General features: G+C 70.9%; 48 protein-coding genes (1 of these 48 cut by a window edge). 20 read left to right on the top strand and 28 right to left on the bottom strand.

Going from position 1 to position 57,391, the window contains the following annotated elements:
* Positions 1–258 carry the 3' end of a methyltransferase gene (locus tag ACFWBT_RS03075; protein ID WP_385695112.1) on the top strand. 885 nt of this gene lie to the left of the window's left edge, so 258 of the gene's 1,143 nt are visible here — the last part of the coding sequence; its start codon lies beyond the left edge, outside the window; its stop codon occupies positions 256–258.
* Here the strand turns inward: ACFWBT_RS03075 and ACFWBT_RS03070 are convergent.
* Positions 248–637, bottom strand: a complete 390-nt coding sequence (locus ACFWBT_RS03070; protein WP_385695111.1) for a helix-turn-helix transcriptional regulator — start codon at positions 635–637, stop codon at positions 248–250. The genes ACFWBT_RS03075 and ACFWBT_RS03070 overlap by 11 nt on opposite strands.
* A 70-nt stretch (positions 638–707) precedes the next feature.
* Here ACFWBT_RS03070 and ACFWBT_RS03065 point away from each other — a divergent pair, with 70 nt between their 5' ends.
* The 3 genes from ACFWBT_RS03065 (at position 708) to ACFWBT_RS03055 (ending at position 3,440) form a co-directional block, all read left to right on the top strand.
* Positions 708–1,520, top strand: coding sequence for a phytanoyl-CoA dioxygenase family protein (locus ACFWBT_RS03065; protein WP_385695108.1), 813 nt, complete (start codon positions 708–710; stop codon positions 1,518–1,520).
* Positions 1,517–1,825: a hypothetical protein gene (locus ACFWBT_RS03060; RefSeq protein WP_385695106.1), complete on the top strand. Its 309-nt coding sequence runs from the start codon at positions 1,517–1,519 to the stop codon at positions 1,823–1,825. The genes ACFWBT_RS03065 and ACFWBT_RS03060 overlap by 4 nt, the downstream gene beginning before the upstream one ends.
* Before the next feature lie 217 nt (positions 1,826–2,042).
* Positions 2,043–3,440, top strand: a complete 1,398-nt coding sequence (locus ACFWBT_RS03055; protein WP_385695103.1) for an FAD-dependent oxidoreductase — start codon at positions 2,043–2,045, stop codon at positions 3,438–3,440.
* 145 nt (positions 3,441–3,585) lie between these two features.
* On the opposite strand, the gene ACFWBT_RS03050 is transcribed toward ACFWBT_RS03055, so the two are convergent.
* The 3 genes from ACFWBT_RS03050 to ACFWBT_RS03040 form a co-directional block, all read right to left on the bottom strand.
* The gene (locus ACFWBT_RS03050) at positions 3,586–4,818 is read right to left on the bottom strand and encodes an MAB_1171c family putative transporter (RefSeq protein ID WP_385695102.1); all 1,233 of its coding nucleotides are present in this window, start codon (positions 4,816–4,818) and stop codon (positions 3,586–3,588) included.
* Positions 4,819–5,469: 651 nt separating this feature from the next.
* Positions 5,470–6,321, bottom strand: coding sequence for a ketose-bisphosphate aldolase (locus ACFWBT_RS03045; RefSeq protein WP_385695100.1), 852 nt, complete (start codon positions 6,319–6,321; stop codon positions 5,470–5,472).
* Positions 6,322–6,354: 33 nt separating this feature from the next.
* Complete coding sequence (locus tag ACFWBT_RS03040; RefSeq protein ID WP_385695098.1) at positions 6,355–7,236, bottom strand: SIS domain-containing protein; 882 nt, start codon at positions 7,234–7,236, stop codon at positions 6,355–6,357.
* Positions 7,237–7,358: 122 nt separating this feature from the next.
* Here ACFWBT_RS03040 and ACFWBT_RS03035 point away from each other — a divergent pair, with 122 nt between their 5' ends.
* Positions 7,359–8,138, top strand: coding sequence for a DeoR/GlpR family DNA-binding transcription regulator (locus tag ACFWBT_RS03035; protein WP_385695096.1), 780 nt, complete (start codon positions 7,359–7,361; stop codon positions 8,136–8,138).
* A 470-nt stretch (positions 8,139–8,608) separates the two neighbouring features.
* On the opposite strand, the gene ACFWBT_RS03030 is transcribed toward ACFWBT_RS03035, so the two are convergent.
* Positions 8,609–9,724 (bottom strand): GNAT family N-acetyltransferase, encoded by a 1,116-nt coding sequence (locus ACFWBT_RS03030; protein WP_385695094.1) that lies wholly within the window; start codon positions 9,722–9,724, stop codon positions 8,609–8,611.
* 470 nt (positions 9,725–10,194) lie between these two features.
* Here ACFWBT_RS03030 and ACFWBT_RS03025 point away from each other — a divergent pair, with 470 nt between their 5' ends.
* The 3 genes from ACFWBT_RS03025 (at position 10,195) to ACFWBT_RS03015 (ending at position 13,987) form a co-directional block, all read left to right on the top strand.
* Positions 10,195–11,640 (top strand): glyceraldehyde-3-phosphate dehydrogenase, encoded by a 1,446-nt coding sequence (locus ACFWBT_RS03025; protein ID WP_385695091.1) that lies wholly within the window; start codon positions 10,195–10,197, stop codon positions 11,638–11,640.
* Between the two features lie 261 nt (positions 11,641–11,901).
* Positions 11,902–13,104 (top strand): MFS transporter, encoded by a 1,203-nt coding sequence (locus tag ACFWBT_RS03020; protein ID WP_385695088.1) that lies wholly within the window; start codon positions 11,902–11,904, stop codon positions 13,102–13,104.
* A gap of 124 nt (positions 13,105–13,228) precedes the next feature.
* Positions 13,229–13,987 (top strand): maleylpyruvate isomerase family mycothiol-dependent enzyme, encoded by a 759-nt coding sequence (locus ACFWBT_RS03015; protein WP_385695085.1) that lies wholly within the window; start codon positions 13,229–13,231, stop codon positions 13,985–13,987.
* A gap of 255 nt (positions 13,988–14,242) precedes the next feature.
* Here the strand turns inward: ACFWBT_RS03015 and ACFWBT_RS03010 are convergent, their stop codons facing one another.
* Positions 14,243–14,656, bottom strand: a complete 414-nt coding sequence (locus ACFWBT_RS03010; RefSeq protein ID WP_385695082.1) for a MarR family winged helix-turn-helix transcriptional regulator — start codon at positions 14,654–14,656, stop codon at positions 14,243–14,245.
* An 85-nt stretch (positions 14,657–14,741) separates the two neighbouring features.
* Here ACFWBT_RS03010 and ACFWBT_RS03005 point away from each other — a divergent pair, with 85 nt between their 5' ends.
* Both ACFWBT_RS03005 and ACFWBT_RS03000 read left to right on the top strand, forming a co-directional pair.
* Complete coding sequence (locus tag ACFWBT_RS03005; protein ID WP_385695081.1) at positions 14,742–16,229, top strand: MFS transporter; 1,488 nt, start codon at positions 14,742–14,744, stop codon at positions 16,227–16,229.
* A gap of 68 nt (positions 16,230–16,297) precedes the next feature.
* On the top strand, positions 16,298–16,630 hold the full coding sequence (locus ACFWBT_RS03000) for a DUF6332 family protein (RefSeq protein ID WP_385695079.1): 333 nt from the start codon (positions 16,298–16,300) through the stop codon (positions 16,628–16,630).
* Here ACFWBT_RS03000 and ACFWBT_RS02995 read toward each other — a convergent pair.
* The 3 genes from ACFWBT_RS02995 to ACFWBT_RS02985 all read right to left on the bottom strand — a co-directional run bounded on the left by ACFWBT_RS02995 (position 16,591) and on the right by ACFWBT_RS02985 (position 19,362).
* A complete protein-coding gene (locus tag ACFWBT_RS02995) occupies positions 16,591–17,256 on the bottom strand; it encodes a response regulator (RefSeq protein WP_385695076.1) in 666 nt (221 codons plus the stop codon). The two genes, ACFWBT_RS03000 and ACFWBT_RS02995, sit on opposite strands and share 40 nt — an antisense overlap.
* On the bottom strand, positions 17,253–18,488 hold the full coding sequence (locus ACFWBT_RS02990; RefSeq protein ID WP_385695073.1) for a sensor histidine kinase: 1,236 nt from the start codon (positions 18,486–18,488) through the stop codon (positions 17,253–17,255). The genes ACFWBT_RS02995 and ACFWBT_RS02990 overlap by 4 nt, the downstream gene beginning before the upstream one ends.
* A 145-nt stretch (positions 18,489–18,633) precedes the next feature.
* The gene (locus tag ACFWBT_RS02985; RefSeq protein ID WP_385695071.1) at positions 18,634–19,362 is read right to left on the bottom strand and encodes a TetR/AcrR family transcriptional regulator; all 729 of its coding nucleotides are present in this window, start codon (positions 19,360–19,362) and stop codon (positions 18,634–18,636) included.
* Between the two features lie 227 nt (positions 19,363–19,589).
* On the opposite strand from ACFWBT_RS02985, the gene ACFWBT_RS02980 reads away from it, so the two are divergent.
* Positions 19,590–20,039 (top strand): nitroreductase family deazaflavin-dependent oxidoreductase, encoded by a 450-nt coding sequence (locus tag ACFWBT_RS02980; RefSeq protein WP_385695068.1) that lies wholly within the window; start codon positions 19,590–19,592, stop codon positions 20,037–20,039.
* Between the two features lie 186 nt (positions 20,040–20,225).
* Here the strand turns inward: ACFWBT_RS02980 and ACFWBT_RS02975 are convergent, their stop codons facing one another.
* Entirely contained in the window at positions 20,226–21,491 is a 1,266-nt protein-coding gene (locus ACFWBT_RS02975; protein WP_385695065.1) for a geranylgeranyl reductase family protein, read from the bottom strand.
* A 176-nt stretch (positions 21,492–21,667) separates the two neighbouring features.
* On the opposite strand from ACFWBT_RS02975, the gene ACFWBT_RS02970 reads away from it, so the two are divergent.
* The gene (locus tag ACFWBT_RS02970) at positions 21,668–23,023 is read left to right on the top strand and encodes a dipeptidase (RefSeq protein WP_385695062.1); all 1,356 of its coding nucleotides are present in this window, start codon (positions 21,668–21,670) and stop codon (positions 23,021–23,023) included.
* Positions 23,024–23,539: 516 nt separating this feature from the next.
* Here ACFWBT_RS02970 and ACFWBT_RS02965 read toward each other — a convergent pair.
* The 3 genes from ACFWBT_RS02965 to ACFWBT_RS02955 all read right to left on the bottom strand — a co-directional run bounded on the left by ACFWBT_RS02965 (position 23,540) and on the right by ACFWBT_RS02955 (position 26,125).
* Positions 23,540–24,580, bottom strand: a complete 1,041-nt coding sequence (locus ACFWBT_RS02965; protein ID WP_385695189.1) for an NUDIX domain-containing protein — start codon at positions 24,578–24,580, stop codon at positions 23,540–23,542.
* Positions 24,581–24,708: 128 nt separating this feature from the next.
* A complete protein-coding gene (locus ACFWBT_RS02960) occupies positions 24,709–24,906 on the bottom strand; it encodes a hypothetical protein (RefSeq protein ID WP_356750253.1) in 198 nt (65 codons plus the stop codon).
* A 265-nt stretch (positions 24,907–25,171) separates the two neighbouring features.
* Positions 25,172–26,125 (bottom strand): ROK family protein, encoded by a 954-nt coding sequence (locus ACFWBT_RS02955; protein ID WP_385695187.1) that lies wholly within the window; start codon positions 26,123–26,125, stop codon positions 25,172–25,174.
* Positions 26,126–26,363: 238 nt separating this feature from the next.
* Here ACFWBT_RS02955 and ACFWBT_RS02950 point away from each other — a divergent pair, with 238 nt between their 5' ends.
* Positions 26,364–27,446, top strand: a complete 1,083-nt coding sequence (locus ACFWBT_RS02950) for a LacI family DNA-binding transcriptional regulator (RefSeq protein WP_385695059.1) — start codon at positions 26,364–26,366, stop codon at positions 27,444–27,446.
* A gap of 154 nt (positions 27,447–27,600) precedes the next feature.
* Here ACFWBT_RS02950 and ACFWBT_RS02945 read toward each other — a convergent pair whose 3' ends face one another.
* Positions 27,601–28,905 carry a DUF6986 family protein gene (locus ACFWBT_RS02945; RefSeq protein ID WP_385695056.1) on the bottom strand — a complete coding sequence of 435 codons (1,305 nt, stop codon included), beginning with the start codon at positions 28,903–28,905 and terminating at the stop codon, positions 27,601–27,603.
* Positions 28,906–29,123: 218 nt separating this feature from the next.
* Between ACFWBT_RS02945 and ACFWBT_RS02940 the strand changes: the two genes are divergently transcribed.
* Positions 29,124–30,032, top strand: a complete 909-nt coding sequence (locus ACFWBT_RS02940; protein WP_385695054.1) for an endonuclease/exonuclease/phosphatase family protein — start codon at positions 29,124–29,126, stop codon at positions 30,030–30,032.
* A gap of 74 nt (positions 30,033–30,106) precedes the next feature.
* Here the strand turns inward: ACFWBT_RS02940 and ACFWBT_RS02935 are convergent, their stop codons facing one another.
* The 4 genes from ACFWBT_RS02935 to ACFWBT_RS02920 form a co-directional block, all read right to left on the bottom strand.
* Entirely contained in the window at positions 30,107–31,069 is a 963-nt protein-coding gene (locus tag ACFWBT_RS02935) for an electron transfer flavoprotein subunit alpha/FixB family protein (RefSeq protein ID WP_385695052.1), read from the bottom strand.
* 99 nt (positions 31,070–31,168) lie between these two features.
* Positions 31,169–31,954 carry an electron transfer flavoprotein subunit beta/FixA family protein gene (locus tag ACFWBT_RS02930; RefSeq protein WP_266755796.1) on the bottom strand — a complete coding sequence of 262 codons (786 nt, stop codon included), beginning with the start codon at positions 31,952–31,954 and terminating at the stop codon, positions 31,169–31,171.
* A 217-nt stretch (positions 31,955–32,171) separates the two neighbouring features.
* Positions 32,172–32,681 carry a flavin reductase family protein gene (locus tag ACFWBT_RS02925; RefSeq protein ID WP_385695048.1) on the bottom strand — a complete coding sequence of 170 codons (510 nt, stop codon included), beginning with the start codon at positions 32,679–32,681 and terminating at the stop codon, positions 32,172–32,174.
* A gap of 241 nt (positions 32,682–32,922) precedes the next feature.
* A complete protein-coding gene (locus ACFWBT_RS02920; protein ID WP_385695185.1) occupies positions 32,923–33,336 on the bottom strand; it encodes a TlpA family protein disulfide reductase in 414 nt (137 codons plus the stop codon).
* Positions 33,337–33,411: 75 nt separating this feature from the next.
* Between ACFWBT_RS02920 and ACFWBT_RS02915 the strand changes: the two genes are divergently transcribed.
* Both ACFWBT_RS02915 and ACFWBT_RS02910 read left to right on the top strand, forming a co-directional pair.
* Positions 33,412–33,828, top strand: a complete 417-nt coding sequence (locus ACFWBT_RS02915) for a DUF4395 domain-containing protein (protein WP_385695046.1) — start codon at positions 33,412–33,414, stop codon at positions 33,826–33,828.
* 186 nt (positions 33,829–34,014) lie between these two features.
* Positions 34,015–34,743 carry a lysophospholipid acyltransferase family protein gene (locus tag ACFWBT_RS02910; RefSeq protein ID WP_351542210.1) on the top strand — a complete coding sequence of 243 codons (729 nt, stop codon included), beginning with the start codon at positions 34,015–34,017 and terminating at the stop codon, positions 34,741–34,743.
* Between the two features lie 33 nt (positions 34,744–34,776).
* On the opposite strand, the gene ACFWBT_RS02905 is transcribed toward ACFWBT_RS02910, so the two are convergent.
* From ACFWBT_RS02905 to ACFWBT_RS02880, 6 genes are all read right to left on the bottom strand, one after another.
* Complete coding sequence (locus ACFWBT_RS02905) at positions 34,777–35,469, bottom strand: B3/4 domain-containing protein (protein ID WP_385695044.1); 693 nt, start codon at positions 35,467–35,469, stop codon at positions 34,777–34,779.
* Between the two features lie 13 nt (positions 35,470–35,482).
* On the bottom strand, positions 35,483–36,055 hold the full coding sequence (locus ACFWBT_RS02900) for a transglutaminase domain-containing protein (RefSeq protein WP_385695043.1): 573 nt from the start codon (positions 36,053–36,055) through the stop codon (positions 35,483–35,485).
* A gap of 104 nt (positions 36,056–36,159) precedes the next feature.
* Complete coding sequence (locus ACFWBT_RS02895; protein ID WP_385695182.1) at positions 36,160–37,233, bottom strand: threonine aldolase family protein; 1,074 nt, start codon at positions 37,231–37,233, stop codon at positions 36,160–36,162.
* The gene (locus ACFWBT_RS02890; protein WP_266765571.1) at positions 37,230–37,985 is read right to left on the bottom strand and encodes an SDR family NAD(P)-dependent oxidoreductase; all 756 of its coding nucleotides are present in this window, start codon (positions 37,983–37,985) and stop codon (positions 37,230–37,232) included. Before ACFWBT_RS02890 ends, ACFWBT_RS02895 begins: the two co-directional genes overlap by 4 nt.
* A 41-nt stretch (positions 37,986–38,026) precedes the next feature.
* Positions 38,027–39,424, bottom strand: coding sequence for a DUF6421 family protein (locus tag ACFWBT_RS02885; RefSeq protein WP_385695041.1), 1,398 nt, complete (start codon positions 39,422–39,424; stop codon positions 38,027–38,029).
* 81 nt (positions 39,425–39,505) lie between these two features.
* Positions 39,506–40,513, bottom strand: a complete 1,008-nt coding sequence (locus ACFWBT_RS02880; RefSeq protein WP_385695038.1) for an alpha/beta hydrolase fold domain-containing protein — start codon at positions 40,511–40,513, stop codon at positions 39,506–39,508.
* Positions 40,514–40,797: 284 nt separating this feature from the next.
* Between ACFWBT_RS02880 and ACFWBT_RS02875 the strand changes: the two genes are divergently transcribed.
* Positions 40,798–41,481, top strand: coding sequence for a glycerophosphodiester phosphodiesterase (locus ACFWBT_RS02875; RefSeq protein ID WP_385695035.1), 684 nt, complete (start codon positions 40,798–40,800; stop codon positions 41,479–41,481).
* Between the two features lie 193 nt (positions 41,482–41,674).
* Here the strand turns inward: ACFWBT_RS02875 and ACFWBT_RS02870 are convergent, their stop codons facing one another.
* Positions 41,675–42,223: a GNAT family N-acetyltransferase gene (locus ACFWBT_RS02870; protein WP_385695033.1), complete on the bottom strand. Its 549-nt coding sequence runs from the start codon at positions 42,221–42,223 to the stop codon at positions 41,675–41,677.
* A 70-nt stretch (positions 42,224–42,293) separates the two neighbouring features.
* Between ACFWBT_RS02870 and ACFWBT_RS02865 the strand changes: the two genes are divergently transcribed.
* The 3 genes from ACFWBT_RS02865 (at position 42,294) to ACFWBT_RS02855 (ending at position 46,564) form a co-directional block, all read left to right on the top strand.
* The gene (locus ACFWBT_RS02865; protein ID WP_385695030.1) at positions 42,294–42,680 is read left to right on the top strand and encodes a VOC family protein; all 387 of its coding nucleotides are present in this window, start codon (positions 42,294–42,296) and stop codon (positions 42,678–42,680) included.
* A gap of 272 nt (positions 42,681–42,952) precedes the next feature.
* Positions 42,953–46,027 carry a BTAD domain-containing putative transcriptional regulator gene (locus ACFWBT_RS02860; protein WP_385695026.1) on the top strand — a complete coding sequence of 1,025 codons (3,075 nt, stop codon included), beginning with the start codon at positions 42,953–42,955 and terminating at the stop codon, positions 46,025–46,027.
* A 375-nt stretch (positions 46,028–46,402) separates the two neighbouring features.
* Positions 46,403–46,564 (top strand): hypothetical protein, encoded by a 162-nt coding sequence (locus ACFWBT_RS02855; protein ID WP_385695023.1) that lies wholly within the window; start codon positions 46,403–46,405, stop codon positions 46,562–46,564.
* Positions 46,565–46,663: 99 nt separating this feature from the next.
* Here ACFWBT_RS02855 and ACFWBT_RS02850 read toward each other — a convergent pair whose 3' ends face one another.
* The 3 genes from ACFWBT_RS02850 to ACFWBT_RS02840 form a co-directional block, all read right to left on the bottom strand.
* Positions 46,664–48,520, bottom strand: coding sequence for a BTAD domain-containing putative transcriptional regulator (locus tag ACFWBT_RS02850; protein WP_385695020.1), 1,857 nt, complete (start codon positions 48,518–48,520; stop codon positions 46,664–46,666).
* Positions 48,521–48,628: 108 nt separating this feature from the next.
* The gene (locus tag ACFWBT_RS02845) at positions 48,629–51,571 is read right to left on the bottom strand and encodes an amino acid adenylation domain-containing protein (protein ID WP_385695018.1); all 2,943 of its coding nucleotides are present in this window, start codon (positions 51,569–51,571) and stop codon (positions 48,629–48,631) included.
* 26 nt (positions 51,572–51,597) lie between these two features.
* Positions 51,598–57,390: an amino acid adenylation domain-containing protein gene (locus ACFWBT_RS02840; RefSeq protein ID WP_385695015.1), complete on the bottom strand. Its 5,793-nt coding sequence runs from the start codon at positions 57,388–57,390 to the stop codon at positions 51,598–51,600.
* Position 57,391: the final 1 nt, after the last annotated feature.

The following is a 57,391-nucleotide window of genomic DNA, read 5'->3' as shown; positions in this document are numbered from 1 at the left end:
GTCCCCGCCGGGAGCGTCGACCTCGTCCTGAACAATCCGCCGTTCCACTCCCACCAGGCGACGACGGACACGACCGCCTGGCGGATGTTCTCGGACGCGCGGCGCGCGCTGCGGCCGGGCGGCGAGCTGTGGGTGATCGGCAATCGCCACCTGGGCTACCACCTGAAGCTGCGCCGGCTCTTCGGCAACAGCGAACTGGTCGCGGGTGACGCCAAGTTCGTGATTCTGCGGGCCGTGAAGAAGGACGTCAGCCCGTAGCCCCGCGCAGCACGCGGGGCGGGGCGCCCAGTTCTCGCCTGCAGGCCTTGTTGAAGGCCTGCAGGTCGGGGATGCCGACCGAGGCCGCCACGGCCGGGATGGACAGGGTCGAGGCGCGGAGCAGGTGGTGGGCGCGCTCCAGTCTGCGGCGGCGGATGTAGGCCACGACCGTGGTGCCGGGCGGTACGAGGCTGACGCGTCCGGGACGGATCAGGTGCGCCGTGCCGTCGACGGTCAGCTCGGCGTCGTACTGGTAGAGGTGCAGCTGCCACAGTTCCGGCAGCCGGAAGACGTCCGTCTCGCTCGCGACCCCGTGCACGCCGACTCCGGCGCCGGCCACCTCCGGCGGCTCGCCGAGGTGCAGGCGCGTCTCACGCATGGTGAGAAATTACCAGTGATGGTGAATGGGGCCAACGCGCCGCGGCGGGCGCCGCTCCTACGGTGGGGCCATGACCGACGCCAGGCTTCTGAGTTCGGTGCGCATGGCGTACTTCGTGGCTCACGGCTCGTTGCGGCTGGACGCCGTGGTGCCGCCCGACATGAACGCCGAGGGCATGGAGGTGCTCCGCGAGGGCCTGCCCGCCGTGCCGTACGGCACGCCTGTCCCGGAGGCCTACCCCGCGGGCTCGTTCGTCCGCCGCCTCATCGAACTCCCGCTGGTGGCTGGTGCGTTGCGGAGACTGGTCGGCCCCGGGCCCGCCGTCGACCACCACGCGGTCCACATCCGCGAGCCGCACCAGGGGCAGGCCCAGCCGCTGCACGGTGACGCGATCATCGATGTGCGCACCGACGCCTTCGACGTCCAGCTGATGTACTACCCGCACGACGTCACCCTCGACATGGGCGGCACCCTCAGCGTTCCCGGCAGCCATCTGCGCCGCACCAACGAGTCGGACACCGGCCGCTACCAGAACCTGCGCGGGCAGAGCCGGCTCGTCTGCCCCGCAGGGACCGTGGTGTTTCTGCACCATGGCCTGTGGCACGGTGGGCGGCGCAACGACAGCGACACCGCGCGCTACATGTTCAAGATCCGCTTCAACCCGGCGGTGCGACAGCGACGACTGTGGGACACCTCGGACCTCGCCGATCCGGGCGTCGCCGAGGAACTCGCCACCCCGTTCCCCTGGTACGAGCCCGCCACCGGCCGCCTGGAGGTCTACAACCGCGCCCTGCTGTGGCGCGCGCTCACCGGGGACGACTCCTTCGACCTGGACCACTGGGTGACCCGGGTCTCCAACCGCCCCGAGGGGAAGCTGACATGACGGACCGTCAACAGATTCTCGTTCTCTATCTGGCCACCTCGGCGCTGGACGCGGACGTGGTGGGCTGGTCGCTCTACGACGGCACCGGCCGCACCTCCCCCACGACCGGCGACAGCGACGAGCCTCCGTACGCCTCGGGCGTGCACGCCCTGCGGGACGGCTGGCGGCTGTTCCAGGCGACCCAGCTGATCCCGCCGTATCCGGGGCACGAGTACGACGTGTCGTTCCTCAAGCACGAGTTCTTCTTCGAGAGGCTGGTCGACGCCGGGAGCGAGCCCGGGAGTGAGACGACCCCCGTTCCGTGACGTCCGGCGGCACGAGCTCCGGCGGCGTGCCTTCCGGCGGCGGGCAAACCCCTTTTGCCGCCTGCTCGCCGGACCGACTCACGGGGGAGGTCCGGTGGCTCGTGGACACCCCTGGTAGTCGCCGGCAGACAGCATCGGCACACTTTCTGATCTCCCGTATGCGCCCACGTGTACGAACGTAGAGTGTGGGCGCCTGTCCATGACAACTGGGGGAACCATGTCGCGCCGTGCTGTCGTCATCGGTGGGAGCGTGGCCGGCTTGCTCGCCGCCGCGGCTCTTTCCCGGTCCATGGACGAGGTGACCGTCCTGGAGCGCGACGAGCTCCGCGACGGGCCGCAGCCGCGCAGGCGGATTCCGCAGGCACGGCACGCTCACGTCCTCCTGCCCAGCGGCCGCGACGCCATCCAGGAGCTGCTGCCCGGAGTCGACGTACGCGAGCGCCTGGTCGCCTCGGGAGCTCACGAACAGTCCCTCACCGACATCCTGGGCTTCGGCCCGCAGGGCTGGTTCCGGCGCTGGCCGCCCGTCGTCGACGAGTTGCTGCTCACCCTGTGCAGCCGCGACCTGCTCGACTGGACCGTCCGTGAGGCCGTCCTCGGCACCACCTCGGTCACGGTCCGCCGGGGCGAGGCGGTGTCCCTCCTGGGAACGGCCCAGCGCGTCACCGGCGTACGCGTCCTCGCCGACGGCACCGAGGAGGATCTGCGGGCCGATCTCGTCGTCGACGCGAGCGGACGGGGATCACGTGTCGAGCACTGGCTCGAGTCGCTCGGCGTGACGGACATACCCACCGACGAGGTCGACTCGGGTCTCGTCTACGCCAGCCGCGTCTTCCGCGTTCCGCCGGGCGCGGAGCACTTCCCGCTGACCCAGGTCGAGGCGGAACCCGTCCGCTCCCGGCCGGGGCGTTCCGGGAATCTGGTGCCCATCGAGGGCGGCCGCTGGCTGGTCAGCCTGGCGGGTACCCGCGGCGGTGAACCCAGCGCCGATCCCGAGGAGTTCACCCGCTTCGCGCTCGGCCTGCGCCACGCCCTCATCGGGCAGCTCATCTCCGGTGCCGAGCCGCTCGGCGAAGTGTCCCTCAGCCGCAGCACCCGCAACAGGCGCCGCGACTTCGAGAAGGCGGCCATGCCCGAGGGCCTGGTGGTGCTGGGTGACGCCGTCGCCACCTACAACCCCGTCTACGGGCAGGGCATGTCCGTCGCGGCCCTGGGCGCCCTGGCTCTGAGCCGGCGGTTGCAGCAGGACGATGTCACCGCTCCGGGGTTCGCCCGCGGGGTCCAGCGGGCGGCCGCCAAGTCCGTCTCGGCCGCGTACACCCTGAGCACCTCCCAGGACCAGTGGTTCCCGGAGGTCATCGGCAAGGCTCCGACGCTCACCGACCGGCTCCTCAGCCGCTACATGGGCCGGATGGCACGCGTGGCGACCACCTCCTACCCCGTGTCCGCGGCGATGTGCTCGGTCATCACGCTCCAGGCCGACGCGAGCCGTCTCGTACACCCCAAGCTGCTGCTCGCCACTCTGAGAGGGCCCGTCATGGAGCCCCTGTCCGGGCCGCCGCTGACCCCTGAGGAGAGCGGCTTCCTCGACGCCCTGGGCCCCGCCCCCGTGTGACGGTCGACGCCCGCGCCCCGTACCCGGATGACGGCGTCCGCGCAACGGGCGCGGGTCAAGGGTCCTCGCTCCGGTCACGGGTCCCGAACAGGGCGGTCGGTCGGGCCGGCCGATGAGCCGATACGTAGGTCAACGCGGGCTCGGGTCAGGAGAGCTGGCGCACCGTGGTTCTCCTCGATTGGATCGCGGCGTCCACGATGGGGGTCCGCACCGCCCGGGACAGACTCAGCAATGACGGCTGACCCGTGTCCAACGACCGCGAACCGGCGGCGGGACGTCGCACGCACGCGCTGACGGAGACCACCACGTCGACGTCCCCGACCGAGATGCCGATGGTGCCGGTATCCGCGACGGGGGACGGAGCCTCGGCGAGAGCGGCCACGGCGACCATCGCGGCCAGCCCGATCACCTCGGCGTCCGCCGCACAGGACCCGGCGGCGAGCGCCTCCCGGTAGGCGCGGCGCCGCACCTGGTCGTCGAGTTGTCCGGCCAGTCGCTTGAGGCCGTCCCGGATGGCCGTTTCCCGCGTGGTGAGCTGCAGTTCGACGTCGCCGATCGTCCGCCACGACAGAGCCGTGACGCAGCGCCGACGGCTGCTGGGCCCCGCCAGCAGACAGAACAGCGGACGCAGGCGCACGAACGTGACGGCGGAATCGATGCGCGGACCGATGAGGGGAAGGATGTAGCCGGCCGAGGCGAGGCAGGAGCCGACGGCCACGAGCGGTGCGACGCTGGTGCTCAGACCGTCCCAGCTGTGCCCGAGCCAGTGGGCGGTCAGCGCGACGGCCTTGACGACGCTGTAGGCGCTGGTGAACAGCCAGCCCACCACGAGCAGGGCCAGCGACCCACGCGTCCAGCGCTTGACCTTCCGTGTCCAGCGCCAGCACAGCAGGGTCGTCGTCACCGCTGCCACCATGTGCGCCACCAGGTACAGCACGATCATCTCTCGGATGAACGGAGTCGAGGCGTAGTAGGTGTCGAAGTCGGCCCGGCGCTCGACCGGCGCGTCGCCCAGCGTGAACAGGACGCCCTCGGCTGCGATCACTCCCAGGTAGCTGAACAGCCATGCCCGGGAGGTGCGTCGGACCCGGACGGGGTCGCTGCCCCGCCAGTGCACGATGAGGATGAGGGACGCCGCGCCGAAGGCGGTCACCGCGCCGTACGTCAGGGGCGCTGCCACATTCGGTATGCCCGTGACGCTGTTGACCAGGGCGACGGTGGGCGGCGCGCCGAGTACGAAGCAGAGCCCCGACAGGAGGATGACGGCGCAGAAGGACCGCTTCAGCGGGTCTCTCCAGTGGCGACGCAGGTCGGGCAGTTGGGCGGCGAGTCCCATCCAGAGGATGGCCGCGGCCAGGTAGTAGATCAGTCCGTTCACATCGGGCCCAGGGGCGACCGGCGGCACACGTCTCGATGCGCGCCGGTTCGCGGACCGGTCGCGGACAGCCCGATGTTCGCCAGGGCGCACGGGTTCGAGCCGCGCACCGATGTGCTGGTTCCGGCCAGAAGTTGACCGCTCAAGGCCTCCTCCGTTCCGCGCCCGGTCCAGCGCCGGCTCTGCCCCGAAAACACCGCCAACCCCTGCTCTCCGCGTCAAAGAGGCATACGGACGCCTGCCCGAGTGGCTTGGGGGCCGATGTCTCGCCCGCGAGCCTGCCGTGCCCTTTCGGCCTTCTCATACTTGTTCACCCTAGCCACCTTGTCACCCACTCGAACTGCCGTGGGTGCAAAAGCACATGCGTCAGGAGCGGCTCCGGATGGAGCCGGCTCCGGCAGTGTGGCCGCTTTGGCCCGTGTATCAGGCTGTAGAGGCAGGTATGCGAAGGGCGGATCGGTGCGGCAGGAGGAGCAACGCCGTCGAACGGCCCGCGACGAAGCGGAGGTTCACGGGTTTCGCGGACGGGAGCGGTCCCCGTCATCCGCGGCGGAGGTCCGGCCGGCTGTTCGCCGGGCGGGAGCCGGACCAGGGGCGACCGGTCGGCTCCACGGCTACCGGGTCGGCTCCGCGACTACGAAGCGGAGTCGACGCTCACCCCTGGAGCACGCCGATGAGTCCCGCCACCGTTCGTGCCATCGCCTCCCGTCCCACGCTGAGGTATTTCCGTGAGTCCACGGCTTCGGGGCGGGCCGCGAGGAACTCCCGGATGGCGCCCGTCATCGCGATGTTCAGCGCGGTGCCGACGTTGACCTTGGCGATACCGCCTTCGACGGCCGCCCGGAGCTCGTCGTCCGGGACCCCGGAGGAACCGTGCAGGACGAGAGGGACACCGACGGACGCGGCCAGGCGTTTGAGCAGGCCGTGGTCGAGGGCGGCGGTCCGGGTGGTCATCGCGTGCGAGCTGCCGATCGCCACGGCCAGCGCGTCCACGCCGGAGTCGGCCACGAAGGCGCGGGCCTCGCTGGGGTCGGTGCGAGCGCCGGGCGCGTGCGCGTCCCGCGGCGGTTCACCGTCCTTGCCGCCGACCTCGCCCAACTCGGCCTCGATCCAGAGACCTTGGGCATGAGACCAGTCGGCTGCGGCGCGGGTCGAGGCGAGGTTCTCCTGGTACGGCAGGCGCGACGCGTCGTACATGACGGAGCTGAACCCGGCACCCGGCGCCTGCCGGAGCAGGTCGTCGCTCTGGACATGGTCGAGGTGCAACGCGACGGGCACCGAGGCCCGTTCGGCGGCGGCGGTCGCGGCACGGGCCAGCGGGAGCAGCCGGCCGTAGCGGAACTTGACCACGTTCTCGCTGACTTGGAGCACGACGGGCGCGCCGGCGGACTCCGCCCCCGCGATGACGGCCTCGACGTGCTCCAGGGTGATGACATTGAACGCGGCGACGGCGGTCCGCGCCAGGGCGGCCCGGGCGACCAGCTCACCGGTTGCTGCGAGGGGCACAACTCCTCCTTCTCCGTGGGTGGTCGGGCCGGTTCAGTCGCCGAGGATCACGGAGCGGGTGAGGTGGCGCGGCTGATCGGGGTCCAGGCCGCGTGCCGCGGCGACGGCGACGGCGAGGCGCTGGGCGCGGACGAGTTCGGCGAGCGGGTCGAGGCCGCCGTCCACCCACAGTCCGCCGGTCCGCCGGACCTGTTCGGCCAGCCCCTCGGGTGCCTCGCCGAGCATCCAGGTGGCCGTGCCGTGGGTGGTGATGCTGATGGGGCCGTGCCGGTACTCCATCGCCGGGTAGGCCTCGGTCCAGGCGAGGGACGCCTCCCGCATCTTGAGCCCGGCCTCGTTGGCGAGGCCGACGCTCCACCCGCGGCCGAGGAAGGTGAACTGCGCGCAGCCGACGAGCTCTTCGGGCAGCGGGGTGTCGAGCGCGGTGCGCGCGTCGGCGACGACGGCGTCACTGTGCAGTCCGAGGTGGGCCCGGAGCAGGGTGAGCGCGGTGGTCGCGAAGCGGGTCTGCACGACGGACCGCTCGTCGGCGAAGTCGAGCACGACGACGTCGTCGGCGGACTCCATCACGGGCGTGTGCGGATCGGCGGTGACGGCGGTCGTACGGGTGTGTCCGCGCAGTCGCCCGAGGAGTTCGAGCACTTCGGTGGTCGTGCCGGAGCGGGTCAGGGCGACCACGCGATCGTAGGAGCGGCCGGCGGGGAACTCCGAGGCGGCGAAGGCGTCCGTCTCACCCTGCCCGGACTGTTCGCGCAGTACGGCCGCGGCCTGCGCCATGAAGAACGAGGTGCCGCACCCCACGATCGCGACACGTTCCCCCGCCGCGGGCAGCGCGGCTCCGTGCACCGCCGCCTCCTGCGCGGCGCGGACCCAGCACTCGGGCTGGCTGCTCAGCTCGTCCTCGACATGCGTCATGCCGTACCCCTCCCACGAATGCTCGTTCTTGCAAGATATAGCGAAGTTTCGAGCACAATCAAGCATCTGAGCGGAGGTGGGGTGCGCTAGGGTCGCGGAAGATCGAGGACTGGAGGGTGCGGATGTCGCGCGACGCCCGTTGGAAGGCGCTGCTGGAACTGCTCGTGGAGCGGGGCCGCCTGGATGTCGAGGAAGCGGCGACGCGGCTGGAGGTCTCGGCGGCGACGATCAGGCGCGACTTCGACCAGCTCGCCGAGCAGCAGATGCTCGTGCGCACCCGGGGCGGCGCGGTCGTGCACGGCGTCTCCTACGAACTGCCGCTGCGCTACAAGACCGCCCGCCACGCCTCGGAGAAGCAGCGCATCGCGAAGGCGGTGGCCGACCTCATCGCGCCCGGCGAGGCGGTGGGCCTGACGGGCGGCACCACGACGACCGAGGTGGCCCGCGCCCTGGCCGTACGCCCGGATCTGGCCTCGGGCTCCCCCGCCCTGACCGTCGTCACGAACGCGCTGAACATCGCGAACGAACTCGCCGTGCGTCCCCAGTTCAAGATCGTGGTGACCGGCGGGGTCGCACGGCCGCAGTCCTACGAGCTCATCGGGCCGCTCGCGGACGGCGTGCTCGGGCAGATCACCCTGGATGTCGCGGTGCTCGGCGTGGTCGCGTTCGACGCCACGCACGGCGCCGCCGCCCACGACGAGGCGGAGGCCGCGATCAACCGCCTCCTGTGCGAGCGGGCCGAGCGCGTGATCGTCGCCGCCGACTCCAGCAAGCTGGGACAGCGCGCGTTCGCCCGTATCTGCGCGGCCGAGTCGGTGGGCACGCTCGTCACGGACGTGGCGGCGGGGCCGGAGACGATCGGGCGGTTCGAGGAGGCGGGGATCGAGGTCATCACCGTATGACAGCGAGACCGTCGCCCGACTTCGAGGCCATCGCCGTATGACACCGAGACCATCGCCCGACTTCGATGCCATCGCCGTATGACACCGAGACCATCGCCCGACTTCGATGCCATCGCCGTATGACACCGAGACCATCGCCCGGCTTCGATGCCATCGGCTGACTTCGGGGCCATCGCCCGCGCTCGTCATGGGCGTGCGGTTCCGCCCGCGCTCTTCCCCGGGGCCGACCTGACACCGGGGCACGACCTCGACCTGGTGCGGACGCCCGCCGGCCCCTCTCCGCCCGCAAGCTGCCCGCGCCCGAGGGCCGGAGGTCAGCGAGCGGCACCGAACCGGGCCGCACAGCCGCGCCCGCTCATCGGGCGCGGCCGCCCTGCAGGCGCGACCGGTCCGGAGGCGCGCCCGAGGGCCGCCTCGCTGTGCCGTCCGGCCTCGAAGACTCCCGCCCCCGGGGTTGCCGCGCCGCCCGGTCAGCGTGCCCCGGGTCCCACTCCCCCGGCTTGCGCGCGGTGCGACGCGCGCAGCGTGCCGACGGTCTTGAGGAGGCGGTCGGCCGGGTCACGCAGCGTCGGATGGGCGAGGACCGTGTTCCGCAGCCCGCGCACGGGCCTGCGCCAGAGCCGGTGGGCCGCCGCCACCGGATGGGGGCGGGCCACGAACCCTTCGCCCACGCGCAGTTCGCGGGTCTTGAGCCAGTCCTTGTACTCCTTGTCCCCGCGCCCCAGATCCAGCAGGCTCACACCGTGCCGACCGGCCGCCTCGGCGGTCCGCAGGTGCATCATCAGCCCGGGCGAGTAGCGCTGGAACTCGGGGTCGTACGCGGTGAACCAGGCCGCGAGCACCGTGCGCGAGCGGGGTCCGAAGTGGGCGGCGACCGGCCGGTCCCCGGCGTAGAGCACGGACAGCACGCCGGTGAAGTGCTCCTCGCGGACATCGAACAGGTGGTTCACCAGATCGACGATCCAGGGCCGCGCGAAGCGGTCCATGCGTCCCGTCCTGCGGTACTGGGCGGACTTCCACCGCATGAGCGTGCGCAGCATCCGCGGATCGCGCTCGTCGAAGACGAACCGCACCTCGCCCACATCACGCGCGAGCCGCCGTTCCTTCTTCAGGGTCGTCTTCGCCTGCCCCGGGTAGGCGCCGCGCAGCCACTCCGGGTAGCCGCTGTCCCCGGGCTTCAGGTCGATGACCGGGGAGGCGAACGTTCCCGTCACATAGCGTCCGAACGGCTTCTGCTCCTCGACGAGATGGTCGAACTCGAAGATGGACATCCCGCAGGCTCGCAGCACTTCCGGCGGGTCCCAGGTGACCCCGGGTCTGTGCACCAGTGCCTGGCAGTCCGAGAGTCCGAGGCCGATGGCTCTGCCGACGCCGAAGACATTGCGCTCGTACGGCAGGAAACCGACGGGCTCCCCGTCCTCGCGCAGGACCGCGACCTGCGCACCGCTCCGGTATCTGCCGACCCCCGTCGCGAACTCCGGCGCCAGGAACGGATTGGCGTACTCGGGCGACTCGTCCATCGCCCGGTGCCAGGCCTCGCGCAGCGGGACGCTCAAGCCGTCGAGTCTGTGGATCGTGATCTCCACCTCAGATCAACCACCCTTCCGTGGGCGCTGCGAGGAACGTACCGGTCACAGCACAGGCCAGTAGGGCGTGTGGATCCTTGCTGTTGGATCGCATGGGCGACAGCTCCCCCCATGACGCGCTGTCCGCGTCCTGCCACTTTTCTGATTTCCGCCGTCCCGCGCCGCGCATGGACTCGTCTCCCGGTCGAGCACCGAGATCCGAGCCATTCGGCGGGGGCTCAAACGTCGCGAAACAGCACGCACGCTGTCAAGGGTGCGTACTGCAACGAATGAGTCCAGGTCGGAAGACAGAGGCTTTGTCGTACTGGTGGACGCACCGTGAGCCCGACAGCGAGCCCCATGGAGGGTCGGAATCCGGGGCCGCGAACGGCCCCCGCCGACGCCGCCTTCCGTGCGAGTGGACACCACGTGAACGATCGGAACGACGGCCGGTTAGCATATGAGCGCCACCTAGCTCGAAAGATGATTCTGTGACTGTCAACGACGACGCGTTCACCAACTGGAAGACCCGCGAAGAGATCGCGGAGTCGATGATCCCGATCATCGGGAGGCTGCACCGGGAGCAGGACGTCACGATCCTCCTGCACAGCCGCTCCCTGGTGAACAAGTCGGTGGTGAGCATTCTCAAGACCCACCGCTTCGCCCGGCAGATCGCCGGCGAGGAGCTCTCGGTCACCGACACACTGCCGTTCCTGCGGGCGCTCACCACGCTCGACCTCGGCCCGTCCCAGATCGACCTCGGCATGCTCGCCGCGACGTACCGGGCCGACGACCGCGGGCTGTCGGTCGAGGAGTTCACCGCCCTGTCCGTCGCCGGTGCCACGGGCGAGAACAAGATCGAGCGCCGCGAGGGACGCGACGTCGTCCTGTACGGCTTCGGTCGCATCGGCCGCCTCATCGCCCGCCTGCTCATCGAGAAGACGGGTTCCGGCAACGGCCTGCGGCTGCGCGCCATCGTCGTACGCCAGGGCGGCGACCAGGACATCGTCAAGCGCGCCTCGCTGCTGCGCCGCGACTCCATCCACGGGCAGTTCCAGGGCACGATCACCGTCGACGAGGCGAACAGCACGATCATCGCCAACGGCAACGAGATCAAGGTCATCTACGCCGGCGACCCGTCCGAGGTCGACTACACGACGTACGGGATCAAGGACGCCATCCTTGTCGACAACACCGGCAAGTGGCGCGACCGCGAGGGCCTCTCGAACCACCTGCGCCCCGGCATCGACAAGGTCGTCCTGACCGCGCCGGGCAAGGGCGACGTCCCGAACATCGTGCACGGCGTCAACCACGACACGATCAAGCCGGACGAGCAGATCCTGTCCTGCGCCTCCTGCACCACCAACGCGATCGTGCCGCCGCTGAAGGCGATGGCGGAGGAGTACGGCGTTCTGCGCGGGCACGTGGAGACCGTCCACTCGTTCACCAACGACCAGAACCTGCTGGACAACTACCACAGCTCCGACCGCCGAGGCCGCTCCGCGCCGCTCAACATGGTCATCACCGAGACGGGTGCCGCCTCCGCGGTCGCCAAGGCGCTGCCCGACCTGAAGGCGCCCATCACCGGCAGCTCGATCCGCGTCCCGGTGCCGGACGTCTCGATCGCGATCCTCAGCCTGCGCCTGGGCCGCGAGACCACCCGCGAGGAGGTCCTCGACTACCTCCGCAACGTCTCGCTGACCTCGCCGCTCAAGCGCCAGATCGACTTCATCAGCGCCCCCGACGCGGTGTCGAGCGACTTCATCGGCTCGCGTCACGCCTCGATCGTCGACGCCGGCGCCACCAAGGTCGACGGCGACAACGCGATCCTCTACCTCTGGTACGACAACGAGTTCGGCTACTCCTGCCAGGTCATCCGGGTCGTCCAGCACGTCTCCGGCGTGGAGTACCCGACGTACCCGGCTCCGGCGGTCTGAGCCGGAAGCTGCGCGTGGTTCGCCGTCCGGGCAGGTGGGACGGCGAACACCGGGCCGTTGTCGTCGGCATCGCCGAGGACGAGTAGCCATGCTCGCTCCGCCCGGGGCGACACAGGGAATTCCTCCCATCGGGGGTCCCGGTCGCCCCGTTCCTTCGTGGCGCCCCGTCCGGCGCGCTCCGACCCACCACCCCCTCGCTCCAGCGCGGCACCGCCCGACGCATCCCTTGCCCCGAGCCGGGCACCCGTCTAACGTGAGTTTGTGCCGCTAATAAACAAAACCAGCCCGCACAGCGTTGTGCCGGACCGCTCCCTCACCCGACTCCGCGTCGTCCTCACCGCGTTCTTCGCCCTCGACGGCTTCGTCTTCGCCGGCTGGGTCGTCCGCATCCCCGTCATCAAGCACCAGACCGGTGCCTCCGCCGGCGCTCTCGGCCTCGCCCTCCTCGGCGTCTCCGCCGGTGCCGTGATCACCATGATGCTCACGGGACGGCTCTGCCGACGGTTCGGCAGCCACCCGGTGACCGTGGCCTGCGGCGTGTTGCTGTCCCTGAGCGTCGTCCTGCCCCCGCTCACCCACTCGGTACCGGCCCTGGGCCTCGTCCTGCTGGTCTTCGGCGCCGCGTACGGCGGTATGAACGTCGCCGCGAACAGTGCGGCCGTCGACCTCGTGGCCGCGCTGCGGCGCCCGGTGATGCCCAGTTTCCACGCGGCGTACAGTCTGGGCGGCATGCTCGGGGCGGGGCTCGGGGGGCTGGTCGCCGCGCATCTGTCACCGACGCGCCATCTGTTCGGGATCGCCGTCCTCGGCCTGCTCGTGACCGCCGTCGCGGGACGCGCGCTGCTGCGGCAGGACGTCCCCGCGGCGCCGGACCGTCCACGGAGCGACGGGGGGCCGGCACCGGCGCGTCTCGACGGCCGTACCCGTGGACTGGTCGTCGTCTTCGGCCTGATCGCCCTGTGCACGGCGTACGGCGAAGGCGCGCTCGCGGACTGGGGCGCGCTCCACCTGGAGCAGGACCTTGACGCGCACCCGGGGATCGCCGCCGCCGGCTACTCGTGCTTCGCCCTCGCCATGACGATCGGCCGCCTCAGCGGGACGGCACTGCTCGAACGCCTCGGCCGGACCCGCACGTTGGTCGCGGGCGGCACGACGGCCGCGCTCGGCATGCTGCTCGGCTCGCTGGCGCCCTCCACCTGGGCCGCGCTGCTCGGCTTCGCCGTCACCGGGCTCGGCCTCGCCAACATCTTCCCCGTCGCGGTCGAGCGGGCCGGAGCGCTCGCCGGAGCGAGCGGGGTCGCCATCGCCTCCACCCTCGGGTACGGGGGCATGCTGCTCGGGCCGCCCGCGATCGGGTTCATGGCCGACTGGCACTCCCTGCCGACGGCGCTCACGAGCGTCGCGGCACTGGCGGCCGTGGCCGCCCTCATCGGATTCGCGACGCGCCGGGCCGCGGTGGGGTGAGAGGGCGTGGAGCCCCGGGCACTGCCACCGGTGGCTCCACAGAGATGCGCGGACGCTCTCCCCGCTCCACCACCCACTGCTCCCCCTGCTCCCCCGAGGGCCCCGCATCCGGCACACTCGCGGCATGGAGATTCCGGAGTTCGTGGAAACCCTGGACAGGGAAGGCCGGTTGCTGGTCGCGGCCGCCGAGTCGGCGGGTGTCGACGCCAAGGTCGCGACCTGTCCCGACTGGCAGGTCAGGGATCTGGTGCGGCACACGGGCATGGTCCACCGCTGGGCCACCGCGTTCGTCGCCGAGGGACACACCTCGTACCACCCCGACGGCGGACTGCCGGATCTCGACGGCGACGAGCTGCTGACCTGGTTCGGGGAGGGGCACCGGACGCTCGTGGACACCCTGGCGGGCGCCTCGCCGGACGTCCGGTGCTGGAGCTTCCTGCCGGCGCCCTCGCCGCTGGCCTTCTGGGCGCGCAGGCAGGCGCACGAGACCACCGTGCACCGGGTCGACGCCGAATCGGCGCTCGGCGGGGAGGCGGCCGCGATCCCACCGGGCTTCGCGGTCGACGGGATCGACGAGTTGCTGTGCGGGTTCCACGGGCGCTCGAAGAGCAGGGTGCGCACCGAGGAGCCTCGTGTGCTGCGGGTGCGTGCCACCGACCGCCCGGCCGCCGTGTGGACCGTACGGCTCTCGTCCCAGCCGCCGCTCAGCGAACGCGGGGAGCGCGCCCAGGTGGACGTCCACGCGGATGTGGACGGTGAGCTGGCGGGTCCGGCCGCGCAGCTCTACCTGGCGCTGTGGAACCGCGTGCCGTTCCCGAGCGTGACGGGGGACGCCTCGCTCGCCGACCTGTGGCGGGAGAAGTCCGGCATCACCTGGAGCTGATGCGCGAAGCCGGGCTCCGGGGCGCCCGGAGACGGCCGGCGCGCGGCTGGGGCGCCCGGAACGGACGGCCGTGGCCCCTCACGCAACTGGAACGAATCGCCGTGGCCCCTCGCGCGGCCGGAACGAACTGCCGTGGCCCCTCACGCATCCGGAACGCACGGCCGCGGCCCCTCGCGCGGCCCGAACGGACTGCCGAGGCCCCTGGCGCGGCCCGAACCGGGCACGCCGGGCGACCAGGCCGACGGGACCGCCCGGTCACTCGCAGGAGGCCGCCGGGCCGCCCGCCAGCATCCGTGTGAGGACCGCGCGCTGCAACGGCTTCACCTCGCCGTGCAGTTCACGCCCCTTCGACGTGATGCACACGCGCACACCCCGCCGGTCCTCCGCGCACATCCCGCGCGTCACGAGGCCGTCCTTCTCCAGGCGGCCGATCAGCCGGGACAGGGCGCTCTGGCTGAGGTGGACCCGCTCGGCGATCTCCTGGACACGGTAGGAGGGGCCGCCGTCCGTCGCGGTGCCCTCCGCCAGCACGTCGAGGACCTCGAAGTCGCTGGCGCCCAGCCCGTGTCGATGCAGCTCGCGATCGAGCTCACAGAGGGTGCGGGCGTGCACCGCGAGGATGTCGCGCCACTGGTCCACGAGCCCTTGCTCGGCATTCTTCGCCGCCATGCGCGCACCGTAGCAAAGAATCGACTTTGTTGCATCGGAATTAAATGCGCTTGCATTGAATGCATGTGCATGTACTGTCTGACGCATGACCTCTCCGCTCACCCACCCCGCGCCGCAGGGACGCTGGACCCCTCGCCTGTGGGGCACCCTGCTCGTGCTCTGCGCCGCGATGTTCCTGGACGCGCTGGACGTGTCGATGGTCGGCGTCGCGCTGCCGTCCATCGGCTCCGAACTCGACCTCTCCACCTCGACGCTCCAATGGATCGTCAGCGGCTACATCCTGGGTTACGGCGGGCTCCTCCTCCTCGGCGGACGCACCGCCGACCTGCTGGGCCGCCGCCAGGTCTTCCTGGTGGCCCTCGGAGTGTTCGCGCTCGCCTCGCTGCTCGGCGGGCTCGTCGACTCGGGCCCGCTGCTGATCGCCAGCCGTTTCATCAAGGGACTGAGCGCCGCGTTCACCGCGCCCGCGGGCCTGTCGATCATCACCACGACCTTCGCCGAGGGCCCGCTGCGCAACCGCGCGCTCTCGATCTACACCACGTGCGCGGCCACCGGCTTCTCCATGGGTCTGGTCCTGTCCGGTCTGCTGACCGAGGCGAGCTGGCGGCTGACCATGCTGCTTCCCGCGCCCATCGCCGTGGTCGCCCTGTTCGCGGGCCTGAAGCTCATCCCGCGCAGCGAGCGCGAGAAGGACCACCGCGGCTACGACATCCCGGGCGCCATCCTCGGCACCGCCTCGATGCTGTTGCTCGTCTTCACGGTCGTCCAAGCACCCGAGGCCGGCTGGGGATCGGCCCGCACGCTGCTGTCCTTCCTCGCCGTGGCCGTACTGCTCACCGTCTTCGTCGGCATCGAGCGACGCAGCCCGAGCCCGCTGATCCGGCTCGGCGTCCTGCGTTCCGGCAGCCAGATCCGGGCCCAGCTCGGCGCGATGGCGTTCTTCGGCTCGTACGTCGGATTCCAGTTCCTGGTGACGCTGTACATGCAGTCGCTGCTGGGCTGGTCGGCGCTGCACACCGCGCTCGCCTTCCTGCCGGCCGGCGCGCTGGTGGCGCTGTCGTCCACGAAGGTGGGGGCCGTCGTCGACCGGTTCGGTACGCCCCGGCTCATCGCGACGGGCTTCGCCCTGATGGTCGTCGGGTACGCGCTCTTCCTCCGCGTCGACCTGGACCCGGTCTACGCGGCGGTCATCCTGCCGACCATGCTGCTGATCGGCGCCGCGTGCGCCCTGGTCTTCCCGTCCCTCAACATCCAGGCGACCAACGGCGTCGACGACCACGAGCAGGGCATGGTCTCGGGCCTGCTCAACACCTCCGTGCAGGTCGGCGGCGCGATCTTCCTCGCGGTCGTGACGGCGGTCGTCACCGCGAACTCCTCCGAGGGCTCCTCGCCCCAGGACGTTCTCGACAGCTACCGGCCCGGCCTGATGGTGGTGACCGGCATCGCCTTCGTGGGCCTGCTCATCACTCTGCCCGGCCTGCGGACACGGCGCCCGAAGGAGTCCGTCGTCGTCGCCCGTTCCGACCTGAAGGTGACGGAGACGGAGTCGGAGCGTGTCGCCGTCCGCGACTAGGGGACGCCTCCGACACTTGCGCCCGGCGGGCCCTTGCCCCGCCGGGCGCAAGCCTGTTGGCTCGACGTATGAGCAACAACGGGGAGAGCAGCGACAGTTACCGGGCTCGCGCGCAGGGGACGCGCGCCCGGCGCACCCAGGCACAGCGGGACGCGGTCACGGTCGAGATCGGATACGCCTTGGCCAGCGCGGCGTTGGTCGCGGCGGTCGCCTTCGGGGTCGTCAGCGGGCCCGCGCTCTTCCTGGACCTGTCGCACGGCGCGGTACGGACGCTCGTCACCGCGGGGGCCGGCCTGGCCGCCGTCCTCTTCGCTCTAAGGGTGGCCACCGTACTGTTCCGCTTCCACGACAAGGCGGAGCCTCAGCCCAGCCAGCCCGGTCGCACCAAACCCGACTCATAGGCGAGCACGACCAGTTGGGCCCGGTCGCGGGCCCCGAGCTTCACCATCGTCCGGCTGACATGGGTCTTGGCCGTGAGCGGGCTGACGACCAGGCGGCGGGCGATCTCGTCGTTCGAGAGGCCGATGCCGACCAGGGCCATCACCTCCCTTTCCCGCTCGGTGAGTTCGGCGAGGGACGCGGCGGACTCGGGTTCCTTGGAACGGGCCGCGAACTCGGAGATCAGCCGGCGCGTCACCCCTGGCGAGAGCAGGGCGTCGCCCTCGACCACCGCCCGTACCGCCCGCAGCAGTTCCTCGGGCTCGGTGTCCTTGACCAGGAAGCCGGAAGCACCGGAACGGATGGCCTCGAAGACGTACTCGTCGAGCTCGAAGGTGGTGAGCATGACCACCTTGACGTCCTTCAAGTCCCCATCGCCGGTGATGCGGCGCGTGGCGGCCAGGCCGTCCACCAGCGGCATCCGGATGTCCATCAGGACGACGTCGGGGCGCAGTTCACGAACGGCGCGCACCGCTTCCTCGCCGTCGGCGGCCTCCCCGGCCACCTCGATGTCCGGCTGCGCGTCGAGCAGCGCCTTGAAGCCGGCCCTGACCAGTGACTGGTCGTCGGCGAGCAGTACGCGGATCACCGGTCCTCCTTGACCTTCCACGGCAGTACGGCCAGCACCCGGAACCCTCCGTCGTCGCGCGGACCCGCCTCGATCGTGCCACCCAGTGCCGCCGCCCGCTCCCGCATACCCGCGAGCCCGTTGCCGCTGCCGCCCGCGTCCGCGCCGGTGGCCGGCCCGTCGTCGTCGATCCGCAGTCGCAGCGCGCCCTCCGCGTGATCCAGCCGCACGCGCGCGCTGCGCGAACCCGAATGCCGTACGACGTTGGTGAGCGCCTCCTGGATGATGCGGAATGCGGCGAGATCCGTGCCGGGCGGCGGCGCCGGGACCTCGCCCTCGATCTCGACCGTCAGGCCGGCGCCCGCCGCCTGCTCGACCAGTTCGGGGAGCCGGTCGAGCCCCGGCGCGGGCGCGCGCGGCGCCTCACCCGGCGCGCGCAGCGTGTCGAGCACCTGGCGGACCTCGCCCAGCGCCTCCTTGCTGGCCGCCTTGATGGTGGTGAGCGCCGTACGCGCCTGCTCGGGGTCGGAGTCCAGCAGTGCCAGGCCGACGCCCGCCTGGACGTTGATCACCGAGATGCTGTGCGCCAGCACGTCGTGCAGTTCTCGGGCGATCCGCAGCCGCTCCTCGTCCGCGCGCCTCCGGGCGGCCTGCGCGCGCTCCGCGCGGTCGCGGGCCCACTGCTCACGGCGCACACGGACCAGTTCCGACAGCGCCAGCACCGCCACGACCCAGGTGGCGATGCCGATCTCCTGCATCCAGGAAGGGGGGCCGTCGCCCGTCGGGGGCAGTCCGCGGTACAGCAAGTGGGCCACCACGAGGTGCCCCGCCCACAGCAGGCCGACCGCCGTCCAGGCGGCCCGGCGGTGACCGGCGACCACGGCGCTGAAGCAGCCCACGGCGACAGGAAGGAAGACCGGACCGTACGGGTATCCCGCGGCCACATAGACCAGGGCGACGGCAGCGGTGCCGAACACGACGAACACGGGGTGTCGCTGTCGCCAGAGCAGCAGACCGGAGCCCACCACGAGGAGTGCCCTGGCGAAGAAGTCCAGGGCGAGCCGGTCGTCGTGCTGGGCGTGGGCCGCGAAGTTGGAGCCGAGGAGCACGAAGGCGGTCAGCAGCAGCGTGGAACGCCACGGCCAGCGCGCGCGGCGCTCCTCGTCGTTCCAGCGGTTCCACCCGGGCGGCCCGTGCCACCGCCGCGGTGGACCGCCCCACGTCGGACCCGCGGGCGTGTGCTGCTCTTCCATGACCGTCACGCTAGACGGACGGACACGGCGGCGGCGTCCGCCGGGCGAGGTGATCACCCGTACTCCCCGCGGAGTACGGCGTCGGCGCCCCGGCTCTACGCCGGAGGTGAACCCGGGCCCACGCCGGAGGTGAGTCTGGACCTACCTACGACGAAGGCGTTCCACCGGCGGTCGCGCCCGGCTCCGGATGGACGAGCCCCACGTCGTGCGCGAGCCGGCCCACGGCATGCCGGAAGAAGGGTTCACGGTCCTCCACGACCCGGTTGAACTGGCCGAACAGCTCGAATCCGATCAACCCGTAGAGCTGTGCCCACGCGGCCACCAACGCCACGATCACCTCGGGCGGCAGATCGGGCGCGAGATCGGCGGAGATCCGCCGCGCCTCGGTCTTCAGTTCGGCGGGCAGTGGTGTGCGGGCCACGCCCTTGCCCCGGTACGCGTCCCGGACGATGCCGATCAGGAGCAGGCCGACCCGGGAGGCGGCCGGAACCGTCTCCTGCGGCGCCGTGTACCCGGGGACCGGGGAACCGTAGATGAGCGCGTACTCGTGCGGATGCCCCAGCGCCCAGCGCCGCGCCGCCACGCACACGGTGATCCAGCGCTCCCGGGAGCCGGCGGCGGCCACCTCGGCGTGCGCCGACTCGGCCGCCTCGCCCAGGGAGTCGTAGGCGTCGATGATGAGCGCGGTCAACAGGTCGTCCCTGCTGGGGAAGTACCTGTACAGCGCGGACGAGACCATCCCGAGCTCACGGGCCACGGCCCGCAGGGAGAGCTTGGCGGCGCCCTCCTCGGCGAGCTGTCTGCGCGCCTCTTCCTTGATGGCGGCGGTGACCTCGATCCTGGCTCGGGCACGTGCCCCTCGCGCGGTACTCATGGGCAGCAGTGTCCCACGATTCCAGAGCGGTGCACACAAAGGTGAGCGGTGATCCGAATATGGATCAGTGCTCCACTATGCGATCAGCGCCCACTGAAGAGAGCGATGCTCAAAAACGAGAGCAGCGCTCTTGCATTGGATCACCGATCTGATGCAGACTCTTCTCAAGCGAGAGCGGTGCTCACAAAAGAGATCGGCGCTCTCATCACAGATCTCGAGGGGTCACCGTGTCGACACACGTCCAGAAGCCGGGCTGGTTCACCGTCAACGTCTTCAACCGTGCCGTGGCCTGGATCACCAGGCGCGGCATCAGCGTCTGGGGGTCGCGCATCCTGGCCGTCCGGGGCCGCAAGAGCGGCGAGTGGCGTACGACGCCGGTCAATCTGCTCGTCGTGGACGGCGAGCAGTACCTCGTGGCCCCTCGCGGACATGTCCAGTGGACGCACAACATGCGGGTGGCCGGCACCGGCGAGCTGCGCCTCGGCAAGAAGGTCGACACCTTCACCGCCGTCGAGGTCGCCGACGACGACAAGGTCTCGCTGCTGCGCGCCTACCTCAAGCGCTGGAAGGCCGAGGTCGGGGTGTTCTTCGGCGGCGTCGGCCCCGACTCGTCCGACGAGGAGCTGCGGCGCATCGCTCCCGACCACCCGGTCTTCCGGATCACGGTCACGAGCTGACGACCGCCACCGCCGCCGCTCCTCATCCCGCGGCGGCCCCACGGTCGAGGGCGGTCGACGATCGAGGACGGTTGAGGATCGAGGACGATCGACGGTCGAAGGCGGTCGAGGATCGAGGGTGGCCCACGATCGAAAGTGGCCGACGGTCGAGCGCGGTCGACCGCGGCCACCTCCCGTGCTGCTCGCCTACTGCTGTTCGCCCTGCTCGCCCTCCGCCGCCTGCGGACCGCGGTCGATCGCGGTCAGGGCGCGTCCGACCATCGGGTGGGAGCGGATGATCTCGCCCAACGTGGTGGAGCCGCGGGTGATCCCCGTGAAGGCCTTCCACACCGGACGCAAGCCGGTGAGTCCCGCGTGGAACATGCCGGGACGACGCTCGAAGGCCGCGAGCAGGCGCTTGCCGACGCTCATCTCGACACCGAGCCCCGCCTTGATCGCGAAGGCGTAGTTCAGAGCCTGTCGGCGGGCGTCCACCCCGTCGTGCGCCTCGGCGATCCGGACGGCCCACTCGCCCGCCAGCCGCCCGGAGCGCAACGCGAACGAGATGCCCTCCCGGGTCCAGGGTTCGAGCAGTCCCGCCGCGTCGCCGCAGACGAGCACCCGGCCGCGTGACAGCGGCGAGTCGTCGGCGCGGCAGCGCGTCAAGTGGCCGGAGGAGATGGCCGGTTCGAAGCCCGCGAGGCCGAGCCGGGCGATGAAGTCCTCCAAGTACCGCTTGGTGGCGGCGCCTTCACCGCGCGCGGAGATCACCCCGACGGTGAGCGTGTCCCCCTTCGGGAAGACCCACCCGTAACTGCCGGGCATCGGGCCCCAGTCGATCAGGACCCGCCCCTGCCAGTCCTCGGCGACCGTCTCCGGCACCGGGATCTCGGCCTCCAGACCGAGATCGACCTGGTCGAGCTTCACCCCGACGTGCGCTCCTATCCGGCTCGCACTGCCGTCCGCGCCGACCACCGCCCGCGCCAGCACGGTCTCGCCGCCCTGCAGGACCACGGCGACGGTGCGCCGGTCCGGCACCGCCGACCCGTGCTGCTCGACGCGCGAGACTGTGGCGCCCGTACGCAGCTCGGCGCCCGCCTTCTGCGCGAACTCGACGATCTGCTGGTCGAACTCCGGGCGGTTGATCAGCCCGAACAGCATGTGCCGGGACCGCCGGGTGCGGGCGAACTTGCCGTCCATCGAGAAGGTGACCGCGTGCACCCGGTCTCTGAACGGCAGTTCGAAGCCGGGTGGCAGGGCGTCGCGCGAGGGGCCGATGATGCCACCGCCGCATGTTTTGTAGCGGGGCAGTTCGGCTTTCTCCAGCAGCAGGACGCTGCGTCCCGCGACCGCTGCCGCGTAGGCGGCCGAAGCGCCCGCCGGCCCCGCGCCGACGACCACGACGTCCCACACCTGCTGCCCGTCGTCCGCCGTACGTCGCCCGTCGTCCGCCGAAGAGTTCTCGCTGCTCACGTTGGTCTACTGCTCCCAGTCCAGCCGTCTGCCGCACCTGTCTCCCGCATCCTACGGCGGGCATCGCCGCAGGCCGCTGTGGGAGGATCGGCAGCGTATGCGTCCTGCACACCAGTACGCATCGCCCGATCATCTGTACACAGAAGTACAACGTCGCACCTACGAGGAGCGTGCCCATGTCGTCGAATCCGGTCGCCGAGACCGTCGCCTCGCTCATGCCCCGGGCGAAGGCGGAGCTGACCGAGCTGGTGGCCTTCAAGTCGGTGGCGGACTTCGACCAATATCCCAGGAGCGAGAGCGAGGGCGCCGCGAACTGGATCGCCGACGCGCTGCGCTCCGAGGGCTTCCAGGACGTCGCTCTGCTCGACACCCCGGACGGCACGCAGTCGGTGTACGGCTTCCTGCCCGGACCCGAGGGCGCGAAGACGGTCCTGCTGTACGCGCACTACGACGTGCAGCCGCCGCTGGACGAAGCGTCCTGGGCGACACCGCCGTTCGAGCTGGTGGAGCGCGACGGCCGCTGGTACGGGCGGGGCAGCGCCGACTGCAAGGGCGGCTTCGTCATGCATCTGCTGGCCCTGCGCGCCCTGAAGGCGAACGGCGGCGTTCCGGTGCACGTCAAGGTGATCGTCGAGGGTTCGGAGGAGCAGGGCACCGGGGGTCTGGAGCGGTACGCCGAGGAGCACCCGGAGCTGCTGACCGCCGACACCATCGTCATCGGCGACGCGGGCAACTTCCGTGCGGGCCTGCCGACGGTCACCGCGACCCTGCGCGGCATGACCCTCGTACGGGTGCAGGTGGACACCCTCGAAGGGAACCTGCACTCGGGACAGTTCGGCGGGGCGGCGCCCGACGCGCTGGCGGCGCTGATCCGTGTACTGGACTCGCTGCGGGACGAGGACGGTTCGACGACCGTCGACGGCCTCGCCGGGGACTCCGCGTGGGACGGCCTGCAGTACGAGGAGCAGGCGTTCCGTGAGGACGCCAAGGTGCTCGACGGGGTGGGGCTCATCGGCTCCGGCACCGTCGCCGACCGCGTGTGGGCGCGTCCGGCCGTCACGGTGCTCGGCATCGACTGCCCACCGGTCGTCGGCGCGACGCCGTCGGTGCAGGCCGGTGCCCGTGCGCTGGTCAGCCTGCGGGTGCCGCCGGGCGTCGACGCGACCCAGGCTACGAAGCTGCTCCAGGCGCACATCGAGGCGCACACGCCGTGGGGCGCGCGGGTGAGCACCGAGCAGATCGGTCAGGGCCAGGCGTTCCGCGCCGACACGTCCAGCCCCGCGTACGCGTCGATGGCCGAGGCCATGGCGGTCGCCTACCCGGGTCAGGAGATGCAGTCGGCGGGCATGGGCGGTTCGATCCCGCTCTGCAACACGCTGGCCTCGCTGTACCCGCAGACGGAGATCCTGCTCATCGGCCTGAGCGAGCCGGAGGCGCAGATCCACGCGGTGAACGAGAGCGTTTCCCCGGACGAGCTGGAGCGGCTGTCGGTCGCGGAGGCGCTGTTCCTGCGGAACTACGCGGCGAGCTGACCCACAGGCGTACGGCAGGGGCCCACGTCGTCGGACGTGGGCCCCTGCCGTGTTCGGTGTCTGGAGGCGGCGGAGGTCTCTCCTGAGATGTCCGCCGGGCCCCTCGGGACATGGGGGCACCAGGGCTGCTTCGCGCGCCTCGCGCCGCCTGGCGCGGTGACGGTGCGCGCCGCACCACCACGCCTGCAGCTGGCCGCGCCAACCAGTGTTCCGCACACCGGTAGGCGAGCAGACTGACCGGACACGCGGGCCAACCGGCAGGTCGGCGCACACACCGGTGCACGAGCCGATCGGCCGGACACGCGGGCCAACCGGCGGGTTGGCACGCACACCGGTGCACGAGCAGACTCGCCGGACCCACGGGCAGGTCGGCACACACCGGTGCGCGAGCCGACCCGTGGTCCCGCGGCCAACCGGTAGGGCGCGACGCCCCCTTGCGCGGACCGGCCCGTGGTCCGTACGCACCCGTCGTGCGCGGCACGGCGGTGAAGGATGCCGTCGACGACGGTCGCGGGGTCAGCCGAGCGGAACTCCGGCCTCCAGGTACAGCGCCGCGCCGCGCTCGCGGGCCCGCAGGGCCCAGCGGAGCCGTTCGTAGCGCACGGGCGGCAGGAGGTCGGCCGCCTCCTGCTCGGTGACGAAGCGCCAGCCGCGCAGCTCCGGTCCGGGCAGCAGGAGTACGCGGACGGCCTGCTCGTCGAGGCGTCCGCCGTCGAACAGGAGCCGCAGACCGCCGTAGCCGGGGGGTGCGGGCGCCTCCCAGTCGACGACGAGGAGCGTGGGCACCTCGTCGAGGGTGATGCCGGTCTCCTCCGTGACCTCGCGCATCCCGGCGCGGGCGGGCGCCTCGCCCGCCTCGACGACCCCGCCGGGGAACTCCCAGCCGGCCTTGTACGTCGGGTCGACGAGCAGGACCCGGTCGTTCTCGTCGAAGAGGAGCACCCCGGCGGCGACCGTCTCGGCGGTGGGTTCGGGGGTCTGCACGATGGCGCACACGGGTGCCTCGCCGGTGCGGACGGCCTCGGCGACGCGCAGGGCGGTGTCGTACGGGGTGAGCGCGCTGGTGTCCACGGGGTGGGCGTCGGCCGTGAGCCAGCCGAGGGCGGCACGGTAGGGCTCGATGTGGTCGTAGGACCACTGGCGCACCCGCATCTCGCCGTCGGGCAGCTCCGGAGGTACCTCGCGCCCGGCTATTCGCTCACGCAGGATCGTTTCCGCCGGGGCGAGGAGCACATGGCGGACGGGGATCCGGCGCGCGGCGAGCCCGCCGAAGATCTCGTCGCGGTATTCCTGGCGCAGCAGGGTCATCGGGACGACGAGTACGCCGCCGAGCTCGGCGAGCATGGCGGCCGCGGTGTCGACCACGAGCCGGCGCCAGATCGGCAGGTCCTGGAAGTCGCCGACCTCCGCGAGGTGCTTGGGCGGGAGCAGGTGCGTGAGTGTGCCCCCGATGACCTCGGGGTCGAAGAGCGTGCTGTTCGGGATCAGCTCGATCAGTTCCCGTGCGGTGGTGGTCTTCCCCGCACCGAACGCACCGTTGATCCAGACGATCACGATTCCCCCTCTTCTGTTGGCCCCCTGAGGCTTGCCCGCTCCACCCTGCCATGGAAACCAGCCGCTGATGAGGGCGCCGACAGCGCGGCGCCGGTGCCCCAGGACGGGACACCGGCGCCACGTGCGGTGCTTCAGCTCTCCTGACCGCCGAGGGCGCCGTCGTCGACCGCCAGGCTGTCGCTGCTGAGCGTGTGGTCGACGGTGCTGAGCGTGTCGTTGACGTTCAGATCGCTCAGGGCGTCCGCACCCAGGGCATGGGAGGGGGTGATCGCCGCGACGACGAATCCGGTGGCGAGGGAGGCGATGGCGAGCATGCTGCGCTTCTTCATGCCCGGTTCAACTGCGAAGGCCGGACGGAGTCACGGGTGGATCAGGCACCTTCATCCGGTCTGGCGCTCGACACCCCGGGCATGCCCAGCACACCGGGAAAACCCGCCGTCGGCCGACTGGCGCGTACACCCTCCGAGTGAGCCCGGCGGACACGACGCGATCCCTCCGACAGGACCCCCACAACCACACGCGGAAGGCAGACGCGTACACCTTCCGAGTGACCCCGGCGGACACGACGCGATGCCTCCGGCAGGACCTCCACAGTCAGACGCGGGAGACCGGCGCGTGCGCCTTTCGGGTGAGCGCGGCGGCGGCCGCGCCGACCAGACCGGCGTCCGTGCCCATCAGCGCGGGCGCCACGGTCAGCCGCCGGACGAAGGACAGCGTCGCGTAGTCGGCCAGCGCCTTGCGCAGCGGCGTGAAGAGCACCTCGCCCGCCTTGCCCACTCCCCCGCCGATGACGGCGATGTCGATCTCGACCAGGGTCGCGGTCGCCGCGATGCCCGCCGCGAGGGCCTGCGCGGCCCGCTCGAAGGAGGCCACGGCGACCGGGTCGCCCGCGCGGGCCGCCTCGGCGACCGCGGCGGCCGAGGTGTCGCCGTCGGGGCCGGGCTGCCAGCCGTTGTCCAGCGCACGGCGGGCGATGTTCGGGCCGCTGGCGATGCGCTCGACGCAGCCGCGGGAGCCGCAGGGGCAGAGATCGCCGTCCAGGTCGACGCTGATGTGTCCGATGTGGCCCGCGTTGCCGGTGGGGCCGGCGTGCAGCTGACCGTTCAGGACGAGGCCGCCGCCCACACCGGTGGACACCACCATGCACAGCGCGTTGTCGTGGCCGCGGGCGGCGCCCTGCCAGTGCTCGGCCGCCGTGATGGCCACGCCGTCGCCGATCAGCTCGACGGGCAGTCCGCCCGTCGCCTTGGCGGCCCGCTCGACGAGCGGGTAGCCGCGCCAGCCGGGCACGTTCACCGGGCTCACGGTGCCGGCGGAGGCGTCCACCGGGCCGGCGCTGCCGATGCCGAGGGCTCCGGCCCTGCTCCACAGCGGGGAGACCGTCAGCTCGCCGAGCACGTCCTCGACGGCGCGCATCACGGTGTCGCCGTCCTCCCGCGCGGGCGTCGCGCGCTGCGCGCGTAGAAGAATCCGGCCGTGGCCGTCCACCAGCGCTCCGGCGATCTTGGTGCCGCCGATGTCGAGCGCGGCCACGAGGTCGGTGTGCATCAGAGTCAGGTCTCCCATGGGGTGTCGAAACGGGCCCGTCGCGCCGCGGGCCCGGGGTCCCCGGCCGGGAACCGGGCAGGATCGGGCCCTGTCGCACGCCGCGCGGAGGGCGTCGGCGGACGACGGGGACCGTGCGCCCTGGGGAAGGCGCAGGCCGGAGATTGCGGTGGACAGTGTCTCCCGCATCTGACAACGTTGTCCAGGCTCTATGCTCGACGCCACATCCTCATACAACCCCATGGACCTACGCATCCCCGTGGACGACAGGACAGGACAGCACATCGTGGCCGAGACCGCCCGCCGATCCGATAACCGCTACGGAAACCGTCCGACCATGAAGGACGTAGCGGCGCGTGCGGGAGTCGGTCTGAAGACGGTCTCCCGCGTGGTCAACAGCGAGCCGGGGGTCACCCCGGACACCGAGCGGCGCGTCCAGGAGGCCATCGAGGCACTGGGCTTCCGCCGCAACGACAGTGCCCGGGTGCTCCGCAAGGGCCGCACCGCGAGTATCGGGCTGGTCCTGGAGGACCTCGCCGACCCCTTCTACGGCCCGCTGAGCCGCGCGGTCGAGGAGGTGGCGCGTGCCCACGGCGCACTGCTGATCAACGGTTCCAGCGCGGAGGACCCGGACCGCGAGCAGGAGCTGGTTCTCGCGCTGTGCGCGCGCCGCGTGGACGGGCTGGTCGTGATCCCGGCCGGCGACGACCACCGCTATCTGGAGCCGGAGATAAAGGCGGGCGTGGCCACGGTGTTCGTGGACCGCCCGGCCGGGAGGATCGACGCCGATGTCGTCCTGTCGGACAGTTTCGGCGGCGCCCGCGACGGCGTCGCCCACCTCATCGCCCACGGCCACCACCGGATCGGCTTCATCGGCGACATGCCGCGCATCCACACCGCCGCCGAGCGGCTGCGCGGCTACCGGGCCGCGATGGAGGACGCCGGCATACCGGTCGAGGACGAGTGGATGTCCCTCGGCGTCACCGATCCGCAGCGGGTGCGCAAGGCGGCGGAGGACATGCTCTCCGGCTCCTCGCCCGTCACCGCGGTCTTCGCGGGCAACAACCGTGTCACCGTCACCGTCGTGCGGGTCATCGCCGAGCGCGGGCGCCCCGTCGCTCTCGTGGGCTTCGACGACATCGAGCTGGCCGACCTCCTGGAGCCCGGTGTCACCGTCGTCGCCCAGGACGCGGCCGCCCTCGGCCGCACCGCTGCCGAACGCCTCTTCCGCCAGCTCGACGGCAACCTCATCGCCCCGGAACGGATCGAACTCCCGACCCGGCTGATCACCCGGGGATCGGGGGAGCTGCCGCCGGCGCGCTGAACCGGCGGCCTCTTCGGCCCCCGCCCGCCCTGAGGGCGCTGCCACGCCGAGGCTCCGCGTGCCCTTCGGCGGAGCCGTGCCGTCGCCCTGCCCGCCCGCGGCCCGTGAGGGAGCGGGCGGGAATCCGTCCCGGGCCTTTGAGCCCGGGAGGATGTCAATGACCCGAGACCGTCAGATCCCCCCGCCGCGGCCCGGCGAAGTTCTCCAGGTCCCGGCGGGTCAGTCCGGTCGCTCGGGCCACCTCGGGGACGTCCAGGGCGCCGCAGTCCAGGCCGCGCAGGAGGTAGCCGCTGAGGGCCTTGGCGGTGGCCGGCTCGTCCATCACGTCGCCGGACGCGTGGCCGGCGTAGCGGGCGAGGCGGGCGGCGGCCTGTTCGAAGCCCTCGCGGTAGAAGGCGAAGACGGCCGCGTAGCGGGTCGGGATGTGGCCGGGGTGCATGTCCCAGCCCTGGTAGTAGGCGCGGGCCAGGGCTCGGCGGGTGAGGCCGTAGTGCAGGCGCCAGGCGTCGTGCACCTTCGCGGTGGGACCGACGGGCAGGACGTTGGTGGAGCCGTCCGAGAGGCGTACGCCGGTGCCGGCGGCCGCGACCTGCATGATCGCCTTGGCGTGGTCGGCGGCCGGGTGGTCGCTCGACTGGTAGGCCGCGGAGACGCCGAGGCAGGCGCTGTAGTCGAAGGTGCCGTAGTGCAGACCGGTGGCACGGCCCTCGGCGGCCTGGATCATGCGGGCGACGGTGGCCGTGCCGTCGGCGGCGAGGATGGACTGGCTGGTCTCGATCTGGATCTCGAAGCCGATCCGGCCGGGCTCCAGGCCGCGCGCCTTCTCGAACTCCTCAAGGAGCCGGACCATGGCCGCGACCTGCTCCGGGTACGTCACCTTGGGCAGGGTGAGGACGAGCCCCTCGGGCAGGCCGCCCGCCTCCATCAAGCCCGTCAGGAAGATGTCGAGGGTGCGGATGCCCCGGTCGCGCACGGGTGCTTCCATGCACTTCATGCGGATGCCCATGTACGGGGCCGCGGTGCCGTTCTCGTATGCCTCGGCGATCAGCCGGGCCGCTCGGGCCGCCGTCGCGTCCTCCTCGGCGTCCGGGCGCGGGCCGTAGCCGTCCTCGAAGTCGACGCGCAGGTCCTCGACGGGTTCGCGCTCCAGCTTGGCGCGTACGCGGTCGTACACGGGCCCGGCGAGTTCGTCGGTGAGGCCGAGGACCGCGGCGAAGGACGCGGCGTCCGGGGCGTGTTCGTCGAGGGCCGCGAGGGCGCGGTCGCCCCAGGTGCGGATGGTGTCGGCGGCGAAGACGTCTCCGGGGACGTACACGGTATGGACGGGCTGCCGGGTGCCGGGGTCTCCTGGGTAGAGGCGCTCCAGTTCGGCGTCGACGGGGGCGAGAGAGGCGCTGATCGCTTCACTGACGGCGCCCGCGAGGCTCGTCTCCACCTTCTCCTGCTGACCCTGACCCATCCCACAGCCTCCCGTTTTCCGCAGTGCGGAATCAATAATCCGTAGAACGAAGTTATCCGGCGAGCTTCCCGCGGGTCAACACCCTCTTGCATCACGGGACAGTCCGCCGCCCCGCAGCGTTCACTCGCGCCTCGGTCGCTTCGGGCAGCCTGTCTCGGTTCCCTCCTCCTCTCCGGTGATGCGCACCCCCATCCTGACTCGCGACCGAAGGAGCACGCGTGCCCGACTCCAGCAGAGTGACCAGACGCGTGGGGCTCAGGACAGCGGTGGTCGCCGCCCTCGTCCTGCCCCTGCTCGCCATGCCCCCGCTCACCACGGAGCCGGCCTCCGCCACCTGGCGGGCCCGCCCCCGCCTGGACGTCATGACCTTCAACCTGCGCTACGCGAGCGCGGTCGGACCCAACAGCTGGACGGTGCGCCGCCCGGTGATGCGTGAGCTGCTGCGCGGCGGGACGCCGCACGTCCTCGCCACCCAGGAAGGCCTCTACCGGCAGCTGCTCGACATCGAGGCCGATCTCGCACCGCACTACGCGTGGATCGGCACCGGCCGTGAGGGCGGCAGCCGCGACGAGTCCGTCGCGATCTTCTACGACACGCGCCGCCTGGCCCCGGTCGAGCACGAGACCTTCTGGCTCTCCGACACGCCCAGGGTGATCGGCTCCAGGACCTGGGGCAACACGCTCCCCCGCATCGCCACCTGGGTGCGCTTTCGCGATCTGCGGGACGGCGGGCGGGAGTTCTACGTCCTCAACACCCATCTGGACCACGCGAAGCAGTACGCGCGTACGCGGGGCGCGTCCCTCATCGTCGACAGGATCGCGCGGTTCGACGCGTCCCTGCCGTGTCTGGTGACCGGCGACTTCAACGCGGCGGCGCACGGGAACGCGGCCTACGACATCCTGCTGGGCGCCGGACTCGCCGACACCTGGGACACGGCGGCCGAGCGGAGCAGGCTCTACGCGACCTTCCACGGCTACCGACCGCTGACGCCGGACGGCGAACGCATCGACTGGATCCTCGCCACCCCGGGTGTCACCGCGCACCGGGCCTCGATCGGCACCTACTCGCGGAACGGCCAGTTCCCGAGCGACCATCTGCCCGTGCAGGCCTCACTGACGCTGGGGTAGAACCCGAGCCCGGGACGAACGAAGGCCCCCGTGACCGGCTCGCGGTCACGGGGGCCTCGTACAGCACTGAGCGATCAGCCCTTGCGGGTCTTGATCTCCTCGGTGAGCTGCGGGACGACCTCGAAGAGGTCGCCGACCACGCCGTAGTCGACCAGGTCGAAGATCGGCGCCTCGGCGTCCTTGTTGATCGCCACGATCGTCTTCGACGTCTGCATGCCGGCGCGGTGCTGGATGGCGCCGGAGATGCCGGAGGCGATGTAGAGCTGCGGCGAGACGGACTTACCGGTCTGGCCGACCTGGTTGGTGTGCGGGTACCAGCCGGCGTCGACCGCGGCGCGCGAGGCACCCACGGCGGCACCGAGCGAGTCGGCGAGACCCTCGATGATCGAGAAGTTCTCGGCGCCGTTGACGCCACGGCCGCCGGAGACGACGATCGCGGCCTCGGTCAGCTCGGGGCGGCCGGTCGACTCGCGCGGGGTGCGGGCGGTGACCTTGGTGCCGGTGGCCTTCTCGGAGAAGGAGACCGCGAGGGCCTCGACGGCGCCGGCGGCCGGGGCGGCCTCCACGGCGGCCGAGTTCGGCTTGACCGTGATGACCGGGGTGCCCTTGGCGACCCGGGACTTGGTGGTGAAGGAGGCGGCGAACGCGGACTGCGTGGCCACCGGACCCTCGTCACCGGCCTCCAGGTCGGTGGCGTCGGTGATGATGCCCGAGCCGATACGGACCGCGAGGCGGGCCGCGATCTCCTTGCCCTCGGCGGAGGACGGGACGAGCACGGCGACCGGGGAGACGGCGTCGTACGCGGCCTGGAGGGCGTCCACCTTCGGTACGACGAGGTAGTCGGCGTACTCGGCGGCGTCGTGCGTGAGGACCTTCACCGCGCCGTGCTCGGCGAGCGCGGCGGCGGTGTTCTCGGCACCGGAGCCGAGGGCGACGGCGACGGGCTCGCCGATGCGGCGGGCCAGCGTCAGCAGCTCCAGGGTGGGCTTGCGGACGGCACCGTCCACGTGGTCGACGTAGACAAGAACTTCAGCCATGGGAATGCACTCCTGCGGATTGCGAAGTCTGAGGGGAGGTGAGCGAGTTGGGCCTTGGCCGCTGCAACGGTCCGGGGGCGGGCCCCGGACCCTCGGCGACTAGATGAACTTCTGGCCCGCGAGGAACTCGGCGAGCTGCTTGCCGCCCTCACCCTCGTCCTTGACGATCGTGCCTGCGGTGCGCGCCGGACGCTGGGTGGCGGAGTCGACCTTGGTCCAGGCACCCTCGAGGCCGACCTCGTCCGCCTCGATCTCCAGGTCCTCGAGGTCCCAGGACTCCACCGGCTTCTTCTTGGCGGCCATGATGCCCTTGAAGGACGGGTAACGCGCCTCACCCGACTGGTCGGTCACCGACACGACCGCGGGGAGGGAGGCCTCCAGCTGCTCGGAGGCGGTGTCGCCGTCGCGACGGCCCTTGACCACGCCGTCCTCGACGGAGACCTCGGAGAGCAGCGTGACCTGCGGGACACCGAGACGCTCGGCCAGCAGGGCCGGGACGATGCCCGCGGTGCCGTCCGTGGACGCCATGCCGGAGATGACCAGGTCGTAGCCGGCCTTCTCGATCGCCTTGGCCAGCACCAGGGAGGTGCCGATGGCGTCGGTGCCGTGCAGGTCGTCGTCCTCGACGTGGATGGCCTTGTCGGCACCCATGGACAGCGCCTTGCGCAGGGCGTCCTTGGCGTCCTCGGGGCCGACGGTCAGCACGGTGATCTCTGCGTCGTCCGCGTCATCGGCGATCTGCAGCGCCTGCTCGACGGCGTACTCGTCGAGTTCGGACAGCAGGCCGTCCACGTCGTCACGGTCGACGGTCAGGTCATCGGCGAAGTGCCGGTCGCCAGTGGCGTCGGGCACGTACTTCACAGTGACAACGATCCTCAAGCTCACGCCGGCTCTCCTACTGCATCGTCATTTCTGGGCTGCCTTCTTTCAGGCAGCATAGGCGCCTGAAGCGGCCGTTCCCGGTCGGGGCGGCCCGCGCTCCGACCGAAATATTACTCGTCAGTACATCCACTGCGCGTCCACTGAGCAAGCGCTTTGGACTGTGACCTTCGCAACTCTGCGTAACCGGAGAGTAGAACCGGCGAGTAACCCGGCCGCCCCTTCAGTCGCGCAGGCCGCTGAAACGCCCCTGGTGGTACAGGAGCGGACTGCCCGCGCCTGTCGGATCGCCCTGCACGACCTCCGCCAGGACGATGCGGTGATCTCCCGCCGGTACCCGCGCCACGACACGGCACACCAGCCAGGCGAGGACGTCGTCGAGCACGGGAACTCCCTCGGGCCCGTTGCTCCAACGGGTGGGCGCGCCGAACCGGTCGGCGCCGCTGCGGGCGAAGGTGGCGGCCAGCTCCCGCTGGTGTTCACCGAGCACGTGGACGCCGACATGGCCGGCCTCGGATATCGCGGGCCAGCTGGAGGCACCGGTGCCGATGCCGAACGAGACGACCGGGGGCTCGGCCGAGACCGAGGTGAGCGAGGTGGCGGTGAAACCGACGGGACCGCGGGCGTCGGAGGCGGTGATCACGGCGACACCGGCGGCATGCCGCCGGAAGACGGATCGCAACAGATCCGGGGAGGCGGGCCGAGGAGTGCCGAGGCGGGGCGTGGCCGTCATGGAGATGTCCTTCTGCGAGGGCCGACGTGGGCGTCCCCCGCGTGGGCGGAGCCGAGTGCGGGGAGTGGTCCTTGGCTGCTCAACAGCCCGGACAGCGCGCACTCGTGGTGCGGGCCGGGTCCACGTGGACGAGCTCGGGGAGAAGGGGTTCCGGGGCCATACGGTCAGGCTGACGAGAGGCGACGGGCGCAGTCAAGGGCGTACTGGCAGATGGGAGATCCCTCACCATGATCGTCACAGGTCACACGGCCTCTCCGAGGGCGGCGATGACATCCGCCTTGCGCGGCTGCCCCGTGGCCCGCCGCACGATCCGCCCGTCCGCGTCGAGGACGAGCACGGTGGGCGTCTTGAGAATGCCGAGATCGCGTACGAGGTCCAGGTGGTCCTCGGCGTCGATCTCCACGTGGGACACGCCGGGGACCATGCCGACGACCTCGCCGAGCACCCGCCGGGTCGCCCGACAGGGAGCGCAGAAGGCGCTGGAGAACTGCACGAGCGTGGCCCGTTCACCGAGCCCCTCCCCGAGTTCCGCCGCGCCGAGCCGCTTTCCGCCGTCGCGCCCGCGCACTCTGACCCTCCCGCTCCGCCATCGGTGCAGCACTCCGTAGACGCTCGCCGCCGCGAGCACCGCCACGCACACCACAAGTCCGTTCATCACATGCACAAGCATTCATGAGACCGCAAAGATTCCCGGGTCCGCGCCGAGCCTTTCATGCGGAATGCTTGATTCATGGACATCGATGCGAGAGGGCCGCGGTTCGGTGCGGCCGTGACGACGGTCGTGCTGGCGGTCACGCTGATCACCGGGAGCGTCTGGCTGCTGGCGTGGCAGACGCTGGCGTTCGCGCTGGGCGCGGCGGGCGGCGTGGCGCGCTCGCCGTACGGGTGGATTTTCAGGAAGGCCGTGCGTCCGCGGCTCGGGCCGCCGACGGAGTTCGAGCCGCCGCAGCCGCCGCGGTTCGCGCAGGCGGTCGGGCTCACCTTCGCAGTGGTGGCGCTGATCGGCTGGACCGTGGGCCCGCAGTGGTTGGGGGCGGTGGCAACCGGGTGCGCGCTCGCGGCGGCGTTTCTCAATGCGGCGTTCGGGTACTGCCTCGGGTGTGAGATGTACCTGTTCGTGCGTCGCGTGACGGTACGCGCTGAGTAAAGACGGGTTAAAACTCCGAGGTGGATCAAGGGGACGACGTGACGAGAATCTCGCCGTTCCGGGGCACCGGGACTGGCCTCCCGTCCGTTCTTCGGGCACGATCTGCGCAATGCCGTAAACCTACGGCTGCGTAACTTTCCCGCCGGGAGACTCCTTCCCAGGCAGAGAGAAGGGTCCACCCCGCCCATGGCAGAGCTTGTCTACCGTCCCGTCGTCGGCCTCGCCCAAACGCTCTTCAAGGCGTGGGACCTCAAGATCGACTGCAAGGGGTCGGAGAACATTCCGCGCTCGGGCGGCGCCGTGCTGGTCAGTAACCACATCAGTTATCTGGACTTCATCTTCGACGGCCTGGCGGCCCTTCCGCAGAAGCGCCTGGTGCGCTTCATGGCGAAGGAATCGGTCTTCCGGCACAAGATCTCCGGTCCGTTGATGCGGGGCATGAAGCACATCCCCGTGGACCGTCAGCAGGGCGAGACCGCCTACCAGCACGCGCTGGACTCGCTGCGTTCCGGTGAGATCGTCGGCGTCTTCCCCGAAGCGACCATCTCGCAGTCCTTCACGCTGAAGAGCTTCAAGTCCGGTGCCGCGCGCATGGCCCAGGAGGCCGGCGTCCCGCTGATCCCCGTGGCCCTGTGGGGCACGCAGCGGCTGTGGACCAAGGGCCACCCGCGCAACTTCAAGCGCAGCCACACGCCGATCACCATCCGGGTCGGCGAGCCGGTGGAGGCCCCGCAGGACCAGTACGCGGGGGCCATCACACGGCGGCTGCGCGAGCGGGTCCAGGAGCTGCTCGAAGCGGCGCAGCGCGCCTATCCGGTGCGCCCCAAGGGGCCGGACGACACCTGGTGGATGCCCGCCCACCTCGGCGGCACCGCGCCGACCCCCGAAGAGGTGCGCGCGGCCGAGAAGCGCTGAAGTCTCGAAACGGCGTGCCGGCGCGCCGAGTCGTCACTCCGGGGCGTGGACGGTGATCCGCGCCCCGGGGCTGAACTTCTGGAGCAGCTCGGCGAGTTCGGCGCCCGCGGCCTCGACGTCGGCGACCGGCATCGGGGCCAGGCTCTCCAGCAGGAAGAACGCCGCGGTGGATTCCTCCGTGAGCCGGGTGCGCGGTCCCTGGCGCCAGTTCCAGCGGCGGCAGGTGACGCCGGTGTCGTCGCGCCACACCACTTCGCCCGCGTCGGGGTGTTCGACGACCTCTTCACCGCCGGAGAAGGTCACGAAGTCCTCGTCGCCCGTGGCACGCACCAGGCGCATCGCACCCCGGATGTGATCGGTGTCCTCGCCGCCGACCGGGATCAGGTGGGCCACGCTGATCGCGTTGTAGATGTCCACGAGGACGTTGATCCGCGGCAGACCGGCCTCCGAGAGCGCCCGCTTGGCCAGCGCCTCGGCGGAGTTGCGGGTGCGCGACGGCTTGGAACCGAACGCCGTGTAGATCTCCCGCCAGGCCGCCATGTGCGGGTCCTCGTGCGGAGCCCGCCCGGCCAGCCGTCCGGACAGCCGCCGGGCCGCGTCCTCCAACAGCGCCGAAGTCCCCTCGGTGCTGGGCCCGTTGACCAGTCCGTCCGCCTCGACGGCGACGTGGGTGAATCCGGGCGCGAGGGCACGCACCTCGTCGGACACGGTGAGCGTGAGAGTCATCGTCTGCCTCGCCTCAGAGTGCGGTGGGGAGCGTCCGCCACAGGGACAGCCGGTCGGGGGCGGCCTTCAGGACGCTGAGCACGGCCGGGTGAGGTTCAGCGTACAACACCGGGTAGTCCAACTCATTGGACTTGGGGTCGGGCGCGAAGGCCAGCCGCTCGCCGTCGAGGGAGAACTGGGCGTCCACGCCGGGCTTGTTGCCACGGGGGTCCTGCCGGTGCCAGGCGCCGCGGAAGCGTACGGCGACGAGTCCGTGCACCTCGTCGAACTTCTGGTAGCAGAACGCGGTCGGGATGTCCTCGGCCCGCAGGAGCGCGGCCAGCGCGTGGGCCTTGGCATAGCAGATGCCGGTACGCCGCTCCAGCACGTCGGAGGCGCGCCAGGTGACCCGCAGATCACCGGAGTCGTGCGAGTGCGGGATGGCGTCGCGCACGTACTCGAAGGCCGAGCGCGCATAGGCATACGAGTCGACGGCTCCCTCCGCGAGCCGGGCGGCGGTCTCGCGGACCAGCGGATGATGATGGTCGACAACCTCGTCGGCGGCCAAGTACGCGGACAGGTCGCTGGTTTCCTGGATCAGCTCCATGCCCGTAGAGCATAGGAATGCGATCACCCGAGAGTCAATGACTTTTCAGGCGACCGCATATCTATGCATCACTGCGTGGTGCGCGCGTGCTCGGAGTGCCCCGCCTAGCGCTGGGCCATCTCCTCCTTGAGCGCGGCCAGGAACCCGTCGACGTCGTCCTCGGTCGTGTCGAAGGAGCACATCCAGCGGACGTCGCCGGCGGTCTCGTCCCAGAAGTAGAAGCGGAAGCGCTTCTGCAGCCGCTCGCTCACGTCGTGCGGCAGCCGGGCGAAGACCGCGTTGGCCTGGACCGGATAGAGGATCTCCACCCCGTGCACGGCGCGGACGCCTTCCGCCAGACGCTGTGCCATCTCGTTGGCGTGCCGGGCGTTGCGCAGCCACAGGTCCTTGGCGAGCAGCGCCTCCAACTGCACCGAGACGAAGCGCATCTTAGAGGCGAGCTGCATCGACAGCTTGCGCAGATGCTTCATGTGGCTGACGGCGTCCTGGTTCAGGACGACGACCGCCTCGCCGAACAGGGCGCCGTTCTTGGTGCCGCCCAGCGACAGGATGTCGACGCCGACCGCGTTGGTGAACGTCCGCATCGGGACGTCCAGGGAGGCGGCCGCGTTGGATATCCGGGACCCGTCCAGATGCACCTTCATGCCGTGGGCGTGGGCGTGGTCGCAGATCGCACGGATCTCGCCGGGCGTGTAGAGCGTGCCGAGTTCGGTGGTCTGGGTGATCGAGACGACCTGCGGCATCGCGCGGTGCTCGTCGTCCCAGCCGTACGCCTGCCGGTCGATGAGGTCGGGCGTGAGCTTGCCGTCGGGCGTGGGCACCGTGAGCAGCTTGAGGCCGCCCATGCGCTCGGGAGCGCCGCCCTCGTCGACGTTGATGTGCGCGCTCTCCGCGCAGATCACCGCGCCCCAGCGGTCGGTGACCGCCTGGAGCGCGACCACGTTCGCGCCGGTGCCGTTGAAGACCGGGAAGGCCTCCGCGGTGGCACCGAAGTGACTGCGGACGATCCTCTGGAGGTTCTCCGTGTAGGCGTCCTCGCCGTACGCGACCTGGTGCCCGCCGTTGGCCAGGGCCAGGGCGGCGAGCACCTCGGGGTGGGTCCCCGCGTAGTTGTCGCTGGCGAAGCCGCGGACGGCTGGGTCGTGATGCCGCCGGGCGTCGGTCTTCGGGGGATTCACGGCTTCTCGGTCAGCCACAGACGCTTTCCGTTCACTTCACCGGCGGGCCGGTCCCAGACGTCGACGATGGACTCGGCCAGTTCCTTGACGTCCGTGAAGCCCGCGAACTTCGCGTTCGGTCGCTCGGCGCGCATCGCGTCGTGCACCAACGCCTTCACCACCAGGATGGCAGCGGCGGACGTCGGGCCCTCCGCGCCCTCGGCGTTCCCGGCCTTGCGGAAGTAGTCCGCCATGGCCAGCGTCCACGCCTCGGCGGCGGCCTTGGCCGCGGAGTAGGCGGCGTTCCCCGCGGTGGGGTTGCTCGCGCCGGCCGCGCTGATCAGGACGTACCGGCCGCGTTCGCTGCTCTGCAGCGCCTCGTGGAAGGCGAGCGTGGTGTGCTGCACCGTGCGGATCAGCAGCAGTTCCAGCAGGTCCCAGTCGTCGAGAACCGTCTTGGTGAAGGTCTCGCTGCCGCGCCAGCCGCCGACGAGGTGGACGAGGCCGTCCACCTGGCCGAAGTCCTTCTGGATGCGCGCGGCCCAGTCGCGGGTCGACTGGAGGTCCAGCAGGTCGACGGTGTCGCCGACGACGGTGGAACCGCCGTGGGCGTAGCGGGCCGCGTCCACGGCCTCCGCCAGCCGCTCCGCGTCGTTGTCCGCGCCGATGACGGTCGCGCCCGCCTCGGCGAGCCTGAGCAGTGCCGCCCGGCCGGCGGGTCCACCCGCACCCGCCACCGCGATCACCGCACCGCTGAGAGCCCCGTTCCCCATGGTCTTCGCCTCCTGAGCAATGTTCTCGCTACCGCGGTCGGTCACGCGGCGATCCGCTCGGAGTCGGCCGCGGTGATGCCCTTGGTGGAGGCGATCACGTTCTTCAGCTTCTTGGAGAGCGCCTCATAGAACATGCTCAGGGGAAACTCGTCCGGAAGCACGTCGTCGACGAGCTTGCGCGGCGGCTGGGACAGGTCGAGGGCGTCCGGACCCTTGGCCCAGCGGGAGCCCGGGTGCGGCGCGAGGTAGGTGGAGACGAGCTCGTACGCCTTGAACCAGTGGACGAGCTTGGGGCGGTCGATGCCCGCGCGGTACAGGTCCTCGATCTCGGAGCACAGCTGGTTGGTGACCTGCGGGGCGCGCTGCCAGTCGATGTGCAGCTTGTTGTCGGTCCAGCGGACGACGTCGTGCTTGTGCAGGTAGGCGAAGAGCAGCTGGCCGCCGAGACCGTCGTAGTTGCGGACACGGTCCCCGGTGACGGGGAAGCGGAACATCCGGTCGAAGAGCACGGCGTACTGCACGTCGCGGCCGTGCTCGTTGCCCTCGGACTCCAGCTTCACGGCCTCCTTGAAGGCGGTGAGGTCGCAGCGCAGCTCCTCCAGGCCGTACATCCAGAAGGGCTGGCGCTGCTTGATCATGAACGGGTCGAACGGCAGGTCGCCGTGGCTGTGGGTGCGGTCGTGGACCATGTCCCAGAGGACGAAGGCCTTCTCGCAGCGCTCCTGGTCGTGGACCATGGCGGCGATGTCCTCGGGCAGTTCGAGGCCGAGGATGTCGACGGCGGCGTCGGTGACGGCACGGAAGCGGGCCGCCTCGCGGTCGCAGAAGATGCCGCCCCAGGAGAAGCGCTCGGGCGCCTCGCGCACCGCGATCGTCTCCGGGAAGAGAACGGCCGAATTGGTGTCGTACCCCGCGGTGAAGTCCTCGAAAGTGATGCCGCAGAACAGCGGATTGTCGTAGCGGGTGCGCTCCAGTTCGGCCAGCCATTCGGGCCACACCATGCGCAGCACGACCGCTTCGAAGTTGCGGTCCAGGTTGCCGTTCTGGGTGTACATCGGGAAGACGACCAGGTGCTGGAGGCCGTCCTCACGGCGCGCGGCGGGCTGGAAGGCCAGCAGCGAGTCCAGGAAGTCGGGCACCTTGAAGCCGCCGTCGGCCCAGCCGCGCAGGTCCTTCACGAGCGCCTCGTGGTAGGCCACGTCGTGAGGTACCAGCGGGGAGAGCTGTTCGATGGCGTCTATCGCCCGGCGCACGGCCAGGTCGATGTCGGAGGCGTCGGGGGCGGCGTCACCCTCGAAGTCGATGGAGCCGTCCTTGGACTGCCACGGCCGGATCTCCTCCACGGCGGCCTTGAGCACGGGCCATGCCGGGTGCTCCACCACCCTGGCCACGGGAGGAACCCGCTCCTCCGTACCCACGTGCTCAAGAACTTCCGTCATGTCCCATCCTCCACAGGAAAACCTCGCGTATGGACACCGTATGTTTGCGAGGATCCTTCCCGCAAGTGGGAACCCGGGAGATTATCCTGCGCACCCCCCACCTTCACCGCTCTTTTTCCTGCCGTACACCGTCGAGGCAATGACATCCGCAACGGCCTCCTGGGCGGCGCGGGCGTCCGCGAGAAGCTCGGGGAAGCCGAAGAACCCGTGGAACATGCCCGGGTAGTGGATCTCCGTGACCCGTACTCCGGCTTCCCTCAGCCTGAGGGCGTACGCGTGGCCCTCGTCACAGAGGCGATCGAAGCCCGCGGTCACGATGTGGGCCGGCGGCAGCCCGTGCGGATCGGCCAGGAGGGGCGAGGCGTACGGGTGCGCGCGGTCGCCGTCGGGACCGAAGTACTGCTCGGCGAACCATCGGCCCTGCGTCGCCGTGAGGAAGTACGCGGGACCGTCCGTGGAGGGCGCGCCCGCTCCCGGCCGCGCGTCCGTCGCCGGGTAGAGGAGCACCTGGAGCGCGAGGGCCGGGCCGCCCCGGTCGCGGGCGACGAGCGCGGCGACGGCCGCGAGATTGCCGCCCGCGCTGTCACCGGCGACGACCAACGCGTCCTGATCCGCGCCCAGTTCACCGATGTGTTCGGCGGCCCAGCACAGCGCGGTGTACGCGTCGTCGACGGCCGCGGGAAAGCGTGCCTCCGGGGCGAGCCGGTAGCCGACCGACACGACGGCCGCACCGGCGTCCCGGCACAGGGCGCGCGCCAAGGGGTCGTGCGTGTCCAGACCGCCGATGACCCAGCCGCCTCCGTGGAAGAAGACCACGGTGGGGCGGGGGGAGACGGCGGGTCCGGCTCCGGTCGCGGGCGCCGGAGAGGGCAGATAGACACGTAAAGGGATGTCCGGCGCCCCCTCGGGGCCGGGTATCGCCCGGTCCTCGACCGAGCCGACCGTCGGCGGCTCGAAGGGCCACGCGGGTGCGGCGGCGAGGATGCGGCGGGCCTCCGCCGCTTCGGTCACGGTGCCGCCGATGTCCGGGAAGTGGGCCTTGATGGCGTCGATGAGCGCAAGGACGTCGGGCGCGGGTTCGGTCGGCATCGCGACACCTCTTCCGGTACGGGACGGAGGGACTCGTCTTCCGGGGAGGGCGGAGGGACTCGGCGAACGAGCCGGAACGGCCCGTCCGGCGACGCGGGGCATGTCTCCCCCGTTCCGCCCCGTCCGACACCCCCCGTGCCCCGAGTGAGTCCGACACTCCCATTGACCCGCGCAGGAACGGGTACATCGCACAGTCAGGCCATTAGGCTGCGGCCTTGCCGCGTGGACGCCCCCGTCGGAACCACGCGCGAGCCGAGCCGCCGTCGACGGAAGCGAGTCGAATCTTGAACTTCCTCACCATCGGTCATCGCGGAGTGATGGGTGTCGAGCCCGAGAACACCCTCCGTTCCTTCGTCGCCGCCCAGAACGCGGGCCTCGACCTGATCGAACTCGATCTGCATCTGAGCAAGGACGGCGCCCTCGTCGTCATGCACGACTTCGACGTGGACCGTACGACCGACGGCTCGGGGCCGATCGTCGAGAAGACGCTCGCGGAGCTGCGCGCGCTGGACGCGGGGCGCGGTGAGCGCGTCCCCGTCTTCGAAGAGGTGCTGGAAGCCGTCAGGACGCCGTTGCAGGCCGAGATCAAGGATGTCGCGGCGGCCAGGGCCCTCGCCGAGGTGATGCAGCGGCGCGACCTGATCGGACGGGTCGAGGTGTCCTCGTTCCACGACGAGGCGGTCGACGAGATCGCCCGGCTGGTGCCGGGTGTCCGTACCGCGCTGATCGCCAGCCGCTATGGCATCGATGTCGTGGACCGCGCCGTGGAGGTCGGCGCCGCGACCGTCTGTCTCAACATCCGCAGGCTGACCCTGGAGGTCGTCGAAGCGGCCCGCAAGGCCGACCTTCGGATCATCGGCTGGGTGGTGAACACCCAGGACCAGCTCCGGCTGGTGCGCGCGCTGGAGCTGGACGGCGCCACGACCGACTACCCCGAGATCAAGCGCACCGGCCGCTTCACGGCCTGACGAGGGCGAGGCGGGCAGCGGCGCCACCAGGGCCGCCCGGGCGTGACGGCCCGAGCGGCTCGACCGCCGTGTGCGGTCGGCGGACCGTGGTCGGTGGTCGGGCCGAGGGCGGCCGGGATCACTCGTGATCGCCACTCTCATCGGGGGCAGGGTGCCCGACCGCCCCGGAAGGCCTTCGCCGCGGTCGCCGCGATCAGACCTGGGCGAGCGGCTTGACCAGCAGTTCGAAGCGCAGGTCGTCCCGCTGCGGGATGCCGAAGCGCTCGTCGCCGTACGGGAAGGGCGTCATCTGTCCCGTACGGCGGTAGCCGCGCCGCTCGTACCAGGCGATGAGGTCCTCGCGTACGGAGATCACGGTCATGTGCATCTCCGTGACGCCCCACGTCTCGCGGACCGTCCGCTCCGCCTCGGTGATGATCACCTTGCCGAGCCCGCCACCCTGGAACGCGGGACTGACCGCGAACATGCCGAAGTAGGCGTGGTCGCCGCGGTGCTCCAGCTGGCAGCAGGCGACGAGCGCGCCGTCCCGCTCCACGATCAGCAGCCGGCTGTCGGGCGCCTTCACGACGGCGAGCACCGCGTCGGCGTCGGTCCGCTGGCCCTGAAGGATGTCTGCCTCCGTGGTCCAGCCGATCCGGCTGGAGTCCCCTCGGTACGCCGAGTCGATCAGCGCGACCAGGGCGTCCACATCGCTGTCGGTGGCGTCGCGGAAGGTCAGTCCGGTGGCGGCGGCGGTTTCCATGGAAACGGTTCTCCATTCAGTGGCGCGGCTGGGCACGCCCGAGCGTAACCCTCCTCTAGGCTCCGGGTGCATGGTGCATGTACTGAGCAGCCGGACCCTTCTGCGTCCGACCGACCCGGAGCGCTCGCGTGCCTTCTACGGTGGGCAGCTCGGCCTGGACATCTACCGCGAGTTCGGTACGGGGCCCGAGCGCGGGACCGTGTACTTCCTCGGCGGCGGTTTCCTGGAAGTGGCCGGTCGGTCCGAGACGCCGCCCTCCCCCGCGCTGAAGCTGTGGCTCCAGGTAGCGGATCTGGCGGCGGCCCACGAGGAGCTGACGGCCGCCGGTGTCGAGGTCGTGCGTGGGCCGGTGCGGGAGCCGTGGGGGCTGATCGAGATGTGGATCGCGGACCCGGACGGAACCGAAATCGTGCTTGTCGAGATCCCGGCCGATCACCCCTTGCGCCACCGGCCCTGAAGGGCACGGCCAAGAAGCGCAGCCGATAGACCGAACTCCGCCGGGGGAAGCTGAGACTTGTTCAGGAAATGACTTTCGCCCGGATTATTGATCCGCAAACAGAATCCTTTACTCAACATCAACTCTACTGGCGCGTATTCAGAAACAATCAAATCCGGCCCTTCCTCTGGAATTAACAATTCCACATCCCCGGGTGCATAGAATGGATCAACCATGGCCCGTCACGGGGCACCCACGAGCTTCGGCAGGGACTTCGGAGCAGGGGAGGGCAAGTGGAGAAGCCGTTGCGCTTCAAGATTCTCGGTCCGTTGGGCGTACTCGCACACGATGTACAGGTGAAGGTGGGCGGGCCGCGCCATCGCACCATTCTGGCACTCTTGTTGCTCAGTCCGGAGAGGACCGTATCGGTAGACAAACTGGTCGACGCGGTCTGGGGAGACCAACCGCCCGCAACGGCGCGCACCCAGGTTTCGATTTGCATAGCCGCCTTGCGCAAATCAATCAGGAAAGCTGGAATCACCGGGGAAGTCATCATCACCGCGCATCCGGGATATCTGCTCCGCGTCGGCGGTCATCAGCTCGACAACCTCGAATTCTCGGCACTCGTCTCCCGGGCCGAACACGCCGTCCAGGAGAAGCGGCTCGCCGACGCCGCCCGGCACTACTCCGACGCACTGCGTCTGTGGCACGGCCCCGCGCTCGCGGGGGTGACCGGAGCGGCGGTGGAGGACGAGGCTCGGCGGCTGGAGGAGCTGCGTCTCAACACCTACGACGACGCGATCGCCGTCGAGCTGGAACTCGGCCATCACCAGAGAGTCATTCCGGAACTGGCCGCCACGGTCCGCGCGCACCCCATGCGGGAGCGCACCCGGCACCACCTGATCACCGCGCAGTACCGTTCCGGCCGTCGTGCCGAGGCGCTGGAGACGTTCCGATCGGGGCGGCGGCTGTTCGTCAGCGAACTCGGGCTCGAACCCGGCCCGGCTCTACGCGAGTTGCACGACGCGATCCTGCACGACGACCTCGTGCCCGCCGCGCGCGACCGGGAGCGGGCGGCCCCGGAGCAGGAGCGGCCACGCGACCCGGCGGCCAAGCCGTTCGAACTACCGCCGGAGGTCGCGGGGTTCACCGGTCGCACGGAGGAAATGACCCTGCTGGACGCTCTGCTGGAACGCACGGAGGAAGTACGGGGGCCGACGGCCGGTCTCATCACCGGAGTCGGCGGTCTGGGCAAGACCTGCCTGGCCGTGCACTGGGCGCACAGCGTCGCCGTGCACTTCCCCGACGGCCACCTCTTCGCCGATCTGCGCGGCTACGACGAGAACCACGAACCGACCCCGGTCGGTGAGATTCTCGGCCGGTTCCTGCGCGCGCTCGGCGCGCCCGCCGACCGCATACCCGTCGGTCTCGAGGAGCGGGCCGCGCTGTACCGAAGCATCCTGGCCGAGCGGCGGGTCCTCGTGGTTCTCGACAATGTGCACTCCTACCCGCACATCGTGCCGCTGCTGCCCAGCAGCCCCGGCTGCTGCGTGCTGATCACCAGCCGGGAGCAGCTCGCCGAGCTCGTGGCCTGGCCACCGCGTTGCCGGGTGCAGCTGGGCCGCCTGACCGCACCCGAGGCGGTCGAACTGCTCGGGCGGATCGTCGGCGAACGGCGTGTCGCGGACGACCCCGCGTCCGTCGCCCGGGTCGCCGAGCTCTGCGACCGGCTGCCGCTCGCCCTGAGGATCGCCGGAGCCCGGCTCGCCGCCAAACCGCACTGGACCGTGGCACGGCTCGTCGCGCTGCTCAGTGACGAGCGGCGCAGGCTGGACGAGCTGAGCGAAGGCGAATCGCAGGTCAGAGCGGGTTTCGCGCTGAGCTATCGCTGCCTGAGCGAAGAGGCCGCCCGGCTCTACCGGCTGCTCGGCCTGCTGAAGATCCCCGACTTCGCTCCGTGGCTCGGCGCCGCGGCCCTCGACACGGACTCCGCGACGGCGGAACGTCTCCTGGAGCAGCTGGTCGACGCGCAGTTCCTGGACGTCGTCGGCACCGACGCGACGGGCCGGCCGCGCTACCGCTTCCAGAACCTGCTCAGGCTGTACGCCCACGAGCGTGCCCACGACGAGGAGTCCGAGCCGCGGCGGCAGGCCGCGCGGGAGCGGGTCTTCAGCGGTGCGCTGTCCCTGGCCGACCAGGCCCACCGGCGCTTCTACGGCGGTGACTTCAGCATCATCCACGGCACCGCCGTACGCCGTCCGCTGCCCGCGGACGTGGCCGCCGATCTCGCGAACCGGCCCCTGCGGTGGCTGGAGGCGGAACGCCTCACCCTGTCCGCCGTGGTGGAACAGGCGGCGGAACTGGGCCTGGACGAACTGGCCTGGGATCTCGCCATGTCCACGGTGGTGCTCTTCGAGACCCGGGACCACACCGACGACTGGCGCGCCTGCGCGGAGAACGCCCTGGCCGCCACGCGGGCCGCCGGGAACGTCCGGGGACAGGGCGCGATGCTGCACATCCTGGGCGCCCTGGAGATGCGGCTGCGGCGTTTCCCGGAGGCCGACGAGAACTTCGCCGCCGCGCTGGCCCTGCACACCCGGGCCGGGGAACGGCACGGCCGTGCGCTGGTGCTGCGCAGCATGGCGATGATCGACGAGATGCGCGGCGAACTGACGAGAGCGATGAGCCGCAGCACGGAGGCCCTAGATGTGTTCCGCGCGGTGGGCGACCTCTCCTCGGAGGCCCACGTGCTCAACAACATGGCGCAGATCGAGCTCGACCGCGGCTCCGTCGACCGTGCGGCCGAGCTGGCCCGGGAGTCCGTCCGGGTCGCCGAGGCCATCGGGGAGGGCGGCTCACGCAGCCTGGCGCTCGCCACCCACCGGCTGGGCCGGGTGCTGCTCGCCCAGGGGCGCTTCGTCCGGGCCGAGGAGGCCCTGTTGCGCATGGTACGGATCGTGCAGGACAACTCCGACACGCTGGGGCTCGCGCACGGGCTCCTCGCGCTCGGCGAGGTCCGGCTCGGGGCGGGCCGCTGGGAGCAGGCCCGGATGACGCTGACGCAGGCCCTCGACGCGGCGGAGCAGGTCAGCAATCCGCTGGTGGAGGGGAGGATCAAGCTGGTCCTGGGCGAGGCCTGCGCCAAGTGCGGTCACCGGGCCCGCGCCCTGCGCCATCTGACGGAAGCCCGGGACTGCTTCGCCCGGATCGATGTGAAGTCCTGGCTGGAACGGGTCGACGGTGCCCTCGACGCACTGCGTCCGGAGAGCGCTCCTTCGCAGCCGCCGGCGCGGGCGTCGTCGGGCGACTCCCAGAACCGCGGAGGCGCGACACGCGCCGCGGCCACGACGCCGACCCGCCGGCACTGAGTCGCGGTACGCCCCGAAGCGGGCCCCTGACCGACGTCCGCCACGCTCCCCGGAGCAGCCCCCGGCCTGCCCCCTCGCCCGTCCGGTACGGCACGAGCGGGACCGTCGGTGCGCGCGCCTGGAACGGGATCCGGGCGTGGCCCTGCGCGAGCTGGCGGGCCGACCGGTCGGTGGGCCGGGAGGTCGGGAGGTGGTGCCGAATCGGAGGACGGTCGTGGTGGTTTCCGGTGCACCGGGGGTCGGTGAGGTGCGGGACGAAAGCGGATCGATAGGGGGCCGAAGCCCGGCGTCCGTAGTTTCGATCGCGAACGAGGGCACCGGTGCCGAGCACCGTCACCCGGCGCACCCGCAACCGCCGACGAACGGAGAGTCGCCATGCAGCACCACTGGAGCACGGCCGCGAGGCGGATAGTCACGTTATGGATCATCGCGCTCGGCGCGCTCGGCGCGGCGGGACCCCTCGCCGGTGCCCCCACGACAGCCGCCGGTCCGGCCAGTTCGACGGTCGTCGGCCTCGACGAAGAGGACTGGCACTGAGCAGCCACCGTCGACAGACCGGTCCGGCCCCGCATCCGCGGAGCCGGACCCGTGTCGGCCCGGTTCAGGCCGTATCTCGCACCGTGGGCAACGCTGTCATCAGCTCGCCGCGGCGGACCTCTCCCGTTCGCGATGTGCACTCGCAAGAGACTCCGCGAAGAGCAGGACCAGCTCGTGGAAGCGGTACAGCGGCCGGCCCAGACGGTCGACTCCGCAGATGTCGAGCAGCGCGGCGTCCACCAGATGTTCCAGACTCTCCTCGGCCGCGGACTCCGGCTCGGCCAGATGCCGGGCGGCCCGCTGGGCGGGGAAGGGCTCGGTGCCGATCCCCGCGAGGCGGACGAGCGTGCGCCCGGCCGGTCCGGGCAGCTGCCGCAAGGAGGGAAGCAGCGAGCGGCGTAACTCCAGCCCCCCGTACGAGAGTTCGCGCAGCCGATGCTCGGGCTCCGCGAGCCGCGACGCCAGCCAGGAGACCGGCCAGTGCGACCTGGCGGCCAGCCGGCTGCCCGCGATGCGCACCGCGAGCGGCAGCCCCGCGCAGGAGGCGAGAACCGCGTTCGTGGCCTCGGGTTCGGCGAGCAGCCTTCGCCGGCCGACACCGGCCGCCAGCAGCTCGTACGAGGTGTCCCGCCCGAAGGGCGTGAGGACGGTGGTCCTCGCCTGGGTCACTCTGGTCAGCCTCGCCCGCCCCGTGATGAGGACGGCGGCCGCGGCCGACCCCGGCAGCAGCAGGTCCAGCTCCCGGCTGTCCACGGCGCCGTCGAGGACCACGAGCAGGCTCCTGCCCGCCGTACGGGTCCGGTAGCGGCGGATCAGTTCGTCGATCCCGGCGCCGCGCCCCGTGCCCTCCACCGGCGCCCCGAGAGCGTTGAGGAGGACCGTCAGGACCTCCTCCAACCGCTTGGGACGGCCGCCGGGGTGGGCGAGTTCGGCGAAGAGCTGGCCGTCGGGGAAGTGTCCGGCGCTGCGATGCGCGGCCCGTACCGCGAGCGCCGTCTTGCCGACGCCGGCCATACCGGTCACCAACAGGGCGCGCGGTCCGTCGCCCTTGCGCGACTCTGCCAACTGCCCGCACAGAGCGGCCAGTTCATCCTGGCGCCCGATGAAGTCCTCGATGTCCGGCGGAAGGGTGGCCGGGCTCGTCCCGTAGGGGTCACCGCTGTCCCCGTCGGCGTACGCGGTGGAGACGGCCGTCCGGAGCGGGGTGACGCTCCGGCTCCTGGAACCGAGGCTGCCGACGAGGACGGCCTGATAGGTGGCGCCGAGGGCCTCACCGGGCTCGATGCCCAGCTGCTCGTCCAGCACCTTGCGGCCCTCGTGGTACGTGTGCAGCGCGTCGGCCTGCTGGCCGCAGCGGAAGAAGGCCGTCATCAGCTGGGCGCGCAGCTTCTCGCGTAGCGGGAACTCGGCGACCAGGCCGGCGAGTTCGGCGGTGAGCTGCTCGTGCCGACCGAGCTCCAGGTCGGCTTCGACGCGGCTCTCCAGGGCGTGCAGACGCAGTTCTTCGAGGCGGGCCAGTTCGGCGCCCGCCAAGTACTCCGTCACATTGCCGAGCGCGGCGCCGCGCCACAGGCCGAGTGCCCGGCTCAGCAGGGTGCTGGCCTCCCGATGGCGGCCGCGGCCGAGAGCCGTGCGTCCCTCCCGGTCGAGCTGCTCGAACTCCAGGAGGTCGATCGTGCTGTGCGGCGCCCGCAGGACGTAACCCGGCGGGCGCCGGTCGATCTCGACGTCGGCGCCGAGCAGTTTGCGCAGGCGCGACATATAGGTGTAGATCTGCGCTCCTGCCGTGGCGGGCGGCTCCCACCCCCACAGCATGGAGCTCAGGCGATCGTCGGAGACGACGCGTCCCCGGGCGAGCAGCAGGCTCGCGAGGACCGTGTGCACCTTGGATCCGGACAGTGCGATTCTTACGCCACCCTTGCGGGCTTCCACCGGGCCGAGGACCTGGAAGTCCATTCGGCACCCCCCGTTCGACATGTGCGGAACTTGACTCGGTGGAGAAGCTATGGAGGACCGTTATTCCTGCGTTATCCGTCGCCTTCTTTGGCTTGGCGGCGCCTTGCGCTAGGCGGAGATGATCCTTCCGAGAGCGGCGGCGACGGCCCGGTGGGCCTCCTTGCCGTTGTCCGAGTTCGTCATCACGACAAGGCCGGTGCCGGACCGCAGCCGCACCGAGGAGAGCGCGCGGAATCCGGCGGTCTGGCCGCCGTGGCCGAACTCGGGCTCACCCTGCGTGCCGTCGATCACGGTGCCCAATCCGTAGAAGCTGCCGGGAAAGGCCTCGGTGAGCATGGCGCCCGCGAGGCGTGCGGACAACAGGTCGCACAGGCCTCGGTGCGCGCGCCGCAGGGCCCCCGCGAAGACGGCCAGGTCGGCGGGGGTGGACCACAGACCGCTGCCCGCCCGCACCGGGCGCACCCGGTGGCCGCCGTCGAGTTCACGCCCGTGCTGGTCGTGTCCCGTCGCCGCGTCCGCCCCGCCGGGTGCACCGAAGGCGCTGTCCCGCATGCCCAGCGGCTCGAAGACCAACTCCTGGACGGCCTTGTCGAAGTCCTGGCCCGTGACATCGGCCACGACCTGCTCGACCACCGCCCACTGGGCACCGTCCTTGCGGAACAGGGAGCCGGGCTCGTGCTCCGCCCGGACCTGGTCCAGGATGCCGGAGAGGTCAGGCATCACCTCGTCGGGACGCCACCAGGTGGTCAGAGTGCCCGCGAGACCCGAGGTGTTGGACAGACACTGGCGCAGCGTCACGGGCCGCCCGCCGGGCGCCTTCGGCAGCGTACGGCTGATGAGGACGCCGTCCAGGTCCCCGTCGAGGTCGACCGCGCCACGGTCGACGAGGCGCAGCGCGGCGTAGGCCGAGATGTGCTTGCTGATGGAACCGGCCTGGAAGCGGGTGCGCAGGGTGACCGGCGCGCCCGTCTCGGTCGAGCGGACTCCGTGGGCGTGCACGCCGACGGGTTCGCCGTCGCGCAGCAGGGCGACGGCGGCGCCCGGGATCCGGTGCTGTGCCATGACCCGCTCGATCTCGGCGGAGGAGGGACCACTGCCGGCGCCGGTCGTCATGGCCCGTGTCTCTCCCTCAGTCGTTCTCGTCGCTTCGAGGGCCGTCGCGAGGTCCTCGATCGTTCCGTTGTCGAGGAGCATGCGCAGGGTAAGGGCGAGGCCTGCGCGGCGGGCTGCCGCGAGAACATGGACGATCCGCATGGAATCGGCCCCGAGATCGGCCAGCCGGTCGCGAACACCCACGTCCGGGACGCCCAGTACCTCGGCGCAGACGTCCGCCATGCGCTGTTCCGTCGGGGTGCGCGGCGCGACGTACGCCCCGTCGGCGACCAGCGCCGAACGGCCGGGGGCCGGGAGCGCCTTGCGGTCGACCTTGCCGGCCGCGTTCAGCGGGAGCTCGTCGAGCAGGACGAACGCCGCGGGCACCATGTACGAGGGGATTTCCGCCGTCAGGCCGGCGCGCAGCGTCTCCTGGTCCGTGGCCGAGGCGGGGTCGACGGCGACGTACGCCGCCAGCCACTTCTCCCCGCCCGGGTCCTCACGGACCACGACGACGGCGTCCCGCACACCGTCCCGACGCAGCAACCGCTCCTCGATCTCGCCGAGTTCGATGCGGTAGCCGCGGATCTTCACCTGGTGGTCCTCGCGGCCCAGGTACTCCAGTTCGCCGTCCGCGCGATAGCGCGCCAGGTCACCGGTCCGGTACATGCGCGAGCCCGGCGCCCCGCCGAACGGCTCGGGCAGAAACCGCTCGGCGGTCAGGGCGGGCCGGCCCACATAGCCGCGGGCCACACCAGTGCCGCCCACATACAGTTCGCCGACCACGCCCACCGGGACGGGCTGGAGCGCCCTGTCGAGCACGTAGGCCCGCATGTTGTGGATCGGGCGGCCGATCGGCACCGTGGCCGCTCCGGCCTCGACCTCCCATCCGGTGGCCCAGATGGTCGTCTCGGTCGGCCCGTACAGGTCGACGAGCCGTTCCACGTGCCCGTGCAACTCCCGTGCCAGGAGCGGCGGACAGGCCTCCCCCGTGGTGATGGCGGTGACGTTCCGGTGCTCGAACCCGGCGGCCCGCAGCAGCTTCCAGCCCGCGGGGGTGGCCTGCACATGGGTGACACCCCGGCCGTCGATCAGCTCCAGCAGCGCCCCGGAGTCGCCCGTCTGCTCGTCGCCGGCGAGCACGATCCTGCCACCGGTGATCAGCGGCAGGTACAGCTCGGCCGCGGAGATGTCGAACGACAGCGAAGTCGCCGCCAGCCAGCTGTGATCGGGGCCGGACCGGAAGCGCTCCCGCATCGAGAAGAGGAGATTCAGGAGCGAACGGTGGGCGATCTGCACGCCTTTGGGGCGTCCGGTCGAGCCGGAGGTGAAGAGCGTGTAGGCGAGGCTGTGTTGCAGGCTGTCCGGCGGTCCGTCGGACGCCCAGGTGTCCGACTCGGGTGCCGTGTCCGGCTGTCCGGCGATCGCCTCCTGTTCCTGGTCCAGATCCAGGAGTACGCCGTCGAAGCGGCCGGAGACGTCCGGCCCCGGCCCGCCGGAACCCGGCCCGACGTGACCCGGCTCAACGGACCCCGGCTCGATGGAACGTGGGTGATCCGCACGCGGGGCGTCGGGGCGCTGGGCGTCGGGGCGGGATGAGTCGGGTCGCGGCTCGTCGGGGCAGGCCGCCAGGCGCTCCGCCAGGTCCGTCTCGGTCACCACGAGCCGGGCCCCCGCCGCGCCGAGCATGTAGGCGAGGCGTTCGCGCGGGAGTGCCGGGTCCAGCGGGAGGTGGGAGCCGCCCGCCTTCCAGATGCCGAGGAGCACGGGCAGCAGGCCCCGGCGGCGGCGCAGCAGCACGCCCACCACGGACTCGGGTCCGACGCCCGCCGCCCGCAGCCGGTGGGCGACACGGTTGGCCTGCCGGTCCAGTTCGCCGTACGTCAGGGTTCCGTCCACCGCCTCGACAGCCACGGTGTCCGGGCGGTCGGCGGCGGTGTCCGCGAACACCTGGTGCACGCGGCGTGGTCCTTGTCGGGGATTACTCATTCCCACTCCACCTCGGTGTCGTTCCAGTCCTCAAGGATCTGCGTGCGCTCCGCCTCCGGGACGACCGTCGCCTGAGCGTCGCCGCCCTGGCCCACGGCCATGGCTTCGAGCACGGCCCGGTACATTCCGGCGAGGCGCTCGGCGTTGGACCGGTTCAGCCCGGTGCTGATCGCCCGCAGGACGAGCCGCCCCGGCACATTGGCGAGGGAGAGCGTGAACTCGTTCGAGCTGTCTCCGGCGCCCGCCCGCACGTCGACCGTTCCGGTGTCGACCTGGTGGAAGTCCTGATAGCGGAACATGACGTCGAACAGCCGTCGGCCGCCCGCGAGTCGCTGAACGGCAGGCAGCGGATGCCGCCGGCGTTCGTACACCTCGGCCTCGCGGTCGAACACCTGGCGGACGAGCTCGCCCCAGGTGCGGGCGCCCCGCCGGTGGGCGAACGGCAGCGTGTTGAGGTACATGCCGTACACCCGCTCCACGCCCGGCACCTCGGGCCGCGCGCTGTACAACACACCTGTCTGGAAGGCCTCTTCATGGGTGAGGGTGCTGAGAACCTTCAGATGCGCGGCCAGCAGCACGGCCTTGAAGGAGGTCCCCGTCTCGGCCGCCAGCGCCCGCAGCCCGGGTTCGATGTCGCGGAACTCCACCGACAGCTTGAAGTCCTCACGCGGCGTGCCGGGTTCGTCGCCCCAATCGGCCGGCAGGCTCCACGGATGGTGCTCGTCGACGATCCGCTGCCAGTACGCGCGGTCCGCCCCGGAGTCGAGGGAGGCGAGTTCGGCCGCGATGAAGTCGGCGTACCGCACGGCCACGGGCTCCGGCTCCGTGGGCTCTTCTCCCTTCCCGTAGGCGTGGTAGAGGCCGAGCACTTCCATCAGAAGGGACTGCTGGCTCCAGCCCTCCGTGATGGCGTGGCAGTGGGTGAATCCGAGGTGCCAGGCCTCGTCCGACTCGACGAGCGCGGAAATCCTCAGCAGCGGCGCCCTCTTGAGATCGAACAGGTCACCGCGCTCCTGGGCGATGTGCCGGCGGCGCGCCTCCTCGAACCCCTCGGCCGTCCCGCCCCGCAGATCACGTACGACCACGGGCGCCTCGGCCGCCGCGTGGACCAGTTGCAGCGGCAGCTCGAAGTCCTCCAACTCGATGGAGGTCCGCAGCATCTCGTGCCGCCCGACGACCGTACGCGCGGCACGCGCGAGCGCGTCCAGGTCGAAGGGCCGCCCGTCCTTGATCCGGAAGGTCGAACTGTTGTGGTACTTGTTCAGGCCGTCGTCGGCGAGCATTTCGAGCACCATCCCGAGCTGCACCTGCGAGAGCGGGTAGGCGTCGACGACGTCCTCGGGCAGCGCGTCCCGCACCCGAGCGGGGATCAGGGCGAAGGGCTCCACGGCGGAGGGCGCCTCTCCCGGCGTGCCGGCCGGCGCGCCGAGCGCCGCCGCGAGTCCGGCCACGGTCCGATGCCGGAACACATCGCTGACCGCCGCCTCGAAGCCCTCGGCGCGCAGGGCGCCCACCAGGGCGATCGCCTTGATGGAGTGGCCTCCGAGGTCGAAGAAGCTGTCCTCGACGCCGACCTTGTCCAGGCCCAGAACCCGCCCCCAGACGTCGGCGATCGTCTCCTCGGTCTCGCTGCGCGGCGCGATGTACGTGTCCGTGGCGATGGCCTCCGGGTCGGGGAGAGCGCGCCGGTCGAGCTTGCCGTTGGCCGTCAGCGGAATCCGGTCCAGCAGCACGAACGCGGACGGGACCATGTACTCCGGGAGCGTGCCGCCCAGCCACTCCCCCAGGTCCTCCGGGTCACCCCCGACGACATAGGCGACCAGACGCTGGTCCTCGGTCACGATCACGGCCGCGTCGGACACCGCCGGGTGAGCGGTCAACGCGGCCCGGATCTCCCCGAGTTCGATGCGATAACCGCGCACCTTCACCTGGTCGTCGATCCGGCCCAGGAACTCCACCGCACCATCCGCACGCCACCGCGCCAGATCCCCGGTCCGATAGAATCGGGCGCCGGCCTCCCCGTAGGGGTCGGGCAGGAACCGCTGAGCCGTCCGCACAGGATCACCGGTGTAGCCGCGGGCCACGCCGGAGCCGCCGACGTACAACTCCCCCACCACACCGACCGGAACGGGCTGCTGTCGCGCGTTGAGCACCCGCATCGTCATGTTGGGCAGGGGCCGGCCGATGGGGACGACACCCTCGTACGAGCTCTCGATCGGGAAGACACACGTGCCGACGGTCGCCTCGGTCGGACCATACTCATTGACCAACCGACCATCACCGAGCAACCGGCGCCAACGCTCTACCAGCGCACCCGGCAACGCCTCACCCGCCACCACGATCCGCGTCGTCAACGCACGGATCTGCTCGTCCGACAACTGGCCACCAATAACCTCAAGATGGCCGGGAGTCAGCTTCAGGAACGAGAACGGACCCGCCCCCGCCAACGACTCGCCCAGCTCGGTCAGCTCACCGCCGAAGAGCCACACCCGCTGACCCGCCGCCAACGGCGCCCACACATTCGGCACCACCAAGTCGAACGCCACCGACGAAAAGACAGGCGCCCCACCCGTACCGCAGGACACCAACTCCCGCACCGCCCAGTCCACATGATTCACCAGACTCCGATGCGTGACCTGCACACCCTTCGGCCGACCCGTCGAACCCGACGTAAAGATCGTGTACGCCAACCCATCCAGATCAACCGACGGCAACGGACCAGACGTCTCCGGGTGATCCTCATCCACCCGTACGACATCCACCGCGAACCGATCCGCATACCCCGCCGACGACACCGCCACCGACACACCCGCATCCACCAGCATCCCGGCGATCCGACCCTGCGGAAGCGCCGGATCCAGCGGCACATATCCGGCCCCCGCCCGCCACACCCCCAGCAACGCCACCACCAGATCCACCGAACGATCCAGCAACACCGCCACGGACTGCTCCGGACCGACGCCCTGACCACGCAGGCGATGCGCCAGACGATCCGCCCTCTCCCGCAACTCTCCGAAGGTCAGACGGACACCGCCCGCCTCCACCGCCACCGCGTCCGGCGACACCGCCGCACGTTCGACGATCAGCTCCGGCACCGACACCTCACGCACCGGCACCACCGTGTCGTTCCAGGTGGAGAGCACCGACTCACGCTCACCGTCGGGGAGGTAGGTGGACTCCGCGTCGCCGTCGATGTTCTGGGCCATCGCCTCCAGGACGGTGCGGTACATCGATGCGAGTCGGTCCACGGCGTCCGGGGCCAGCCGGCCGGGGTCGGCCGTGAGGAGCAGTCCGCTCGCGCGGGCCGCGATGGCGAGGCCGAACTCCGTGGCGCCCTCGCCCATGCCGGAGTCCGCATCGACGATGTCGGACTCGGCCTGAGCGTCCTTGAGGTCGAGGTAGCTGAAGCGGACGTCCAACAGGCGGCTGCCGTCGGCCAGTTCGCGTTGCATCACCGGCATCGGATAGCGACGGTGGGGCCAGAGGGCGGCTTCCTGGTCGTAGACCTGGCGCACGAGTGCGCGCCAGGTGCGGGCACCGCTCCGGAACGCGAACGGCACGGTGTTGAGATACATGCCGTAGACACGCTCGGCACCCAGGATCTCGGGGCGTCCGCTGCACACGAGCCCGGTGTGGAAGGACTCCTCCGGGGTGAGCAGACTCATCACCTTCAGGTGCGCCGCGTGCAGCACGGCCTTGAGAGAGGTGCCGGTGTCGCTCGCGGCGGCACGCAACGACGGCGCGAGGTCCGCCAGCGGTACGCGGACCGTGTGCGCCGCGCCGCCCGACCTGGAGGCATCGCTCCAACCGCTCGGCAGCTCGAACTTGGCGTGGCCCTCGATGACACCGCGCCAATAGGACCGGTCGTCGTCCGACTCCAGGGAGGCGCGCTCGGCCGCGACGAAGTCCGCGTACCGGACGGCGGGCGGCGCGGGCTTGGGCAGTGTCCCCCCGCCCCGCACGCGCAGATAGCTCTCGACGATCTCGCTGAGCAGGGAGCGGTGACTCCACCCCTCGGTGATCGGGTGGCAGACGCTGACCGAGAGCCACCATGCCTCGTCGGACTCCACGAGCGCGGAGATCCTGAGCAGGGGCGGGCGTTCGAGGTCGAACGTGGTCGCGCGTTCGGACGCGATGTGCTCGCGCCGGGTGGCCAGTTGACTCTCGTCGTCCTGGCCCCGTAGATCGTGCACGGTGACCGGGATCTCCGCGCTGGGGTGGATCAGCTGGAGCGGCGACGAGTAGCCCTCCAGAGCGAAGGACGCCCGCAGCATCTCGTGGCGCTCCACCAGGGCCCGAGCGGCCAGTTCGAGCGCGCTCGTGTCGAAGGCCCTGCCGTCCCTGATCCGGAACGTCGTGGTGTTGTGGTACTTGTTCAGGCCGTCGTCCGCCAGCATCTCGACCAGCATGCCGAGTTGCACCTGGGCGAGCGGGAAGGCGTCCGCCAGTCCCTCAGGAAGGCCGGCCCGGTCCGCCTCGGAGAGCAAGGAGAAGGGGGCCACGACAGGGGGCACTTCTTCGAGGGTGCCTGCGGGCGTCCCGAGCGCGGCCGCGAGTCCGGCCACGGTCCGATGCCGGAACACGTCGCCGACTGATGCCTCGAAACCTTGGGCCCGCAGGGCTCCCACCAGGGCGATCGCCTTGATGGAGTGGCCTCCGAGGTCGAAGAAGCTGTCCTCGACGCCGACCCTCTCCAAGCCGAGAACCTGCCCCCAGACCCCGGCGATCGTCTCCTCGGTCTCGCTGCTCGGCGCGATGTACGAGTCCGACGTGTCGGTCTCCGGGTCGGGGAGAGCATGCCGGTCGAGCTTGCCGTTCGCGGTCAGCGGGATCTTGTCGAGCTCCACGAACAGGGACGGCACCATGTACTCGGGCAGCACACCCGCGACGGCCTCGCGCAGACCGTCCATCTCGCCCACCACATACGCGACCAGACGCTGGTCCTCGGTCACGATCACCGCCGCATCGGACACCGCAGAATGAGCGGTCAACGCGGCCCGGATCTCCCCGAGTTCGATGCGATAACCGCGCACCTTCACCTGGTCGTCGATCCGGCCCAGGAACTCCACCGCACCATCCGCACGCCACCGCGCCAGATCCCCGGTCCGATACAACCGGGCACCCGGCCCACCGAACGGATCGGGCAGGAACCGCTGAGCCGTCCGCACAGGATCACCCGCGTAGCCACGGGCCACGCCGGACCCACCGACGTACAACTCCCCCACCACACCGACCGGAAGCGGAAGTTGACGTGCATCCAGAATGCGCATGGTCATGTTGGGCAGGGGCCGGCCGATCGGCACGACACCCTCGTACGCGCCCTCGATCGGGAACACACACGTACCGACGGTCGCCTCGGTCGGACCGTACTCATTGACCAACCGACCATCACCGAGCAACCGGCGCCACCGCTCCACCAAAGCACCCGGCAACGCCTCACCCGCCACCACGATCCGCGTCGTCAACGCACGAATCTGCTCGTCCGACAACTGGCCACCAATAACCTCAAGATGGCCGGGAGTCAGCTTCAGGAACGAGAACGGACCCGCCCCCGCCAACGCCTCGCCCAGCTCGGTCAGCTCACCGCCGAAGAGCCACACCCGCTGACCCGCCGCCAACGGCGCCCACACATTCGGCACCACCAAGTCGAACGCCACCGACGAAAAGACAGGCGCCCCACCCGTACCGCAGGACGCCAACTCCCGCACCGCCCAGTCCACATGATTCACCAGACTCCGATGCGTGACCTGCACACCCTTCGGCCGACCCGTCGAACCCGACGTAAAGATC

Origin of the sequence: Streptomyces sp. NPDC060027 (assembly GCF_042737005.1) — a bacterium.
In the GTDB taxonomy this organism is placed as follows: domain Bacteria; phylum Actinomycetota; class Actinomycetes; order Streptomycetales; family Streptomycetaceae; genus Streptomyces.
The sequence above is the reverse complement of the archived record's forward strand: the minus strand, read 5'-3'. Positions and strand labels throughout refer to the sequence as shown.

Coding starts and splice junctions, on each gene's coding strand:
- ACFWBT_RS03070 (WP_385695111.1), bottom strand. CDS start 637: ATGCGTGAGACGCGCCTGCACCTCGGCGAGCCGCCGGAGGTGGCCGGC.
- ACFWBT_RS03065 (WP_385695108.1), top strand. CDS start 708: ATGACCGACGCCAGGCTTCTGAGTTCGGTGCGCATGGCGTACTTCGTG.
- ACFWBT_RS03060 (WP_385695106.1), top strand. CDS start 1,517: ATGACGGACCGTCAACAGATTCTCGTTCTCTATCTGGCCACCTCGGCG.
- ACFWBT_RS03055 (WP_385695103.1), top strand. CDS start 2,043: ATGTCGCGCCGTGCTGTCGTCATCGGTGGGAGCGTGGCCGGCTTGCTC.
- ACFWBT_RS03040 (WP_385695098.1), bottom strand. CDS start 7,236: ATGACGCATGTCGAGGACGAGCTGAGCAGCCAGCCCGAGTGCTGGGTC.
- ACFWBT_RS03035 (WP_385695096.1), top strand. CDS start 7,359: ATGTCGCGCGACGCCCGTTGGAAGGCGCTGCTGGAACTGCTCGTGGAG.
- ACFWBT_RS03015 (WP_385695085.1), top strand. CDS start 13,229: ATGGAGATTCCGGAGTTCGTGGAAACCCTGGACAGGGAAGGCCGGTTG.
- ACFWBT_RS03010 (WP_385695082.1), bottom strand. CDS start 14,656: ATGGCGGCGAAGAATGCCGAGCAAGGGCTCGTGGACCAGTGGCGCGAC.
- ACFWBT_RS03005 (WP_385695081.1), top strand. CDS start 14,742: ATGACCTCTCCGCTCACCCACCCCGCGCCGCAGGGACGCTGGACCCCT.
- ACFWBT_RS03000 (WP_385695079.1), top strand. CDS start 16,298: ATGAGCAACAACGGGGAGAGCAGCGACAGTTACCGGGCTCGCGCGCAG.
- ACFWBT_RS02990 (WP_385695073.1), bottom strand. CDS start 18,488: ATGGAAGAGCAGCACACGCCCGCGGGTCCGACGTGGGGCGGTCCACCG.
- ACFWBT_RS02985 (WP_385695071.1), bottom strand. CDS start 19,362: ATGAGTACCGCGCGAGGGGCACGTGCCCGAGCCAGGATCGAGGTCACC.
- ACFWBT_RS02970 (WP_385695062.1), top strand. CDS start 21,668: ATGTCGTCGAATCCGGTCGCCGAGACCGTCGCCTCGCTCATGCCCCGG.
- ACFWBT_RS02960 (WP_356750253.1), bottom strand. CDS start 24,906: ATGAAGAAGCGCAGCATGCTCGCCATCGCCTCCCTCGCCACCGGATTC.
- ACFWBT_RS02955 (WP_385695187.1), bottom strand. CDS start 26,125: ATGCACACCGACCTCGTGGCCGCGCTCGACATCGGCGGCACCAAGATC.
- ACFWBT_RS02950 (WP_385695059.1), top strand. CDS start 26,364: ATGGACCTACGCATCCCCGTGGACGACAGGACAGGACAGCACATCGTG.
- ACFWBT_RS02945 (WP_385695056.1), bottom strand. CDS start 28,905: ATGGGTCAGGGTCAGCAGGAGAAGGTGGAGACGAGCCTCGCGGGCGCC.
- ACFWBT_RS02935 (WP_385695052.1), bottom strand. CDS start 31,069: ATGGCTGAAGTTCTTGTCTACGTCGACCACGTGGACGGTGCCGTCCGC.
- ACFWBT_RS02925 (WP_385695048.1), bottom strand. CDS start 32,681: ATGACGGCCACGCCCCGCCTCGGCACTCCTCGGCCCGCCTCCCCGGAT.
- ACFWBT_RS02920 (WP_385695185.1), bottom strand. CDS start 33,336: ATGAACGGACTTGTGGTGTGCGTGGCGGTGCTCGCGGCGGCGAGCGTC.
- ACFWBT_RS02915 (WP_385695046.1), top strand. CDS start 33,412: ATGGACATCGATGCGAGAGGGCCGCGGTTCGGTGCGGCCGTGACGACG.
- ACFWBT_RS02910 (WP_351542210.1), top strand. CDS start 34,015: ATGGCAGAGCTTGTCTACCGTCCCGTCGTCGGCCTCGCCCAAACGCTC.
- ACFWBT_RS02905 (WP_385695044.1), bottom strand. CDS start 35,469: ATGACTCTCACGCTCACCGTGTCCGACGAGGTGCGTGCCCTCGCGCCC.
- ACFWBT_RS02900 (WP_385695043.1), bottom strand. CDS start 36,055: ATGGAGCTGATCCAGGAAACCAGCGACCTGTCCGCGTACTTGGCCGCC.
- ACFWBT_RS02890 (WP_266765571.1), bottom strand. CDS start 37,985: ATGGGGAACGGGGCTCTCAGCGGTGCGGTGATCGCGGTGGCGGGTGCG.
- ACFWBT_RS02885 (WP_385695041.1), bottom strand. CDS start 39,424: ATGACGGAAGTTCTTGAGCACGTGGGTACGGAGGAGCGGGTTCCTCCC.
- ACFWBT_RS02880 (WP_385695038.1), bottom strand. CDS start 40,513: ATGCCGACCGAACCCGCGCCCGACGTCCTTGCGCTCATCGACGCCATC.
- ACFWBT_RS02870 (WP_385695033.1), bottom strand. CDS start 42,223: ATGGAAACCGCCGCCGCCACCGGACTGACCTTCCGCGACGCCACCGAC.
- ACFWBT_RS02865 (WP_385695030.1), top strand. CDS start 42,294: ATGGTGCATGTACTGAGCAGCCGGACCCTTCTGCGTCCGACCGACCCG.
- ACFWBT_RS02855 (WP_385695023.1), top strand. CDS start 46,403: ATGCAGCACCACTGGAGCACGGCCGCGAGGCGGATAGTCACGTTATGG.
- ACFWBT_RS02850 (WP_385695020.1), bottom strand. CDS start 48,520: ATGGACTTCCAGGTCCTCGGCCCGGTGGAAGCCCGCAAGGGTGGCGTA.